Annotated in this window: 11 protein-coding genes and 1 tRNA gene; 9 read left to right on the plus strand and 3 right to left on the minus strand. The window is 69.3% G+C overall.

Features of this window, described 5'->3' with window-relative positions; genetic code table 11:
* Window positions 1-24 precede the first annotated feature (24 nt).
* Entirely contained in the window at window positions 25-390 is a 366-nt protein-coding gene (locus ACT6XY_RS09995) for a helix-turn-helix domain-containing protein (protein WP_444748196.1), read from the plus strand.
* 188 nt (window positions 391-578) lie between these two features.
* Window positions 579-1,319, plus strand: coding sequence for a hypothetical protein (locus ACT6XY_RS10000; protein ID WP_444748187.1), 741 nt, complete (start codon window positions 579-581; stop codon window positions 1,317-1,319).
* A gap of 47 nt (window positions 1,320-1,366) precedes the next feature.
* Here ACT6XY_RS10000 and ACT6XY_RS10005 read toward each other — a convergent pair whose 3' ends face one another.
* Window positions 1,367-2,074, minus strand: a complete 708-nt coding sequence (locus ACT6XY_RS10005; RefSeq protein WP_444748197.1) for a methyltransferase domain-containing protein — start codon at window positions 2,072-2,074, stop codon at window positions 1,367-1,369.
* A gap of 181 nt (window positions 2,075-2,255) precedes the next feature.
* Between ACT6XY_RS10005 and gloB the strand changes: the two genes are divergently transcribed.
* Window positions 2,256-3,023, plus strand: a complete 768-nt coding sequence (gene gloB / locus ACT6XY_RS10010) for a hydroxyacylglutathione hydrolase (RefSeq protein WP_444748188.1) — start codon at window positions 2,256-2,258, stop codon at window positions 3,021-3,023.
* A 13-nt stretch (window positions 3,024-3,036) separates the two neighbouring features.
* Here the strand turns inward: gloB and ACT6XY_RS10015 are convergent, their stop codons facing one another.
* Window positions 3,037-3,282, minus strand: a complete 246-nt coding sequence (locus ACT6XY_RS10015; RefSeq protein WP_444748189.1) for a DUF1674 domain-containing protein — start codon at window positions 3,280-3,282, stop codon at window positions 3,037-3,039.
* A 307-nt stretch (window positions 3,283-3,589) separates the two neighbouring features.
* Between ACT6XY_RS10015 and ACT6XY_RS10020 the strand changes: the two genes are divergently transcribed.
* From ACT6XY_RS10020 to ACT6XY_RS10045, 6 genes are all read left to right on the plus strand, one after another.
* Window positions 3,590-3,674, plus strand: a tRNA-Leu gene (locus tag ACT6XY_RS10020).
* 16 nt (window positions 3,675-3,690) lie between these two features.
* Complete coding sequence (locus ACT6XY_RS10025) at window positions 3,691-4,326, plus strand: DUF4145 domain-containing protein (protein ID WP_444748190.1); 636 nt, start codon at window positions 3,691-3,693, stop codon at window positions 4,324-4,326.
* A 399-nt stretch (window positions 4,327-4,725) separates the two neighbouring features.
* Window positions 4,726-5,439, plus strand: coding sequence for an autoinducer binding domain-containing protein (locus ACT6XY_RS10030; RefSeq protein ID WP_444748191.1), 714 nt, complete (start codon window positions 4,726-4,728; stop codon window positions 5,437-5,439).
* A 158-nt stretch (window positions 5,440-5,597) separates the two neighbouring features.
* Window positions 5,598-41,210: an Ig-like domain-containing protein gene (locus ACT6XY_RS10035; RefSeq protein WP_444748192.1), complete on the plus strand. Its 35,613-nt coding sequence runs from the start codon at window positions 5,598-5,600 to the stop codon at window positions 41,208-41,210.
* 38 nt (window positions 41,211-41,248) lie between these two features.
* Window positions 41,249-41,563, plus strand: coding sequence for a DUF3467 domain-containing protein (locus ACT6XY_RS10040; RefSeq protein ID WP_444748193.1), 315 nt, complete (start codon window positions 41,249-41,251; stop codon window positions 41,561-41,563).
* Window positions 41,560-42,450: an efflux RND transporter periplasmic adaptor subunit gene (locus ACT6XY_RS10045; protein WP_444748194.1), complete on the plus strand. Its 891-nt coding sequence runs from the start codon at window positions 41,560-41,562 to the stop codon at window positions 42,448-42,450. Before ACT6XY_RS10040 ends, ACT6XY_RS10045 begins: the two co-directional genes overlap by 4 nt.
* A 13-nt stretch (window positions 42,451-42,463) precedes the next feature.
* Here the strand turns inward: ACT6XY_RS10045 and ACT6XY_RS10050 are convergent.
* Window positions 42,464-43,858, minus strand: a 1,395-nt coding sequence (locus tag ACT6XY_RS10050) for a preprotein translocase subunit SecA (protein ID WP_444748195.1), incomplete at its 5' end; no start/stop codon positions are given.

A 43,858-nucleotide genomic window follows, 5' to 3' on the forward strand; every position in this document is an offset into this window, starting at 1 on the left:
GGCGGCCGTCGAGGCGCGGCGGCGTTGACGCCGTTCGGCGCCCGGGTCCGCGCCCTGCGCGAGGAGCGGGGCGCCACCCTCACCGCCATGGCCGAGGCGGTGGGCGTCTCCGCCGCCTATCTCTCGGCGCTGGAGCACGGCAAGCGCGGGCGCCCGAGCTGGTACCTGATCCAGCGGATCATCGCCTATTTCGGCATCATCTGGGACGAGGCGGAGGAACTGGCGAAGCTCGCCGAAATCTCCCACCCGCGCATCGTCATCGACACGTCCGGCCTGTCGCCGCAGGCGACCGAACTCGCCAACCTGCTGGCGCGGCGGGTGTCTCTCCTGTCGGATGAGGAGATTGGTGAGCTGCTCTTCGTGCTGAAGTCGAAGCTGCCCGGGCGGTAGTCAGCCCTTCTGAAAGCTGCCGCCGCCCGATTGGACCAGCTCGCCCTGTTGTTTCACATCGAGACAAAAACCCGGAGCGCCTTGCCTGCGTCATCATTGTTTTTTCGTCGCGCTAACCGTCCATTAGTAGGACGGCCTCATTTCTTGCTGTCGATGAATGCCGGCGAAATCTTCGGGGATGCTTCGGGATGGCTATCACGCGGCGCGATGTTCTGGTCGGAACCGGTGGGCTGGCTGGGGCTCTCGGGCTCTACGGCGGGTGGCGCCTTCTCGTGCCGAGCGGGACGCTCCGTTATCGGCTGACCGTGGAGGTGGAGGTCGACGGCGAAATCCGGACCGGGACGAGTGTCGGCGAGGCCACCTATACGTCCATGCGGAGACTTCCTTTTTTGCTGATTCCTCCCTTCGTGTCGGATCTCAAAGCCGAAGCCACGGTCGTGGACCTCGGGCCGCGGGGGCTTCTGTTCGTCTTGATTGACAGGCTCACACACCCCCCCGGCTACCGTACCGTCGCGAGCAATTACCTCGCTGCCATCATACCGTGGGCATTCGGGTTTGGTGAGGAGACCATCCGCTCTATTTCATCCCTCAACAAGACGGTCGATCTCGCGGGCGACCTGCTGCCCCCGATGATCAAATTCGGCAGTCATCTGGTCCCTGAAAGCGCTCAGTTCGTCGACCCGAACAATCTCGAGCGATCGTTCGGCCCGAATGTGCGCCTGCGACGGGTCCGCCTGGCCACAACCCACGAGCCCATTACCAACCAAATCGAAAAGGTGCTCCCCTGGCTGCCAGGCTGGCAAGGTACGGTTAACCACAATGCCTGGATCGGCGGTGTTCCCGTCCTTCGTTCGCCTAATTTGGGAAGAGTTCACTTCACGCAGGGCCTGCCTTCGGCGCTTGATCGGATTTTTTCCTTCCGCGGATGAGGCGGCGATCGTCTTGCGAGACCAGGGATCGCGGCGGGTTGCCTGAGCTAGCCCTCGCCATCCCCCCGACGCTCGACGCCGCGCGCCGCCGGCTGGGGCGCGAGGACGGGGCGGAAGATCTCCACCGTGCGCTCGCGCCGGAGCGGGGCGGGCTTGTAGACCTGCTTGGTCGCCTCGACGAGGTGGACACCGGCGAAGGGCAGGGTCAGCGCCGAGCCCATGCGCTCCCAGGCGATGGCGGAGCGCAGCACCAGGGCCGTGCTGACGGGCGGCACCCACAGCGCCTGGCTCCAGGCCACCGGCGTGAAGGAGGACTGGCGCATGAGCTCGGTGAGCTGGCGCGACGAATAGGGCCGCCCCTGGCCGAAGGGCGTGGTGTCGCGCTGGGCCCAGAGGCCGCGGCGGTTGGGGACGACGGCGAGCACCTTGCCGCCGGCGGCGAGCACCCGCCAGGCCTCGCGCAGCAGCGCCTGGACGTCGTTAGAGACCTCCAGCGCATGGACGATGAGCAGCCGGTCGACGGCGGCATCGGCCAAAGGCAGCATGTCGTCCTCGACGAGGGCCGAGCGGCCGGGCCTGGCCGTCGGCCAGGAGATGACGCCCTGGCGCGCCGGCATGAAGGCGAGGGAGCGGTCGGCCTCCTCGCGGAAGATGCCGAGATAGGGGGTGCAATAGCCGAGGCCGACGGTGAGCATGCCGCGGGCGGAGGGCCAGTGGGTGCGCACGGCGCGCGTCACCATTCGCCGCGCGACCATGCCGAGCGGCGAGGAATAGAAGGCGCGCAGGTCGATGACGTCGGACACGCCGAACCTCGGCACGGGCAGGCCGGCGGCATGCCGGCCGGCGGGAGAATGGAATGGCCTTCGGCCGCAGGCAATGACATATAGCCGCCAGGATGAACGGTTACGAACCGCACCCCTCACCCCGGAGACGCGCATGGCCGCCGACGTTCACATGTTCACCTGTCTCAGCGACAATTTCGGCGCGCTGATCCATGACCGTGCCACCGGCGCGACGGCGGCCATCGACGTACCGGAGGCCGCTCCCGTGCTGGCGGCGGCGCAGGAGAAGGGCTGGACGATCAGCCACATCCTCGTGACCCACCACCACCCCGACCATGTGCAGGGCATCGAGGCGGTGAAGGCGGCGACGAAGGCCCATGTCATCGCCAATGCGGCGGACGCCCATCGCATCCCGCTGGTGGACGAGACGGTGGCCCCGGGCGGCAAGGCGCGCTTCGGCTCGCTCACGGCCGACGTCATCGACACGCCCGGCCACACGGTCGGCCACATCGTCTATCACTTCGCCGCCGAGAAGATCCTGTTCTCCGGCGACACGCTGTTCTCGCTGGGCTGCGGCCGCCTGTTCGAGGGCACGCCGCAGCAGATGTGGGAGGCGCTGAAGGTGCTGCGGGCCCTGGCCGACGACACCGCCGTCTATTGCGGCCACGAATATACCGGCTCGAACGCCAAGTTCTCGCTCACCGTGGACCCGGACAATGCGGCCCTGAAGGCGCGCGCCGAGGAGGTCTTCCGGCTGCGCGAGGCCGGCCAGCCGACGCTTCCGACCACCATCGGGCAGGAAAAGGCGACGAACCCGTTCCTGCGCGCGGACGATGCCGCCATCGCCGCCGTGCTCGGCATGCGGGGGCGCCTGCCGGCGGAGGTCTTCGCCGAGCTGCGCGAGCGCAAGAACAAGGCCTGAGACGGGGCGACCTCTAGAAGTCGACGGCGATGCCGCCAACCTCCCAGTCGTCGTAGCGCACGGGATCGGCGCCGCCGCGCCCGTGCACCTCAGGATTGGCGGCGAGCTCCGCCGCCTTGGCGTCGAGGGCGGCGCGGCGCTCGGCGGCCTCCGCCAGGGCGCGTTTCGCCGCCTCCGACAGCACCTTGACCGGGGTCTCGATGCGGGCGGTCGGCTGGTCGATGGCGACGGCGGTGGAAAAGACGGGGTTCTCGCTCATGGCCGGAAAATTGGCGCCCGGCGGGCCATAGTCAAGGCCGCCGGCCCGCCCCGGCGTTGACCGGCGGGCGGGCGTGACTATAGTCCGCCGCGCGTTGCCCCTATGGCGGAATTGGTAGACGCGCTCGACTCAAAATCGGATTTCAAATCAAGCGCAGCGGCTCAGAACCTGCTTGAAGACGTGAGCCGATGCCGCTGGACTTTATCAACTTGCGGGCTGCCCGTGTTCCCATATTTTTGGGGACTGGCAGCCGCCCTAGCCTGTCACTAGTGACAAATTTGGTGACGACTGCTAGGTCCGGCGTCGTGCGGGCGTGGTGGAATTGGTAGACACGCGGGACTCAAAACCCCGTGCCGCAAGGCTTGTCGGTTCGATCCCGACCGCCCGCACCAGAACATCGGGGGTTAAATGACCACGCCTGTTCTTCCACACCGGACACTCGTAGGCTTCCAACCTCGACGCTGCCCACACTGCGGAGTTGCTTCGCCAGCGGTCTCCAAGGTTTGGCAGCAAAGCCTTGGAGGCACAAACCGCCGCGGTAATCGCGTTTGGACAGCTTTCCACTGCGCCTCCTGCGGCGGTGTAATCCTAACGGTCAACCCTATCGATTCGCGCGGAAACATCGGACAGGAGATTGAATCAGTTTTTCCTCAAGAGAAGGTCGCTCATGAGGACATCCCGCCCGTAGCGCGGAAGTACCTCCAGCAGGCGATCGATACAATTTTTGCGCCGGATGCCTCCGCGGTAATGGCCGGCTCAGCCGTGGATGCCATGCTCAAGGAACTTAACTACACGGAAGGTTCTGTCTACTCTCGGGTCGAGCAGGCGTGGAAAGATCACAAGTTAACCGAAGGAATGAAGAACTGGGCTCATGAGGTGCGGTTGGGCGCCAATCGACCCCGACATGCCGATAGCGAGAACCCACACGTGTCACCGCAGGAGGCTCGGCAAGCCGTAGAATTTGCCGAGGCCCTTGGTCAGTTCCTCTTTGTTCTAAGCGCTAAAGTTGACCGTGGGATCGCGGCTGCTAAATCAGCCAGCTGAGGTGACACCCTTGGTGACAGAATGCGGCCTATTGTCACCGCCACAGGACTATTTATCTAATCTTTTCAACATCTTATTTTGGGGGACAAGACTCAAAATCGAGTTCCGCAAGGAGTGCTGGTTCGATCCCGGCTAGGGGCACCAATTTGCGCGTGCGCGGGAAGCCGACGCTGTTCGCGATTGCAAGAAATTGCCCAATCGTCATGGTGTTAGGCGGGCTGAACGTCCGTAACCGTACGTGGGCTGTTCTCCTGCCGCCCCGTTCCGACGCGCTGGAGGTGGCCATTTTTTCGCGGCCGACCATGCGCCGTCCTTCACCTTGACGTTACGAAAGGTTAGGCTCGTCCTCGGCCTCGCGCTGCGGAGCGTTGCGCGCCGGCCAGCCTTCTTGAGGGTGCCATGAGCCTTGACCTCTATCTGGCGGCGGCGCTCGCCGCAGCGACGTGGGCGGAGGTCGAGACCCTGTTCAAGGAGCTTGTGGCCGAGGACGGCTTCGACGCCGTCGCCTGCGGCAGCGTCGTCCATACGACCGCCACGGCGCCCCCTCTGTTCTTCTTCAACAGCTGGCCGCGCAGGTGGATCGAGCTCTATGCCGAGCGCAGCTTTCTCTACCACGACCCGGCGGTGAATACGGCAAGCCGCCGCATAGCGCCCTTCACCTTCAGCGAGGCCATCGACGAGGCGCCGGAAACGCCTGGCAAGCGTGAGCTTCTGAACGCGTTCCATGATTTCGGCTGGGTGGAAGGCTTCGCCGTGCCCATCCACGGCCCGGGCGGCTATTTCGGGCTCGTCACCATGGCAGGGCGCAAGTCGGCCACGGACCTGACGCCGCCCGTTCGCGCACGGCTGCACATGGCCGCCTTCGCCGCGCATGAGCGCTGCCGGCGCATCGGCGCCCCGGCGGTCGGCGCCGGATCACCGGAGCGGCTGACCCCGCGCGAGTTCGAATGCATGCGGTTGGTGGCGGCCGGGCGCACCGACCGCGACGTGGCCGATGCCCTCGGCATCTCCATGGCCACCGCGCGCTTCCACATCGACGGCGCCCGCCGCAAGCTCAACGCCGAGACGCGAAGCCACGCGGTGGCGATCCTGGTGCGGATCGGCTTGCTGTAATCGCGCGCGGCGGCCCCCCCACTATCGATTCCGATAGGTTTCGGCGGCCGGCCGATATGCTTGACTTTTCGCCGTCGAGCGTGGGCGAGGCGACCCCTTGCGACGGCGAGGCCGCATGTCGGGTTTGAAGGTGTCCGGACCATCGGACGGGGAGCGCCATGGCTCGCAAGAGGGACAAGACGCTGCACGGGGCGGTTTCGGCCGCGCCGACACGCGGCCGCTCCCGCGAGGCCCTGCTCGATCGACTGTTCCGCGCCGCCGGCTTCGGCCGACGCCCTGCAACGCATATCCGCGACTCCGCCTCGACCCGCGCGATTGCCGAGACCATTGAGCCACGCCTCCTGCTGTCGGCGAGTCTCCTGCCGATCGACGGCGCCATCGACGTTCCGGGCGAGGTGGACCGCTACGCCATCGAGGTCGCAGAACCGACGCTGGTTCTGGCTGACGCGCTGGCCGGCGGGTCGCTGACCTGGAGCCTTACTGACGCGCTGGGTCGCGTCACGGTCGCCCCGCGCGCCTTCGACCGCACCGACGGCGCAAACCGCGCTGACGCCCCGACGATCCGTCTTCTCTCCGGCGCCTATACGATCAGCGTCGAGGGAACGGCCGGCGCCACGGGCGCCTATCGCTTCGCGCTGGAAAACCTCGCGGACGCCGCCCCGGTCGCGCCCGGAGGGGCGACGGCCGGACGGCTGGAGGAGGGAGACGAGACGCGGCTCTACGCCTTCGAGGCGACGGCCGGCGACCGCTTCGTCTTCGACCGGACGATGCTGTCCGGCGCGGGCGCGGGACAGGTCACCTGGCGCCTGCTCGACCCGACCGGCGACCAGCTGTTCCAGCAGAGCTTCGACGACGTCGAGCCGGTGACCATTCGCGAGAGCGGCCGGCATGTCCTCGCCGTAGAAGGCCGCTTCGGCACGACCGGACCCATCGATTTCGGCTTCACGCTGTCGCGGACGATCGATGTGGCGCGCGACCTGATCCTCGGACAGACCTATGCGGATGCGTTGAGCAGCCCCGGCGCGGAGGACGCCTATCGCTTCAGCCTGACGGAGGCGAAGAGCCTCGCGCTCGACTTGCTCGCCGCGCAAAGCCGCATTTCCTGGCGTATCGAAGGGCCCGCCGGACGGGTGCTTGGCCCGTCGACGATGACGGCGGATGGCGCTACCGGGCTGGTGCCATTCGACCTCGCGCCTGGCATCTATCGCCTGATCCTCGATGGTGTGGGGCTCGACGCACCAACATATGCCTTCCGCCTCGTCGACCTGTCGGCCGGCGCGAGCCTTTCGCTCGGGACGACGACGAACGGCCGGCTGGAGCCTGGCGCGAGCCTTGCCGTCCATCGTCTGAATCTGGCCGCCGGCGACCGCTTCGATCTGGTAGCCGAGACGCTGGCGGGAGCTGCTGCCTCGTCAGTATCGTTGCGTCTGTACGATCCGGGCGGGCGGCCCGTGTTCGGGTCGGGCTTCGTCGGCCAGACCGGCGTCGTGGCGCGCGTCGGCGGGACATATTCGCTGCTGGTCGAGGGCGCATTGTCCCTGACGTCGCCGGTGGACTATGGGTTCAGGCTGAACGACCGGCCGGTGGTCGTCGACCCCGGCAGCGTCGAAGTAGCCTTTGGCGAAACTCTCGCCGGGGCAGTCGCAGCGGGCCAGACGGTCTCCTACGTCCTGAACGTCGCCACGCCGACCCGCGCCGTCCTTGATACCCTGGCCGACTCTCCCGGCGTCACGGTCTCGTTGCATGGGCCGACCGGGGCATTGATCCTCGACCGGACGGTTGCGGCTGGAAGCGACGGCGCATCGTACGCCCTCGACGAGGCGGGCGCTGCCGACTCCGTGCCGCTGGCCGCCGGGCTCTATCGGATCGACGTCAAGGGCGTCGCTGGCGGCGACTTTCGGCTGCGGCTTCTCGACCTGATCGCTGCGCCGCTGCTCGACGATGGCGAGACAACGCTCGCGTTGGATGAGGCCGCTGCCACGGCGGTCCAGCGCTTCGACCTCGCCGTGGGCGAGCGCATCCGCTTCGAGTTTATCGGCGGGACGGATGGCTGGGACCGGACGCGCACGCGCCTGATCGCGCCGGATGGACGTGCGATCTTCGACGGTGACCTCCAGGAGTTCAATGATGCCTTCTCCTTCGGCCGGAGTTTGACGGCACGCGACGCCGGGACCTACCAGCTCGTCTTGTTCGGCCCTGAAGACGGCGGCCCGGCCCCAACGCTCTATCTGTTCGTGGAGCGGCCGGGTGACGATGTGCGGAGCTTCCCCGATCCGAATTACGACCCCGGATTCTATTTCGACTTCAACCTTGATCCAGGCTGGTCGACGGGATTCGTATTCGAGGTTCCCGCCGGCGAGACGCGCCGGTACGTCATGGACGGCCGCGTCCCCGACGGCTCGCCGATTGTCTGGCGCATCGATGGCCCCGGCGGGACCGTGGTCGACGAGCGTCTCCTGAATGACGACGGGTCACCCTATGGCGGCTCGTTCATGGGCGCGCGCGGTGCGATCACACTGGGCGAGGGGCGCTACGAGCTGGTGCTGGAGAACCGAGGCGCGGCGGACAGCGGGTCAGCCTTCTTCCAGTTCGGCCTTGTCGACCTCGACCAAGGAAGCCAACTCTTTGCAAACGCGGCGGTCCAGGCGACGATCGCAGCCGATGGCGTGGACTTCTATCAGGTGGATGTCGCGCCAGGCGACCGCCTTCGCCTCGACGTGCAGCGCGGCGGGGGCGACATCGTTGCGACTGTGGTTGACGCGGCCGGCCGAACCCTTGCCTCGGAGACCAATCCGGCGCCATTCACGGTCAAAGCAATCGACGGCGGCCGGCTCTACATCGTGTTGTCGGCGGGCGATCGGGGCGTCGACCTGCCTTACACGCTTGTGGTCGAGGGCTTGACGCCGGCCGTTCCGGCAGAGGCGCCTCCGCCTGCTGCAGCCCCGGCGGATTTCGCGCTCGGCGACACAGTCTACGGGGTGGGAACGGGCGCGCCGCAGACCTTCGTCTTCGATGTTGCCGGTCCGACCCGCGTCGTGTTCGACGCCCTGTCCGGCGGCGACGGCGCGACGGTGGCGGTCGATGCCCCGTGGGGCAGCGAGATCTCGGCCCGGCCTTTCAACAGGACCCTGTCGGACACCTATACGGTGATCGGCGCCGGCGCACGCGAGGCGCTCGACCTGCCGGCCGGGCGCTATGTTCTGAAAGTGACGGCCTCGCCCGGCGCCGACTTCTCGTTCCGCATGCTGGACGCCGCCGCCGCTACGCCTCTGCCCTTCGTCGACGGGCAGGCAATGCTCGCCACCGTGCTTTCCAACGGGGCCGTGCAGGCATTCTCCTTCGATGCGGCAGCCGGAGAGCTCCTCGGCCTCGACATGCGCGTGCGCGATGCCGACGCTTCGGCCTCCATGCTGAAGATCCTCGATCCCGGGGGGCGGCTCGTCTATCAGGGGGCCGTTCAGGACCTCGAGCCCCGCCGGCTGGTTTCCACCGGGACCTATCTGGCGCTCCTGGAGCGCGCGCGTCTGGCCTCTCAGGCGATCAACATCGACGTCCGCCTCATCAAACCGGCCGAGACGCGCGCGCCCCTGACTCGCGGCGAGGAGATTGTCGCGACAATCGCCCGGCCCGGGGAAACGGCGGTCTATGACCTGACGCTCGATGCCACGACGACGCTGGTCTTCGCGCCCCTGACGCCCGACCCGCGCTTCACCCTGACGATCGAGGCCAGCAATGGACCCGTCGCGGGCGACCCGCCGGACACGGCGACGATCAACCGCCGGCCGTTCGGTGACGCCAATTCCTCGCCCGGTTTCCTTCGCACGACCTTGGCGCCGGGGACCTATCGCGTCACCGTCGACGGCATCGGCGACGCGACGGGCGTCGCCCGCTTTCGGGCGATCGACATATCGGCGGCGGCGACGCCGTTGACGTTCGGGGCTCCGACGACGGTGAGGCTGACGCCCAGCCAGCCGGTGGCGAGCTTCACGTTCACGGCCGCAGCAGGCGAGCGCCTGTTCTTCGACGCCGGAACGGTGACCAGCGACTGGTATCGCTCGTCCGTCCAAATCATCGACCCGGAAGGGCGCACGCTTTTCTCGCAGACGGTCGGCGACTACGAGAGCGAGGCGCTGACCACGAGCGGCATCTACCGCGTGGTCTTCTACGGCAATCTCACCTTTGCCCCGCCGATCAGCGCCATCGACATCGGTTTCGCGCTTCGCAAGACCGCCGATATCGCCACCGATATCTCGCTCGGCGCAACCGTGACCGGTGCGATCGATGCGCCCGGCGACCGGCGTCTCTACCGTTTGCGCCTTGATACGACGACGCGGCTCTATTTCGACAGCCTGACGGCTCAGAACCAGATCGGCTGGTCGCTCGCCGGACCCGCCGGGCTCGCTGCCGGCTATCGCACTCTCGCGCAGGACCGGGGCGCGGGCTCGCTCCTGCTCCTGCCGGCAGGCGACTATGTCCTCACCGTCGACGGGCCATCGGCGGCCGTCGGCGACTTCTCCTTCCGGCTGATCGACGCGGGCGCGCCGACTTCCATCACGCCCGGCGCGACGGTGACCGGCCGTCTCGATCCGGCAGCGGGCACGGTTCTTTACGCTATCGACCTTCAGGCCGGCGACGCCCTGGCCCTCGATGTCCTGTCGCGCTCCGGCCCCAGCGGTGCGACCTTCCGCATCTACGATCCGACAGGCGCCGAGACCTTCGCCAACTTCTTCAACGACCAGTTGGCTGGCGGCGCCTGGACGGCAGGGCGCTATCTGATCGCCGTCGAGGGCAGTCCCGACAACGTCACGCCGATGGACTTCTCGTTCCGTCTCCACGCCTCGCAACCGCAGAGCCACACCCTGGTGCTCGGCTCGCGGGTCGATGCCGCCCTCTCCTCCCCGGGGGAGCGCGACCAATACGCGTTCACGCTCTCCGAGGGGAGGCTCGTCTACTTCGACAGCCTGACCAACGATTCCGAGATGACCTGGACGCTGACCGGCCCGGAAGGCGTCGTCGTCGACCAGCGCACCTTCTCGAACGACCGCGGTGCCAGCTCGCTCCTCTATCTGCCGGCCGGCGACTACGCGCTGTCGGTCGGCACGCCCTGGTGGAGCGTCCGGTCGGGCAGCTATGGCTTCAGGCTGGTCGACGTGGTCGCAACGGCCCGCGAGATCGCCCTCGACGAGACGGTGGCAGACGTGCTGTCGCCGGGCGCGGCCACGCGCTTCTACGCCTTCGACGCCGCGCCTCGCGAACGCATCGTGTTCTTGCCGACGCAGGTACCGTCCGGCGACGTCCAAGTCCGGTTGTACGAGTGGGCGACTGGCTTCCCCATCCAGTCATCCTTCGCGGCATCGGGTGTGACGACCCTCGCCCATGGAGGCCGCATCGTCGTCATGGTCGAAGGGCCGCCGGCGGCGATTGCGGACACGCCGTTCGGCTTCCGCATCGGCCGCACCGTCGACCGTACCGCGCCCCTGGTGCTTGACCAGCGCGTCGAGGCGACGATCGACTCTCCCGGTGGCGCGCGCTTCTACGACTTCACACTCACCTCGCCGACCACGGTCTTCTTCGACAGCCTGTCCAACGACAATTCCTTCACCTGGTCGATCCTCGGCCCGGGCGGTGTGCTCGCGCCGCGCACGGGCTTCGGCGGCGAGGCGGCGCTTGCCGGTCTTTTGCGGCTGGAGGCGGGGAACTATCGCGTCGAGGTACGCGGAGGAGGGCCGACGACGCTCGGCACGGTCTCATTCCGCCTCCTCGACGTGGGGGCCGGCGCGCCCGTCGGGTTCGGGGCGCCGGTCGACGGCCGGCTGGAGCCCGGCCGCAGCGCGATCGTCTATCGGATCGACCTGACCGCAGGCGACCGCTTCAGCCTCGGGGAGCGTGTTCTCCCCAACGCCTCCGCCGGTGAGATCCAGACGCTGCTTGTCGCGCCGTCGGGCGAGGTCGTGGTCAACACCGGCTTTTTCGACCTGACCGATCTCGTGGCGCGCGAGACCGGCGCCTATAGCCTGATTCTCGCAGGCTCGACCGCGCGCACGGCGCCAATCGACTACGGCTTCACGCTCGCAACGGGCGGACGCGCAACACCACCCGCCTATTCGGGGACGCCCCTGGCGCTCGGGGTGGTTGCCGCCGGCTCCATCGGCCTGGCCGGCGAACAGGACGACTTCGTCGTAACGCTGGCGGCGCCCGCGCGGCTCGCCTTCGACAGCCTGACCAACCGCTCCGACCTCCTATGGTCGCTCGACGGCCCGTTTGGCGCGGAGGTTGGCCCGCGCGCCTTTTCAGTGGGCGACGAAACGGCCTATCAGCCGGTCGGCCGGCCGGGTACGCGGGACGTCCTGAACCTTCCGGCCGGGACCTATCGGTTCCGCGTGGCCGGCACGGGCGCGGCCACCGGTGCCTATGCTTTCCGCCTGATCGACCTCGCGGGCGCGGAACCGCTCGGCTCCGGCGTGGCGGTGGACGCAACCGTCGATCCCGGCTCCGCCACGCTCGCTTATCGGTTCACGGCGGCGGCCGGCGACCTTTTCTTCTTCGACCTGAAGTCGCTCGACGATAACGGCCAGGGCGGACTCGGGATGCGGCTGATCGGCCCGGACGGGCGAGAACTCATCGACCGCGGGAGCCTGACCGATTTCGGCCCGACCATGCTCCCAGCGGGCGGGAGCTACACGCTGCTCATCCAGGGATCGGCCGCGCGCAGCCTGTCGGCGAGCCTTCGCTTCGCCATCGCCCTGTCGCCGCCCTCGGACACGCCGTTGATGCTCGGAACCGGGGTGAACGCCGCTATCGGCGCACCGGGCGAGCGCGACGTCTACACCTTCACGCTCTCCGCACCGACGATCGTCGCCTTCGACGCCCTGGTCGGCGGCGGAACCGTGTTCCGCGAGCTGACAGGCCCCGACGGTGTGGTCGTTCCGACGCGGGCCTTCGACGACGACCGGGGCACCTCCTCACTGGTCCCGCTGGCGGCAGGGACCTACCGGCTCACGGTGTGGGCGGCGGGCGACCAGACGCCGGCCTATGCCTTCCGGCTCCACGACCTCATGGTTGCGCCGGCAATGGCGCTCGGCGGGACCGTCGCCGGCCGCCTCGAGCCGGGCGCCGGCACGGCCCTGCACCGTTTCAACGCCGAGGCCGGCGACCGCGTGCTTCTGCAGGGGCTGACGGTGACCGGCGGCGAATGGTGGACCGTCAACTGGAGCCTGATCGACCCCGCGGGTGCGCGCGTCTTCTCCGCCAATCTGCGGACTCCGATGACACCGGTCACCCTGGCGCTCACCGGGGCCTACACGATCGTCGTCGAGGGGTCGCCGAGCAGCGCCGAACCGACCGACTACACGTTTCGCGCCGCCCCCGCTCCGCTCGGAGGGCGTACGATCGCGCTCGACGAGAGCGTGACCGACATGATCGCCGCGCCCGGTGCGGCGATGCGCTACGTCCTCGACCTGACCGAGGCGCGGACGATCTTCTTCGACAGCTTCACCAATGACGGTTCGGCCCGTTGGCGCCTGTTCGGCCCGTCCGGCACTGTGGTGAACTCCAGCGGCTTCACCAGCGATGGCCTCGGCGCCGGGCCGATCCGGCTGGGTCCTGGCCGCCACACCCTGATCATCGAGCGCTCCGACGACCGCACGGGCGCTTTCGGCTTCCGGCTCGTGGATATGGGTGCAGCGGCGCTTGTCCCGATCGGCGCTCCCGTGGAAGGCGTGCTCAATCCGGGGTCGGGACTCCAGCTTCACGCTTTCGAGGCGGAAGCCGGCGACCGCCTGTACTTCGATTCCTATGGTGCGACGGGCACTGCCTCCTGGCGGCTCTACGGCCCTGCCGGGGCGGAGATCGCCAATCCGGGCGGCATCGGCGATATCGGCCCACGTCTCATGCCGGCAACCGGGCGCTATGTCCTCGCTGTCGATGGCGCAGTCGGACAAGTCGCACCGCAGGCCTATTCCTTCCTGATCGTGCCCTCGCCGCTCAACGACACCGGGCTGCGCGCCGTAGCGGTGCCGCGCAGCGGCCCGGACCTGGTGCCGCAAGGCCTGTCGGTGACCCCGCTCGCAGGGCCCATCATCGAGAGCGGCGCCTCGCTGCGCATCGTCTGGCGCGACCTCAACCAGGGGGATGCGCCGGCTGCGCTCGGATGGACCGACCGGGTACTCGTGCGCAACACCACGACCGGCGAGATCGTCGCGGTGACGCTCGTCGCAACGCCCGCCGGGCCGCCGCTCGGCGCTGGTTCCTACATCGAGCGCGAGGCGATCGTACGCATGCCGTCCGGCCTGCGCGGCGTCGGTAGCTTCGAGGTGGTCGTCGCGTCCGACCTCGACGCGGACCTGCCGGAGGGCGGACCCGATCTGCGTGCCGAGATGAACGGGGTCGCGCGCGCCAGCTTCTCCTCGACGCTAGCCGCCTATCCCGATCTCGTCTCGCGAGGCCTGACCGTGACCCCGGCGGGTGATTTCGCCCCCGGCTCGACGGCGACGGTGAGTTGGCTCACCGCCAACGTCGGCGTCGTCGCCGCATCTGGCGGGTGGCGCGAGCGTCTGAGCGTGCGCAACCTCACGACCGGCGCCCAGGTGGCGCTCGCCGCGGTCACGGTAGACGGCGCCGCCGCTGCCGCACTCGGGCCCGGCACGGAAGCCGCCCGCTCGGTCCAGATCGTCTGGCCGACGGGGTCGGCTGCTGGCGGCCTGTTCGAATTCGTCGTGGACGTGGACGTGGACGGGGCCGTGACCGAGGGCTCTGCTTCCGGCGCCGGCGAGGGCGACAACCGGCTGGCGGCAACCGTCCTGTCGGCGCCCGATCTGGTGGTCGAAGGGCTGGCAGTCCTCTCGCCGCGGGTCGAGGCCGGCGCCGACGTTTCGATCCGCTGGAGCGAGCGCAACGCCGGCACGGCCGCAACCGGCGCCGCCGTGGTCGACCGCGTTCAGGTCTTCCGTTCCGACACGTTCGAGATCCTGTTCGATGGCGTGACGTCAGCACTGCCGGCCGGCCTCGCCGCCGGCGCTGCCGCCGAGCGCAGCTTCACCTTCCGCTTGCCGGACGGCGGTCGCGCGGTGGGCCCGCTGCTGGTGCGCGTCGTCGCCGATCAGGGTCCGACGGGAGCCGGCACGCTTGTGGAGGTCAACTCCCGCAGCACCGCCGAATTCAACAACGTGGCCGAGATCAGCGTCGTCGGCGAGCCGCGTGCCTATGCCGATCTGCGCGCAACCCTGCTGGACGCACCCACCGCGCTCGCCGCCGGCGAGCGGTTGCGTGTCGCCTACCAGGTTGCCAATGCCGGCGTGGTCGCGGCCAACGCCGCAAGCTGGACCGACCGGCTCATGCTCGTGCGGGACGGTCCCGGCGGCCGGCAGGAGACGGTCCTCGGCGCGATCGACCGAGCCGGGCCCCTGGCCGCGGGCGATTCCTACGACGGCGTGCTGGAAGGAACCGTGCCGATCGACTTTGCCGGCACCTACGACGTCGTCGTGATCGCCGATGCGCTCGGCACGGTGAACGAGCCCGACACGCGCGCCGACAACCGCTCGGCCCCCCGCCCGCTGTCGGTGGTCGGGCGTACCGTCGACCTGACCGTCGAGGCGGTGACGGCGCCTGGAACGCTGGTCACCGGCGAGTCGCTCATGGTCGCGTGGCGCACGCGCAACCTCGGCACGGTCGCCGCCGCCCAGCCCTGGGTCGATGCGGTGTTCCTGTCGCGGGACGAGACGATCTCACCCGACGATCTTCGCCTCGGAGAGGTGGTGCGCCGCTTCGATCTTCCTGGCGGCGCCGCCTACGACGCCTCGCTTTCGGTCACCAGCCCGCTGGGCCTGGCACCCGGCGAATGGCGCGTCCTCGTACGCACCGACGACACCGGGCTCGCCGGCCAGACCAGCCGGGCGAACGATGTCGGCTCAAGCGGCATCCTCGCCGCGAATACCGCGCCGCATGCCGACCTTGCCGTCTCCGCCGTGACCGCGCCGCCCCTGACCGTCCGCGACCCGGCTCTCGTGACGGTGTCGTGGACCGTCAGCAATGTTGGAGCGGCGGCCGGGACGTCCGGCTTCTGGACCGACACGATCATCGCTTCCGCGAACGAGACGCTCGGCGACGGCGACGACATCGTTCTCGCCAGCGTCGCCAATATCCGCGCGCTCGGCCCCGGAGAGAGTTACCGCGCGGAGCGCGAGGTGGTCTTCCCGCAGGGCTTCTCCGGATCGGTGCATCTTTTTGTCGTCGCCGATCGTGCGGGAGGGGTTTTCGAGAACGGCGCGACGGCAAACAACGTCGCCCGCACGCCGACGCGCATCGACGTCATGCCTATTCCCGCGGCGGACCTTGCCGTGCGCGACGTGACGGCCGACGCGGTGGGCGCAAGCGGCCAGGCGATCCGGGTGAACTGGCGCGTGGTCAACGAGGGGCCAGGCGCGACCTCGACCGGCGACTGGGAGGACGTGATCTCGCTTTATGCAGATCCGCAGCGTCTGACACGCGTGGCCACGCTGCAGCTTCAGACGCTCGGGGCGCTGACCCCCGGCGGCGAGTATCGGCGCGCGGCAAGCTTCGTCCTGCCGAACGGCATCGCCGGGCGGTATTATGTCGAAGTCGCCACCGCCCAGGGCCTGCGCGCGCCTTTCCAGTTCGGTGCCCAGGCCAACGACCGCTCGGCGCTGCTGCCGGTTGACGTGGTCCTGTCGGCTTCCCCCAACCTGATCGTCACCGAGGTGGCGACGGTGGATACCGCGCGCGAGGGCGACTTCATCGATCTCGCCTGGCGCGTGCGCAATGACGGCACTGCGGTAGCGGCCGGCGCCTGGTCCGACCGGGCCTATCTTCAGCCGGTGGCGGCCGGTCTGCCGCCCATCATCGTCGGCGATTTTCGCAACGAACGCACGCTGGCGCCCGGCGAGATCTATCAGCGGACCGAGCGCTTCAGATTGCCGGCGCGCCTGGAGGGCGTCTATCGGCTGGTGGTGACCACCAACGCCGACGGCGGCTTGTTCGAGAACCCCGGGGACCGCGGCGACAACTCGCTCGCCGACCCGGATACGCTCGCTGTGGCGCTGCAGCCGCGACCAAACCTTCAGGCGACGGCGGTGACGCCCTCCCCCTCGCCGACTGCCGGCGGCACGGTGGCGGCATCCTTTACCGTGGCCAACGTCGGGACAGCCATCGCCGCCGGGCTGTGGCGCGACCGGGTCTATCTTTCGCTCGACGACAAACTCGGTGCCGACGACATCCTGATCGACACCATCGAGAATCCCAAGGCACTTGCGCCCGGGGAGACCTACCTCTCCGCCTCCCGCACCGGCGCCATTCCCCTCCGCTTCGGTGGCGATGCCTACATTCTTGTCGTTGCCGACGGTGCCGGCGAACTCGACGAATACCCTGCAGACGCAGACAACGTCCGGGCCCAGAAGATCGTTGTCGCCGGTGTCCCGAAGCCTGACCTCGTGGTCTCCAACGTGGTGGCGCCGACGCAGGCTGTGGCCGGCGGCGAGATCGAGGTGCGCTTCCGCGTTTCCAATCTCGGCGCCGCCACCACCGCCGAGGCGCAATGGACCGATACGGTGTGGGTCGCGCTGGACGCGCGCCGGCCCAATACTGCGCCCAAGCAGACCGATCCCGGCGGTGTCGACTTCGCCAAAGGCAACAGCGCGCGTCTCCTCGCTGCGGCGACCCATGAGGGCGCGCTCGCAGTCGGCGATCACTACGAGGTCGTTCTGACCGTGCGTCTTCCGGAAGACCTGCCCTCGGGACGCTATTTCATCACCCCCTGGACCAATCCGGCCGGTCAGGCGACCGAAGACACGTTGGCGATCAACATCAACCCGGATGATCCCAACGAGTTCGACAACAACAACTACAAGGGCCGCGCCGTCGATGTCATCGGCTTCTCTCCGGCTCTGCCTGACCTGCGCGTCGCCGCGGTCACGGCCTCTCCGCGGGTGGAGTCCGATCGCGACCTGATGACGATCGCCTGGACCGTGGAGAATATCGGACCTGGCGACTTGCAGCCGACCGATGGCTGGGTCGACGAGGTTCTCCTTTCAGACCGACCGACGCTCGACTCATCCGGGGCGACGGTCTGGTCGCTCGGGAGCGCGAGCCGCGCCGGGCCGCTGCTCGCCGGCGGCCTTTACCAGGCAAGCCTGACGGTAGAGCCCAATCCGGCTCTCACCGGCCGCTACGTCTTCGTGCGTCTCAACGTCGGCACCCGGGCGGAACCCGAGACCAACCGGAACAACAACGTCGGCCGGGCCGACACCGAGGCGACCGCCTCGCCGGCGGACCTCGTCGTCGAAAGCGTGACCACAGCGCCGGGCGACGTCGCCTCCGGAGGGCGGATCTCGGTGAGCTGGGTCGTCCGCAACGACGGCGCGGCTGTCGATGCCCGCACGCGGCTTTGGCGCGACGCGGTGCTGATCTCTGCCGATCCGGTGTTCGATCCGGCCCGCGCCGTCTGGGTGGGGACCCTGGCACACGGAGCGGCGGGTGGCCTCGCCACTGGCGAGCGCTACGCCGCCTCGCTCGAGGTCGATGTGCCGGCCGGGCTGGACGGGCGCTATTTCGTCCACGTCATCGCGGACGCCTCCGTCGACGAATTCGGCCGCGGCTTCGCGCCGGCGGCCGAGCCGACGGCCGGCTCCAACGAGGCGGCTCGCACCTTCTACTCCACCAGCGTGTTCGAGGGCGCTGCAGGTGCGGGGAACAATGTCGGTCGCGGCGAGGTCAGGATCGGCTATGTCGAGCCGAACCTCGTGATCGACGACCTCGTTGTGACGCCGACGACCATTGGTGCCGGCGAGGCGTTCGACGTCGCTTTCACAGTGCGCAATGCCGGCGCGCGCGAGACCCGTGTCGATCGCTGGACCGACCGGATCGTTCTCTCCCGCGACGGCTCGCTTGACGAGCGCGACCTCCTCCTCGGCTCCGTGGACCGCGCGGGGAGCCTCGCACCGGGGGCGAGCTACACGGGACGCGCGCGGGTGGTTGCCCCCATCGGCGTATCGGGCGCGTTCACCCTCATCGTCGCGGCCGACGCGACTTACGGGCCGGGCGGCGGCGGCAAGAGCGACATCGGCCCCAGTATGCCCGGCCTCTCGTCTGGCTGGGGCGTCGTCGCCGAATATCGTGACGAGGGCGACAACCAGCGCACCGCGCCGGTGACGCTGGAGGCCCGGCCGACCGCGGACCTCCGGGTCACCGCGCTGGCCGCACCGGATCGCGCACGCGCTGGCGAGACGATCACCATCGATTTCGCCATCGCCAATGTCGGCGGCGGCGCCACCGATCCGTCGGCGGCCCGATGGCCGACGCTGTTCTACCTATCCCGCGACGATGTCCTCGACGTCGCCAACGATCTCTATCTCGGCGCCACAGAACATCAGGGGGCCCTCGGCCCCGGAGAGAGCGCGACAGGCCGGCTCGTCACGCGTCTTCCTGCGACCGCCCTGGGTGCCTGGCGCGTCGTCGCCGTCACCGATCCGGCCAGTGCCACCGCGCCCTATGGCCGGTTGCGCGAGCCGGGGGCCGAGGCGAACAACGCGCGTGCCAGCGCCTCACCCCTGCTGATCGAGGCGCCGCCGCCGGCGGACCTCGTCGTCGGCGAGGTGCGCGCACAGGGCGGCGGCCTCTCCGGTGGGCCGATCACGGTGACCTGGACTGTGGCCAACCAGGGCGAGGCCACGGTTGCCGCCGGCTGGACGGATTCGCTCTACCTGTCGCGCGACGCCTTGTTCGGATCGGACGACGTCCTCATCGGCCGCGTCGCGCGGTCGGGGGGCCTCGCTGCGGGCGGCGCCTATCAGGGCCGTTTCGATGGCGTGACGCCGCCGGTCGCCGAGGGCGATTACCGCGTGATCGTGCGCACGGACGCGCGCGGACAGGTAGCGCAGGTTCCGAACGGAACACTCAACGACCTCGCCGCATCGCAGGAGACGATTGCGGTTTCGGTCCCCGAACTGCGCATCGGGGCGCCGCTTGCCGCTGAACTGTCAACGGGAGAGGACCAGCTCTACCGCATCTCGGTCGGCGCCGGTGAAACGCTGCAGGTCAAACTGACCACGGAGGCCGCTGCCGCGGAGAATGAGATCTATCTGCGCTATGGCGACGCGCCGACCCCCTTCGCCTATGACGCAACCATCCGCTCGCCGCTGTCGGCAAACGCGACCGCTATCGTCCCCTCCACGCTCGCGGGCGATTATTACCTGCTGGTTCGCGGCGTGAAGCAACCTGCCGCCGACACCGCGATCGGGCTCTCCGCCGCGATCTTGCCGCTCAGCATCACGTCAGTGACCACCGACCGTGGCGGCGACGACGGCTTCGTCACGCTGGTCGTCGATGGAGCGCGTTTCCGTGCCGGACCGAGCGTGGCCGAAACCTCGGTGCTTTCGCTGGTCCGCCCGGGCTTCGCCGAGATCGAACCGGTGTCCGTGCGCGTGGTCGATGCCACACGCATCGTGGCCGTCTTCGACTTCAAGGACGCGCCGAAGGGGCTCTACGACGTCGTCGTGCGGAATCCGGACGGCAGTTCGGTGGTCGAACCCTATCGCTATCTGGTGCAGCGCGCGCTGCCGCTCGACGCCACGGTCGGGCTCGGCGGCCCCCGCGTCGTCGCTGCCGGTGCCGCCGGCGCCTATGGCGTCACGTTCCAGAGCCTGACCAACATCGACACGCCCTATGTGCGCTTTGCCTTCGGCCTGCCGGAGATGGGCGGGGCGGAGGAGATCTTCGGCCTGCCGTTCGTCACGCTCGCCACCAACGTCAGAGGCGGGCCCGAGGGCGAGGCCTCCGCCGACGTCGCGTGGGCCAGTCTCGATCCGGAGGTGAACCTCGACGGCTACCTGCTCGCCCCCGGCTACGTCTACGATGTGGCGACGCGCGACTCGGTCCAGCTCACCTTCACCGCGCAGACCTATGCCGGCCTCAGCGCGCTGATCAATCGCGACCTGGAAGGGCTGAAGACCGCGCTCTACGCCCAGTTTCCAGCGCTCGCCGACCGCGATGGTCTCGGCGCCGGTCTGGTCGACCTGAAGCGCGAGTTCCCTGAACTCGCCATCTATTTCGAGGATCCCCGCCTGGAGGTGGTGGACGTCGATCGTGCGGCCTTCGCGCCGTTCCAGTTCAATGTCGTCGCCGCCGCTACTCCGATGACACGCGCGGAGTTCGTCGCGGAGCAGACGCGCGCAGCAGAGACCCTGCGCCAGGCCGTGCTGGCTGATCGCACCGCCCATCCGGCGCTCATGGTGCTCGCCGGTGACGAGGATCTCTGGCGTGACGGATATCTCGCCGCGCTGGAAGATGCCGGCCTCCTGCGCCCCGAGGGTGACGCGCCGCCGGCGCGCCTCGAGCCCAGGGTCGTCGGCCTGGCCGCGATGCTGTCGTCCGGCCTGCTCCTCGGCCCGGCCGGCGCCGAAATCCGCACCGACGGCGACCTCGCCGGTTTCTTCGCGCAGGTGAAGCGTTGGTACGGCTCGGACGACAGCCAGCGCGCGCCGATCGTCCGCTACGACGTGCGCGAAAGCCGCTCCGGGTCGGCCTCCATCCCCGTGCCGGCTCTGCCCGCGTTTTCCGCTTTCGACCTTGGCCTTTCGCAGCGTACGACGTTCCAGACCTTCAACGTCTTCGCGCCCTGGATCGGGGCCGACGGGACCGCGCGCCTGCCAGATTTCGGCTCTGATGCTTCGGCCGGCGACTTGCAGGCGCTCGCGCTCGGCCGCTTCCTCGAGGAGGCCGCCGCAGCCGGCGCTGAGGCGGCCGTCATCGGCCCTCAGGGCTACGGTCCGCAGGGCTACGTGCCGGTCGGGCGGGACCTCCCGTACCAGATCCGCTTCGCCAATCCCTCCGCCGAGGCGACGGCGCCGACCGAGATCCGCATTACCTCCGCCCTCGATCCGGATGTCGACCCGCGCAGCTTCCGGCTCGGCGCGCTGCGCATTGGCGACATCACAGTCAACGTGCCGTCCGACCGGGCGCGTTTCCAGGGCGATTTCGACTTCTCGCGCTCACGTGGGTTCATCCTGCGCGTCTCGGCCGGAATCGACGTCGACACCGCCACGGCGACCTGGCTGATCCAGGCCATCGACCCGGCCACCGGCGAAATGATGGCCGACGCGTCGACAGGACTGTTGGCGCGTGCCGGGACAGGGGCCGACGCCGGGTCGGTCAGCTATTCGGTCAAGGCGCGAGCACGCGCACCCCAGGGCGCGGAGCTCGTCGCCGGAGCCCGGGTGGCGATGAACAACGCCGCGCCGACCGACGCCGCGGCGGTCACCCACCGGATCGACGCACGCGCGCCGACAACTTCACTTCAGGTCGCGCCGGCGACCGACGTGCCGGGCGCTTATCGTCTCGCCTGGCGTGCGATCGACGACGGCTCTGGCGTCCGCCATTCGACGGTCTATGTGGCCGCGGACGGCGGCGACTTCGAGATCTTCCTCGCGCAAACGACCCAGAGTACCGCGACCTTCGTGGGCGATCCGGCCTCGACTTATGAGTTTCTGGTCCTCTCCACCGACAATGCCGGAAATGTCGAGCGCCCGCCTGCCGGAGCGGCTGTGCCGGATGACGGCTATGCGCCGAATCTCGGTGAGCCGGTCGCCGGCGCCACGACGCCCGCCGATCCGCCGCCCGCACCGGCCCCGGCGCCAACCTCCGTCCCCAACGCCCTGTTCGCGGTGGCCGAGCGACAGAACGCACCAGCGGCGCGCGCGGCTCTGAACGCTCCCGGCTTCGAAGCGACACGCTCGCCCTTCGTCATGCGCGCCTTCGCCCTCGACCTCGGCTCAAGCCTCGCCGGGGTCGGGCCACTCGCCATGGCCGAGGCGCCGGACGGTACGATCCTGGTCGTGGCGGGGGCCGACCGCGCGACGCTCTACGCCGCCGAAGGCGACGGCCGGCCTGTCGGCCCACCGATCGGCAGCGCCGAGGAGCCGCTCTATGGCCTCGCCTTTGACCGGCTCGGCCAGCTTTGGGCCACGACGGGCGGTGGCGCCCTGGCGCTGGTCGATCCGGGCTCGGGCGCCATCCTCGCCCGCTACGGCGAGGGCGTGACCCAGGCCCTCGCCCTTTCGCCGGACGGCGGCCGGCTCTTCGTCTCCACCGGCGACGGCATCGCTGCTTTCGATCTCGCCACACGGCGCTTCGCTGCCTTCTCCGACCAGCGGGTCGACGGCCTCGCCTTCGGGGCCGACGGCCGTCTGTACGGCACGTCCTGGCCGGAGCGCGGGACGATCCTTGTCTTCGACGCCACCGGCGCCGCCGCCGTGCTGGCCCATCTCGACGCACCGCTCGACGCCCTCGCCTTCGGCCCGGCCGGCTCTTCCCTCGCAGGGCTTCTGTTCGTCGGCACGACCGGCGATCCGGTCTCGGGCCTTGGCGGCGCCGTGCTCGCGTATGACCTTTCCACCGGCCGTAGCCTGGCGATCGCAGTCGGCGGCGGACGGGTGGAGAGCCTCGCCCCGGCCTCGGGCGGGCGGTTGCTGATCGGCCACGCCGGCCGGGTCGACGTGGTCGAGCCGATTGTCGTTCCACAGGTGATCGCCGTGACGCCGGCCGACGGCTCCATCACGCCAGGCTCCATCACACGTGTCTCGGTCACCTTCGACGCCGATATGGCGGTCGCAGATCCGCGCGCCGACGGCTCGGCCCTGAACCCTGAGAACTACGCGCTCTACGATGTCACCGGCAGGCGGATCGAGTTCACCTCGCTGAGCTACGACCCGGCGGCCCGGCGGGTCGACCTCGCTTTCCCGGCGCTCGGGCCCGGTTCCTACGGCCTTGTCGTTGCCGCGCGCATCGAGAGCGAGAGCGGTGTCGCAGGCCGCTGGACCTATGATCAGAACTTCACGGTGGCGACCGACCTGTCCCGCACCCTCGAGGTCGCCTTCTCCAACACCCGCCTCGACCGCGCGACGGGTCAGGTCTCCTATGACGTGGTGCTCACAAACATCGGCCCGGACCCCCTGGAGGCGCCGCTGGTGATCGTGCTCGACCCCGCCGCCTATTTCCGCGGCGAAGCGGTGGGCGCGGCGGTGGAGAACGGGCTCTGGATCGTCGACCTTTCCGCGGCGCTCGGGTCAGGCGGCGCGCTCGCCCCCGGCGCTTCGATCGCGGCGCAGACCATCAGCATCTCCGTCCCGGACGGACAGCGCCCGGCCATCGGCCATCGTGCCTACGGCCTCGCGCCGCCGAACGCGGCGCCGGTCATAAGCTCCGTCCCGGCGGGCGAGGCGCGGGTCGGCGCGGACTACACCTATCAGGTGGCGGCGAGCGATCCGGACGGCGTCGCACCGCTCGGCTTCGCGCTGCTCGATGCGCCGGCCGGCATGACCATCTCGGCTGAGGGCGTCGTCACCTGGACGCCGGGTCGGGACGCCGCGGCGGCCGAAGCGGTCACGCTGCGCGTCTACGACCGGCGGGGTGGCTTCGCCGAGCAGGCCTTCACGCTGGCGGTCACGGGAGGCAACCGGGCGCCGACCTTCGCCGACGCGCCTGCCGCCTATCTCCTGAAGGAGGGCGAGGCGTTCATCCTGGCGGTTCGCGCTGACGATGCCGATGGCCAGGCTCTGCGCTTCGACGTGCGCCGACTACCGCCCGGTGCCCGCTTCGACCCCGCCAGCGGCGCCGTCCTTTGGACGCCGGACTTCGGCCAGGCCGGGGTCTACGACATGACGGTCGGCGTCAGCGACGGCGTCCTGCGCGCGGAGAGGACGATCAGCCTCGTCGTCGCTGCAGGGAACGCACCGCCGGCGCTCGCCCCGATCGCGCCCTCGGTGGTGCGCGAGGGCGACCTCCTGCGATTCGCCGTGCGGGCGGTCGACGTGGAAGGCCAGGAACTGGCCTTCTCCAGCGCGTTCCTGCCCCCCGGCGCGAGCATCGACCCGTCGACGGGCCTCTTCGAATGGACGCCGGGCTTCACCCAGGCGGGCGTTTACGACATCCCCTTCTCTGCCGGGGACGGTGACCTGACCACCACGGTGGTCGGCCGCATCGAGGTGATCAACGCCAACGCGCCACCGGTCCTGCCCCCGCTCGGTGTCTGGTCGGTTGCCGAAGGCCAGGAGGTCGCCTTCCGCGCCTTCCCGTTCGATCCGGACAATCCGCTGTTCGAACCGCCGATCCGCGGCGCCGATGGCGAACTCCTCCTCGCGAACCAGACGATCGCGGCGAGTGTCACGCTGACCGCGAGCGGCCTGCCGCCGGGAGCGAGCTTCGACGTCGAGACTGGTGTTTTCCGCTGGACGCCTGGCTCGGGAGATGCGGGAACCTACCGCGTGCGCATCGTGGCCGTCGACGACGGGGGCGGTACGGGAACGCCTGCGCGCGTCGAGACAGAGGCGACCATCCTCGTCGTCAACCTCAATCGCGCCCCCGCCATCGGCGCCCTCGCCGACGTCACGGTGGCCGCGGGGGCGACGCTCGATATCCCCCTCGTCATCGCTGATCCGGACGGTGACCCGGTGACGGTCACGCTCACCCGCCAGCGCTCGGGCTCGTCGACAGCGATCGACATCGATCCCACCCCGGTCGCCATCGAGGCGGCAGGCTCCTTCATGACGCGCCGGGCCGGGCCGGATGGCGGCCTCGTGCTGCGCGTGGCACCGGGCGTCCTCGATCGTGGGGACTATCTCGTCACGATCGGGGCCGTCGATGACGGCGGCCCTGACGGTCCCTCAGCGACGGCGCGCGCGGCGACGTCGTTCGTCGTGCGCGTCACGGCGCCGAATGCGCCGCCGACCTTCGCGCCGCTCGCCCCGCGTGTCGCTGTCGTCGGCGAGACGTTGCGCGTGACCATCACGCTTTCGGACCTGGACGGTGAGGCCCCCACGCTGACCGCCCAGGGCCTGCCGCCGGGAGCGACCTTGGCGCCGGAGGCGGGCGGACGCCACGTCCTCGCGTGGACGCCGACGGAGGCCGGCTTCATCGAGGTGACCTTGAGTGCGCGCGATGGCGGCGCAGGCGACCCCGGCCGCGCGGTCACTACGACGACGACCCTGCAGCTGATCGCCCGGGCCATCGACGCGGCACCCGTCTTCGCGACGGCCGTGGAGAGGCGCCTTCGCGAGGACGAGATTTTCACGCTCGACCTCACCGCCATCGACCCTGATGGCGACCCGCTGCTCTATTCCCTCACCGGGGCGCCGCGAGGCTTATCGATCGACGCGCTGACCGGGCGTCTGTCGTGGCGCCCGGGTTTCGACCAGGCGGGGGCCTATGACGTGACGGCGACCGCCTCGGACGGCGCCCGATCAGCGGTCGTGGTCCAGCGGCTGGTGGTGGAGGACGTCGATCGAGCGCCTGTTTTCGCACCTCTGGCCCCGCAGCTGGGCTTCGAAGACACACCTGTTCAGTTCCGCGTGGTGGCAGGCGATCCGGACGGCTCGGCGACGCGCTTCGCGCTGGTCAGCGCGCTGCCGGCCGGCGCGACCTTCAACACCCGCACGGGCGATTTTGCCTGGACGCCCGGCTTTGCCCAGGCCGGCGACTATTTCCTGCGCTTCCGCGCAACTGACGCGACCGGAGCGGCAGCGGAGATCGGCGTGCTCGTGCGCATCGTCGACGTGGACCGGCCACCGACGATCGCCGCCGACGCCCGCTCCGTCATCCTCGGCGGGTCCTTCGCCGTGAGCCCCGTGGTCGCAGATCCGGACGGCGTGGACGGCCTGACATTTTCGGCGCGCGGCCTCCCCGAAGGCGCGCGGATCGACCCTGTGACCGGGCGCATCGACTGGACGCCGACGCCGGGGCAGATCGGTGACCATCTTGTCCGAGTTAGCGTCTCCGATGGCCTTGCGACTGCGACATCGCCCCTCACATTACGCGTCCTCGAGGCGCCGGTCGCCCCCGAGGTAACGATCATCCAGACACCGTCCTTCGCCGTTGTGCCCGGCCAGACGGTGTCGTTGCGTGTGCTGGCCTCGGCCTTTTCTGGCATCACATCCACCGAGTTGACCCTCGACGGTGTGCCGCTGACGATCGGTGCCGATGGGCGCGTCCTTATCACGCCGAGCACGATCGGACGCCACGAACTCGTCGCCCGAGCGGTCGACCGCGACGGTTTCGTTGGCGAAACCCGCGCGGTCCTGCGCGTACGCGATCCCGCGGACCGGGCGGCACCGTCGGTCAACTTCCTTGGCGATGGGCTCGGCGGCCCGCTCGCCGGGGCGACTGCAGTCGTCGCGCGCGTCGCCGACGCCTCGCTGGACTCCTGGACCCTGGACATCGGTCGCCCGGGCGGCGCCACGCGCCGCGTGCTCGCCACGGGCGTCACCAACGTCGAGGGCACCATCGCCACCCTGGATCCGAGCCTGTTCGAAAGCGGCTTCTACGTCATGCGCCTCACGGCGCTCGACCTCGCCGGCAGGCGCACGGTCGTGGAGACGGTGGTCGAGCTTGCCGCGACGGACAACCCCGGCCGCATCCTTGAGAGCGTCACCGACGCCGTCGTGAGGCTCGGCGGACGCGACATCGCGCTCACCCGCCAATACGACAGCCTCGTCCCCGGAGCAGCCGGCGATTTGGGCCCAGGGTGGCGACTGGTTCTCGCCGACATGCGGCTGGAGACCGACGCCGGCCTTGGCGAGGGCGGCGAGGCACCTTTCGAGATCGGCACGCGGGTCTATCTCACGGCGCCGACCGGAGAGCGCGTTGGGTTCACTTTCGCGCCGGTCGAAGTGCGAATCGCGGGGCTCCTCGCCTACCGCGCCGCCTTCGTCGCCGACGCCGGCGTCAGCTGGCGCCTGACGGCCGGCGATCGGCTGCTCGCCCGGGCAGGCGATCGCCTGTACGACCTCGCGACGGGCCTCGCCTTCAATCCGGCGCGCGCCGCAGGCGAGAGTTTCCGCCTCGCCGGGCAGGACGGGACGGTCTACGGCCTCGGAGGGGCGGGCGATGTGCGCTCCATCCGCTTCGTCTCGGGCGAACGCATCGACGTGTCGGATTCCGGCCTTTCGGCCGCAAATGGCGATGCGGTGACTTTCCAGCGCGGGGCGGGTGGACGGATCGTCGCCCTGACGCGCCCTGACGGCGGAACGATCATTTACGGCTATGACGGCAGGGGCCGGCTCGAGGTGGTGCGCGACCTCACCGACGGATTCAACGACCTCTACGGCTATGGCCCGGCCGGCCTGCTGGTGGCAACTGGTGCGGCTGGCCACGTCCTGATTGGCGGAGGCGTCGAGGCACTGGACGCGTCGCTTGGTGGAGCGGCCGAGTATCTCGGTCAGCCCGCTACGGCCTTGGCTGCGCCGGGTGACCCGGCTCGCCTCGCCTTCATGGTGCGCCCGTCCGAGGCGACGAGCGCCGACGGCGGCGCTGCGATGATTGCGGTGGAAGTCGAGGCGTTGGCGGGCGCGGCCGCGCCGTCCATCCCGGTGGTCGAGGGGCTTGCCGCCATCGCCTCGCGCGTCGAGGGCGCCCGGGCCTTCGCGCTGTTCCGCATCAGCGAGCCTGGGCTGAAACTTCTGACCGTCGCCGGGGCGGGCAGCTACCGCGTCACGCTCCTCGCGGCGGGAGACGTGGACGGCGACGACCGCGTCGACGGGCGTGACCTTTCCGCGCTCGACGCGGCACTCGGCTCGCGGCCGGGCGACGCCGGCTATCGCCAGAGCGCCGACGTCGACCGCGACGGGACGGTGACGGTCGCCGACAGGGCGCTGGCGCGCGCCGCCTTCGGCTATCGGCCGAATGCCGCACCCGTCGTGGCGCCGACCCGCACGTTCTCGACCTACGAAGGTGTGCCGCTCGTCATCCCGGTCGCTGAGGCGCTCAGCGATGCCGAGGGTGACCGCATGCATGCGCTGATCCTCGGCGCGCGCGGCGGGACGGCGCGACTGTCCGCCGACGGCAGGTCGATCGAGTTCCGCCCCGAGACGGGCTTCGTTGGTCAGGCGGTCGTGACGCTTGCCGGTGACGACGGCTACGGCCGCGGCTCGCCGGCGGAGATCGTCATCGACGTCGGCCGAAGCCGGCTGGTCGGCCTGTCTTTTGCCGCGCCCAATCCGACCATCGGCATCGGCGGCCGGCTCGACCTCGCGGTGATTGGCGCCTTCGAGGACAGGCGCGGCCTGGCGCTGACACCGGACTACGTAACCTTCTCCTCGTCCGACCCCTCGGTCGCGACGATCGACGCTGCCGGCCGGCTGACCGGCGTCGGGCAGGGCTTCGCCGTGATCGAGGCCCGTCGAGGCCAAATTAAAGTGGCCACCGCCGTCTCAGTTGGTGCGAGCGAAGACTTGCAGGATCAGGTTCTGCAGGCGCTCGGCCTCGACGCCTATCCGGACGCTGTGACGCTGTCTGCCGATCGTGGCGAGCGGCAGATCCGGCTCTACCGTTCGGCGCGAGACGTCGAGACCGACGTGTCCTCGGCGGCCGCCGGCGCGCGCTACGTGGTCGGCGACGAGCGGGTCGCCACCGTCACGCCCGACGGGCTGATCAAAGCGGTCGGCCCGGGCGAGACCGTGGTGACCGCGCTGTTCCGCGGCGCCGAGGCGCGCATACCGGTCAAGGTCGTGGCAGTGGCGGCCAACGGAACCACGGTGACGGCGGCCGGCGGGGCGGTGCGCAACGCCGAGGGCTATGAGGTGGCGGTGGCGCCTGGCGCCTTCCCCGGTCCCGTCACGCCGGTGATTACCACGCTGACCCGCGCGGACCTGACGACACCGTTCTTCGACGCCTCGACCGGCATCGGCTTCGTCGGAGGCTTTCGTCTCGACATCGGCGACCTGCCGGCCTCGGCACCCCTGCAGCTGTCGCTGCCGACCACGCTTGCCCCCGGCACGCAGGTGAGGTTCTACCGCGAGGTGAAGGTACCTGTCGGCGGTGTCGAAACACGCGGGTTCATGGAGATGGATTGGGGCGTTGTCGGCGAGGACGGCATCGCCCGGACCACCACGCCGCCAGCGGTCGAGATCGTCCAGAGCGGCACTTTTTGGGTTGGCGCACTCGGCCTCGCCGGCGGGACGGTGGCCTTCGGCGTCGTGTCGCTGATCGTCAGCGCCCCTGCCATCATTCCCGTTTTTGCGGTTGCGCTCGGGGGCGTTGCGCTCTTTGCCGCCGCGTCGTTTATGGGCGGCAGCCCAGTGCTGACTCTGCCGAGCGGCCTGCACACCGTCCGCGCCCAGCCGATCACGCCCGACGGTTCCTTCGACGCCGCCGCCTTCAGCGTCGACGTCAAGGCCGGCGAAGTGAACAAGGTCGAGCCCCGCCTCTTCGCCAAGCTGCCGGGCGTCGATCCGGCCGCGCCGTCGATCCGGTCGACGGACGTGAAGTTCCGCGCGCCACCGGACGGCGGTGCGGTAGGGGCCGAGCTGGAAGTCGTCGGCGATAACCTTGTGGATGTCGGGCTGGATGCGCGCGTGCTGTTCGGAAACGCCACCGACGAGGAGATCGCCAAGGCGTTGTTCGACGAGCACGGCGCGGTTCGCACCGACGCCGTGCTGCGCGCCGGCTCGGCCTATCTCGTCAAGCCCATCGCGGTGGCAGCCGACATCGACACGGAGAAGCGCGACCGTCTCGTGGTGTTGCCTCCGCCGCAGATCCCGCTGTCGGGGACGCCGCTCGCCGTCATCACCGTGAGGCAGGAGTTCGGCGCCCTCGCCATCACGCCGACGGCGCGGGTCGACGCCGACACCGGCATCGTCCAGGACGTGCGCGTGCGCCGCTCGGAGGTAGCGGTTCACGCGTCGCCGGCCCAGCTCACCGCCGTGGCGGTGGAGCGCGGCACCCTCGGCGAGGGCTCGACCGCCCGCGCCGACCTCCTCGCGCTGATCCAGGAAAAGAAGATCAAGGACCCCGAGACGGGCGAGGATCGGATCGTCAGCGAAATCGTCGCGCGCGTGCCGATCGGCTTCCTCGGCTCGGACGGCACGCCCGATGCGGCCGCAGCCGGTGCCTTCCCCAACGAGGTTGCCATCACCGGCGATGACGGCCGCGCTTACGTCACCCTTCGTAACCGCGGCGCCGTCGCGATGGTCGACCTCGCCACGTTCCGACAAGTCGACGCCGATCCGACGACTGCCGCAATCGAGCCCATCGTCCTGAAAAACGCCGGCGGACTGGCGGCCTCACCGTGGGGTATCGCAATCGGGGCGAACGGCCTCGCCTATGTCACCGACGCCTATGCCGGCGCGATCTACGTGATCGACGTCGACCCGAAATCGCCGACCTACAACAAGCATGTACGCACCTGGCGTGTACCGGACATGGGCGCGGGCCTGCGGGGGATCGCGCTGACGCCGGACGGCAAGCAGCTTGCCATTGCTGCGCCTGGCGTGGGTGGCACGACCATGACGGACGCGACCGGCCCCGGGGCGCTGATCGTGGTCACGTTGCCCAGCGATGCCGACGCGGTGCGCGCGCCGGGGGCAGCCGGCGATCTGGCCGCCAATGCCGTGCAGGTCATCAAGGAGGTGCGCACGCCGGGGGGGGCGACGGCCGGCTTCTCCGAGCCGATCAACGTGCAAACCCGCGTCGCCCCCGGGGGCGCGCGCATCGTGGTCACCGACCGTTCGAACGAAGGCGCCGGCCTCGTCTTCCTCAAGCAGCAGGGCGACCTGTGGGTTGGCGACCAGATCGTCAAAATGGAGGTGCAGGAGCGGCGCCTGGGAGCGACTGCCCTCAGCGGCACCGACATCCCGGCACTCCTCGCCGGCGGAGGTCTCCTGGGCGGTGACCTGAACCGCCGCGCCCGTCTCGACACGTTCGACGTGAACAACGCCTACGATGTCGTCTTCACCGACGATGACCGCTACGCCTTCGTCCTGTCCTACAACCGCTACAAACCTTACACCGACGGGACGCTGGACGAGACAGCCCGCTCCCACGATCCCAACGCCGCGCCGCTGCGGCCGATCGGTTCCAGTATCGGCGTCATCCCGGCGCCGTTCGGCTCACGCGCCGCCGTGCTGGCCGCCCAGCTGGCGGGCTCGCGCACAGCCGCTCCCGCAATCCTCGCCGCAACGCGGGGCATCCCCTTCGGCATTGCGCAGGGGCTCGGATTCTCCTCCAGCGGCGACACGATTTACGTGTCGATGACCGGCAAGCGCGCGGTGTTCGGCTACAACGTCGACGCCCTGATCTCGCAGGTCAACTTCCTGACCAACCCGCAGGCCAGCGGCCGCCTGGGCCCGTTCTTCGTCGCCCGCCAGCCGCTCAACGACTTCGAGTTGAAGAGCACCACCCCCCTGGTCTCCTACGGCCCGATCGATCGCAACGACGTCCGCCGGAGTGGCGTCGAGACCGCGATCGACGTGGGCGCCGACTATGCGATCTACCGGGATGGCGACGTGGCCGTCGAGCGCCCGTCCACTCCGGATTCTCCCTATGCGCCGCTCGGCGTCGGCGGCTATCCGCGGGGCATGGACGCGCAGAGCTTCTTCCTGAAGCTCCTCGCGCCGTCACAAGGCGAGACGATCGACGCGCCGACCGTGACGTTCAAATGGCGACTTGAGAACCGCTCGGCACCGACGACGCTCTTCGTCGCGCTCGCCGGCCGCGGTGCGGGCCTGTTCCCCGCCGACACCGCCGAACTGGAGGCCGAGCTCGCCGCCGCTGGCTTCTCGCCCCGGCCGCTGGACGATGCGCCCGGCGCCGAGACTGCGCTGGACGGCAATCGCAACCGCATTTTCCAGAAGCGCTTCGCGGCCAGGGAGATCGGCGAGGACTACAGCTTCACGCTGACCACGCCGCTCACCCGGGGGCAGGTGGTCAACTGGGGTGTCGAGGTCGACTATGGCGGCCGTACCTATCGGCGTTCGCAGGAGTTCGCCACGGCGTCCGGACCGCGCGAGGGCGAGGCGACCTATCCCTATCAGGGCGTGACCATCCTCATGCCGGGCGGCGGCACCGCACCGTTCATGGAGGACCGGGAAAGCGACATGACGCGCCTGCTCGCCGACGCGATCACGCGCGTGACCGACGGTGCGGCGTTCCAGTACAATCCGCGCTGGCGCGAGGGCGGACCGGTCTGGGTCCCCATCTCGCAAGGCGCCACGACGATCGACGCGGCGCGCGGCAAGTCGCTGGTCCTCATCGGCGACTGGACGCGCGACGCCGCGATCACCGACACCGGCTTCGCCGAGGCCGCGGCCGACGCCTTCTTCGCACAGCTCTACGCGCTGAACGGCTCCGTGGAAGGTGCCTTGTTCGCTTCGCCGCTGCATTTCATCGGGCAGGGCCGCGGCGCATCGGTCAACAGCGAGGTGGTGGAGCGGCTGCTGCGCTATGGCGGCCCCCGACCGCCCGACCTGCAGGTGACGACGCTCGATCCGCACGACTTCCAGCAGCCTTCCATGGATGTGCCGCTGGCCAAGCTGATCTCCGCCGCCCAGGTTGGGGCCAGCGTGGCCGCGGCGGCCACGGCTGCCGAGGCGCCGCCCCTGGCGTTGGTCTTCTCCAAGATCTCCGCCGCCGCCAGCGCTGCCCAGGCGCTCGTGCAGATCATGGGCTGGCAAACGCTGCGCTATGGCGATTTCGGCGATCCGCGGGTCCAGGTCTGGAACGGGATCAGCTTCGCCGACAATTACTACCAGGACCTCGCCCGCGAGACCCCCGACGCCCAGCCGGAAGGCTGGGTCTTATGGGACTACGTTCGTGCCGAGGCGCAGAAATATGGCGCGCCGCCGCCGGAGGGGCAGACCCAGTCGAGCCTTGGCCGCCTCGCCGCAGCGATCGGGGACATCCCCTATTTCACCTTCACGCCGAACGGCCGCGCCATTTCGACCGTCCCTGCAGGCCAGTCGGGCGGAGCGATCGACGATGCCGGTAGGGCCAAATACCTCGTCGCGGGAGGCGTTCCGTTCAGCGGCGGACGCGCCGAGATCGACCTCAACCTGCGCGGCCGGCCAGGCTTCGTGGAGGATGATGCTTTCCTCGGCACGGCCGGCTTCGGCTCCGTCCATCGGCGTGTCGTGTCCTGGTACATTGGCACCGCCGATCTGTCGGCCACGGGCGTGCAGCCTGGGACGACCATCGCAGGTCGGCCCATCCTGCCGGTCGACCGGATCTTCCGCGGCCTTTCCGACCGCAACTACGACACCGAGCGCGAGACCGGCGACCGCAGCTGGATCGAGATTTTGAACGGCCAGCTGAACACCGGCATCCTTGATCTCACCGGTTTCCTGCGCTCCGACGCGGTGCAACGCGTCGCGGCGGCTTACGGCACGAAACTGGAGACCGAGCTCGCGCATGTCTCGCGCTACCGGCCGCCCCAGGCGCTGCCGTCCCCGGGTGCGGGGCCAAGCCGCATCGACGGCGGCTGGTATCGCGCCTTCGAAGCGACCACCAATCCGACCAACGCGATCGTCGATCCCAAGACAGACCTGGCGGCCTGGGAAGGGACCGGCTCCGGATGGTTCTATTCCTGGCTCGGCGGCGGCTCCGGCCTGCGCCCGGCCCAGGTGCCCGGCTCACGCGCGACGCTGCCGACCGGCTCGGCGGTCTTCTACAACGGCGACTTCGAGGCGTCGGTCCGGCCGATCTACGGCCGCTTCCCGGTGATCGTCGGCACCACCTTCGAGATGCCCGGCTGGTCGCTGCAGGGGGGGACGAACGATCCGCTGCAGGGCGCCAAGCTGATGCCCGATTTCGACGTGGAGGCGTTCGACGCCTTCCTTGCCCAGAACGGGGTCGAGCCGAACGGCGCCAATGGCCAGCCCGATCCGGATGTCGTGAAGGCCCGCGCCTTCGCCGGCAAGGTCGTGCAGATGACCGCCGGCGCGCTGTCGGCGGGGGCCGGGGCCGGCGGCGGCATCGAGTATCTGAAAGCCCTCGGCGTGGAGGCGGCACGGCTGATCGGCGATCTATTGCAGAGCGAGACCTTGCGCGACGAGGCCCTGGCCTTTGGCCGGGTCGTCTCGGCGGCCTTCGAAAAGAACGGCATCAAGGGCGTCGCCGAGACGTTCAAGCCGAGCCTCCTGAACAGTGGGATCGAGACGATCTCCAAAGTGATCGCCTGGCTGCAGGCCAATGCGACCAATTACGGCTACCGGCTGGGTTCTGCCGATCCGCTCGGCCTGGAGCACAATCCCATGCTCGTGCCGGCCGACGAGCAGGTCCTCTCCTTCGCCTACAAGCCGCTCGACTTCCTCTACCAGGGCGCCGCGCCGCTCGGCCTCTCCGGAACGGGCGTCATCGTCGTCACCTTCAAGGAGCTCATGGCCGACGGCTCCTTCGCGACGCCGGTCGAACTCGCCCGGATCGACCTGCCGGCGGCGAAGCTCGACGGAGAGCGCGCCCGCTTTGAGGTCGCCGCCGTCGACATCTCGCGCCTCGGCGGCAAGGTCGGCATCTTCGCCTTCCGTGTCGAGGATCCGGCGCGCAACGCCGTGGCGGTCATCGACAACATCGTCTTCGGCACGCTCAACGTGACCGACAACGATTCCGGTAATGACGAAGGTGTGGTGTTCCTCGCCGATCCGTCACTCGGCGATCTCGAATTCCTCCCCGAAACCAATTTGCCGGCGGGCGCCGACGGGGGCCCGAGCGGCGGGCCGGATTCGCCGGCCACGGCGCCGGCCATGGCCAATCCGGTACCCCCATCCGTGATTGAGCGCGGTGTCCAGAAGGGCGAGTACTTCACCCCCGCGCTGGCTTACGCCCATGAACTGGCGCTCCGGATCGCGCCAAACGTCGCCCTTCGCGTGCAGTTCCTCGATGCGGCCACCGGTGCCGTTCTGTCCGTACGGGCCACCCTCGGCGGCGTAGAGGCCTCTCCGGAGAGTGACGACTTCTATTCGATCAACACCGACAAGGAGTTCCGCGCATTCGTGCGTCTCGCCGCCGGCCAGAAAATGAAAGTCGTCCTGACGGAAAGTCTTGCCGAGGACGTCCGGAAGAAGCTGGTGGACGAACAGGTTCTCATCTTTTCGATCCGCCTGGACTTCGCCTCGACGGAGTTGGTCGCTCCGCCGCAATCGAACCCCGACCCGAACGCCCCGCCGCCGCCGCCCCCCCCGACGCCTCGCGTCCTGAGGTCCTCCGACGTCATCCATCCCTTCTTCGATCTCGCCGATGCCGTACCCAACAGCGAAATCGTCCTGCCACATACGCGTGCCCAGACCACCCGCGAGCTTCTTGTCTACAATCCGGCGCGGCTCTCCATCACCCTTGTCCCCGCCACCGGCGTACCGGATGCAACATCCTCCTTCCAAGTGGTCAGCCACGCGACGAAACCCGATTTTTCGGTGGTGCGCTACACGCCGAAGCTGATAACCGGGGCGGACGACGGCAAGTTGTTCGACCAGGTTCACATCCGGTTCTCCACCGGATCCGGAACGCAGGTTGGACTGGTTCGCTTGACGGCCTTCAAAGCCAAGACACAGCGGATGATCATCGATATTGCCGCGCTCCGCGAGGAGATCACGCAGGTCCTGCGCGATGCGGCGTTCTACCAAGAGTGGCAGATTGAAGAGGATCGAAAACTCTTCGAGAATATTGACGCGCGTCTCGCAGCCATCCAGGCTGGAACTGAAGTTCCGGCGGTCTATACTAAAAAGACGATCACGGAGACGGATTTCCCACGTGCCGACGGAACCCTGAGCGATGACTACAGGGTCGATCTGAACGAACTCGTTCGCCCCGGCGGCGGCTATCCGATCCTTCTGTCAACCTTCACGTTGAAGGCCGATGCCAGCATTCCGTTGCACGCGCGGCAAATCGAGGAAGCGCAATGGGCGACCTTTGAGACCGCGCTGCTGAACGTGATCCAGGAGGACTACGGCGCCTTCCTGAAAGCCGGAGCCCTTGAACTCATCGTGCGCGGCGGCGCCGCGAATGCAGGTTTCATGTCGAAGGCGAATGGCAAGCCTGTCGCCACCGCAGACCTGCGGGAGGGCAAGGCCGCCACCTTCCGCCGCCGGCCCATCGGTGACGAAAAGGCTCCGGACGGCTCACTCATTGACGCCGTCGGCCGGTCCTACGCACAGCAGGACTTCTCCTTCTCTGCGCTGGTCGCCAATGCCTTGACGCGCACCCAGCCCAGCGTCGCCTACCCCGGTGCAGATTTCGCTGATGCCTTCAAGAAGGAGCTCGCTCCCGGCCAGCTCGGATACTTCATCGACCGGTCTCTGAATCTCCTTGGTTACGATAATCCAGTGGGTGATCGGGAGGACGGCCTGTGGATCGCAGTCGACGGGCGTCTGCGCCAATACGAGCGCCAGAACACGCGCGGTGCGGACGCGGCCAAGACGCGCGAAATCTGGGGACGGGGCTTCGGCACGCTGCTGGCGCACGAATTTGGCCATCGGTTCGGTCTGTTCGACGACTACACGGACAATTTCGACGGTGCGAAGGCGTTTTCCCAGATCGTTACGACACCAAACCGCATGTCGTTCAACCTGGGGCCAAATGGTTTCAATAGTCTCCAGACGCAGATCTTGTGGGCGGCTTTCAATCAATCGACCGTGCCGGACGATACTGGAGCCCTTGAAGAAACAGGACTTCAACGCAAAGACGCAAGAGCCGCAGGAACCTATCTGCTGCATGACTGGAAGATGAGGAGCAATCAATACCAGGCTCTGGGCTATTTCGAGGTGAGGCTTGATACGACTGCCGGCCGGCTCATCTTCGCCGGTGCCAACACGGGTTTCGGCTACGACGCCCCCACTGACACGTGGTTCTTCAACGGAAGCCCGACCGACCGTCGGCCGACGCCGCTGCCTGGGCAGGTCTTCGGCACGACGATCGTCACGGGCTCAGCCGACCCGTTTGGCCCAAGCGGCCGGGCGGATGTCGCCTTCGCCGACGAGGGAACGGTCGACCCTGCGACGGTCGAGACCTTTGGGGTGCCGCTCTATGGCGCCGTGACGCCGAAATGGCTCGACTCTTCCGGTCCGCCCATCCTCGCCCCCGCATCCGCCTCGCTGCTCGCTGCGGCGGGTGGGGGATCTTTGGCCAACGGCGACTTCGCGCTCGCCGATCCGGCGGCGGCCGGCTTCGGATGGCGCCTGCGCGGCGCGGCGGCGGTGGAGGGCGGCCAGCTTGTCCTTGGCGAGGGCGCGCGAGTCATGGCGGGCGCGAGCCAGAGCTTCACGCTCACCGGCGCGCGCTATCTCACCTTCACCCTGTCGAGCGCAGTCTTTGCCTCCAATGGTCCCGAGGCGCCGCCCGACGCGCTGGAGGTGGCGCTGACCGGCGCCGACGGCCGTCCGCTCGCCGGCGTGGTCGGCCTCGCCCGCACCGACGCGCTCCTGAACGTGCAGGCCGACGGGTCGATGCGCCTCGCCTCGCGGGTCACCGCGCTCGACCTGCCGCCGGGAGCCAAGCTGCCCGCCGACCGGCCTGTCACCTTCGTGGTCGACCTCGCCGGCCTCGCACCGGGAACGGTCGCCCTCCTGTCTCTCGACCTCGTCGGCCTCGGCCGCGCCGGCAGCCGTGCGGTCTTCGATGACGTCCGGCTGTCCGCGACAGTCGACCCCGCAAGACCGGTGGCCTTTGACGTGACGGCGGTCGCCGAGGAAGACGGCCCGGCGGTCGTCGTGACGCCCAACGTCTCGCTACCCGTGAGCGAGGGCGCCGTTCTCAGCCTCGACACGGCGGGTCTCCGCGGCGTCGCGCGCCTGGAGGCCGGCCAGATCGTCTTCGACCCTGCAGGAGCCTTCGAGGACCTGGCAGCCGGGGCCACAGTCATCACCGGCTTCGGCTACACCGTGACCGACGCGTTCGGCCGCGAGGCCAGCGCCCGTGTCAACGTCACCATACGCGGCGTCAACGACGCTCCCCGCGCCGGCTCCATCGAGACGTCGACGACCGAGGCGGGCCCGACGTTGCTGATTTCGCTTCCAGCGGACGACGTCGATGCGGGCGACGCCCTGACGATCGTGCTCGACGGGACCGGCACAAAGGGTGTTGCGTCGCTCGCGCCCGATGGCCGGCTGTCCTACGATCCGGGTTCCGCCTTCCGCGCGTTGCGAGCCGGCGAGACGGCGGTGGAGACGATCCGCTACGTCGTGACGGATCGCGCCGGGGCGAACACCGAAGGCGTCGTGCGCATCCGCCTCACGGGCGTCAACCAGCCGCCGAATGCACGCGACCTGACCGTCGCGACCGACCCGGTGACGCCCCTCCTGCTCGCTCCCGTCATCGCCGATCCGGACAGCGGCGACCCGCTCACGGTGACGCTGGACGCTGCCGGCGCGCGCGGCCGCGTCACACAGACCGCCGACGGCCGGTTCCTCTATGATCCGGCCGGCGCATTCGACGGACTGGCGCGGGGCCAGACCGCGATCGACCGCTTTGTCTATCGGGTGACGGACGCTTCCGGCGCGGCTGCCGAGGCGACGGTCCATATCACCATCGAGGGATCCCGAACGCCGCCGCGGGTCGCCGATCTGGCGGTCGAAATCCGCGCCGATTCGCCGCCGGTGCGCCTCGTCCCCACGCTCGCAGGTGTCGACCCGAGCGAGCCCTACACATTGTCCTTGGTCGGCACACCGCCGGCGGGTTTCTCGCTCGACGGACTGGCGCTCGTCTACGATCCGGGTCTGCAGCACCGCCCGCTCCCCGAGGGCGCCCGTGCGGTCGAGCAAGTCGTCTTCGCCATAGCCGACCGTTTCGGACTTGTCGGCCAGGCCATCGCGACCGTGACGATCGTCGGCGTCAACGATCCGCCGGCCCCGCCGGTCTTCGGCGAGTTCGGCGCCGACGTGCGCATCCGAGAGGGCGAGACCTTGCGGGTGCAGGCCTTCTCACGCGACCCTGACGCGGGCGACACGATCGCCTATGCCCTGATCGATCCGCCTCCCGGCGCAACCATCGATCCGCTGACAGGGGTCATCACCTTCATCCCGGCCGACGGTACCGAGACCTGGCGTCTGGCCGTCAAGGCGTCCGATTCAGCCGGCAGTGCCGCGGTCTCGACGCTCGTCGTCCAGGTCGACGACGTGGCGCCCGTCCTGGTCGCCGACGGACTGGCGCAAGCGGTGCTCGGCGAGCCCTACCACCTGACCTGGAGCCTTTCCGATCGCGGAGCCGACCACGTCGCTGCCGTCGTCGTGGACTGGGGCGACGGCGTCATCGAGCGGTTGTCCGGTGAGGCGCGCGCCGCCAGCCACATCTATCGCCTGCCTGGGATCAAGCCGATCACCCTCGCGGTGGAGAACGAGGACGGTCTGTTCCGCTTTGACGGGCCGCGCGTCGATGCCCGGTCTCTCTACCTCACCGTGGTGGCGTTTGCGCCAACCGCGACCGGCTTCACGGTGCGTTTCAACGACGCCTTCGATCCGTCCACGGTGGGTCTCTGGGGTGATCCGTCCGGGCCAGATCTGGAGCTCGTCGACGAAGCCGGCAAAACTGTTGCCGGCAACATGATCCTTGACCCCGACGGGCGCGGGTTTGGCTTCGTGCGCACCGGCCTGATGCTTGATCCCGGCGTCTACCGGGTGCGCCTCGTTTCGGGAGCGGACGCCTTCCATGGCGCGCGCGGGGCGCTCGACGGCAACGGCGACGGTGTGATCGGCGACGACTTCGCCGCGTCGTTCTCCACCAGGGCAATCGGCGTCGGCGTTCGAATCGGCGATTCGGTCGCCCCGCCAGGTGCGGCTCTGGTGGGGAGCGAGGGCCGCGAGGGCCTCGCCATGACGCTCGCAAGCGTCGGCGGCGTCCTGTCGTTCGACATGGCGGTCGACTACGATCCGACGGCGATGACGCTGACGGGCGCGCGGGCTGGCAGGGACCTGCCGCGTGGAGCCACCATTGCATTCTCAACCGAGCGCACGGGCGCTGGGCGGGCGACAGCACGCATCAGCGTGACACTGACCGCGCCCCTGCCCGCCGGTGCCCGCGAGGTGTTGCGGCTGACCGGCGTCACCGACCCTGCCACCCCATACGGGGCCGAGCGCCTGCTGACCGCCCGGCTGGAGCGGGTCAACGGCGAGGCTACCGAAACTTTGGATTCGCAGGCCGTTGTCGTGACGGGTCTGACGCGAGACGCCGACGCCAATGCCCGGCTCGACGCGGGCGATGAGGCGCTGATCGCCGCCCCCGCTGCCGGCGAGTCCGGCTTCGCCGCCTGGCGCCGCATCGACCCTGCGCTGATCGCGCCGCCACTGCCGCCGGTCGATCCTGTGACGCCGACGTCGCCGGGCGTTCCGGTTGTCCCCACACCCGCTCCGGTGCAAGGCTCGGCCGTGCCGGGGGGGCCGCCGGCTGCGAAGGCCGCCGCCGACACGGGTTTTTCCGACCCCGTGGCGCGCCCCGACATGGTGGTTGGTGACCGCGGAATCGAGACGCTCACCGATGTCATCCAGCGCCGCCTGGCGCCCGGCACCAACACGCCGGGTCTGGCAACGGGTGGCGGGAGACCGGGCAATCTGTGCTATCTGCCACCGCAGTTCGACCGCCCGATCGACCTTGAGGAGATCAGGGAACTCCTCGCGCGCGATGGCTTCGGCGCCAGCGTCACCGGCGAGCGGCCGGCCATGCCAGCGCCACCCTCGATGTCGACCGATCCGCCGGCCCCGCCGGCGCCCGATCCCGCCACGCCCGAACCCGCCTGGCGCCGCGCTCAAGCGCCGGCGCGAGGTGCCGAGGTCGACCTGTCGTCTTTGTCCGCGTCGGGGCCCGCGACGGATGGGACACAGGATGCTGCTGCGGCCATCCCCTTCGTGCTGGGCTTCGGGCTGGTTGGCCTCGTCCGCCCGTCCGGGCGTCCGGGCGTCGGCCTAAGGGGGAGAGCCGGTGCTCCGCATGATGGCTCCGATGACGAAGCGGGCGGTGCTCCGCACATTGACTGGGGCGCCGCCGCAGGTTCCGATGGCCGAGCCGGACCGCCCGCGCCCTGACGCGCCATCCGCCCGCCCAGATGAAAGCAGTTCCGCCAATGACCGATGCTGAAAGCCGCCCATCCAAGCCGAAGGCCGCACGCTCCGCGCCAGCGAAGCCCGGTGAGCCGCCGGTCAAGGTCAATGCCAGCCGCCTGAAGAGTACCTACTGCAACATCTGCAACGCCTCCTCGACCCGCGAGGAGGTCGTTCTGAACTTCGGGATCAACCAGAACTGGGATCAGGGCCGCAAGGCCTTCGACGTCGAGCTGCACCACCGCATCATCCTCAATCCGCATGCGGCCAAGCGCCTGCATCTGGTGCTGGGCGAACTCATTGCCGAGCATGAGCGTCGCTACGGGGAGCTGCGATGAGGCGCGGGGCGAACGCACTTGCGCTCGCCGGAGTCCTTGTCGGATTCCTGTCCGTCGATGCGCTACCCGCGGTCGCCCAAACACCCGCGTCGGCGCCGGTTCGACTGCCTCCGTCCGCCCGCCTCTCCGACCTCGACCTCGACTGCCTGATCGACGCGCAGAGCCGGGTGAAGCTGAGCGCGGCCGTCTCCGGGCTGGTGGCACGCGTCCATGTCGACCGGGGTGACAGGGTCAACGCCGGACAGGTGCTCGTCGAAATGGAGTCGAACGTGGAGGAGGCGCAGCTGCGTGCTGCCCGCATCCGCGCCGCCAATGACCAGCCGGTGCATAGTGCGCGGGCCAAGCTGGAGCGCGCCGAGCGCACGCTCGAAAGGTTGACCCGCCTGCGCGGCGCCAATGCCGGCGCGCTGACACAGGGCCAGTTCGACGAGGCCGTGTCTGAGCAACGTGTGGCGCTGTCCGCCCTGCGCGACGCCGAGGCCGGCATGGAAACAGCGCGGGTGGAGGCCGATCGCGCCTTGGCGGTGCTCGAGCAGCGGCGGGTCGTCTCGCCCATCGACGGGGTGGTTGTGGAGCGCAACATGCAGCCGGGGGAGCATCGCAACGAGCAGTCGCACATGCTCACTCTGGCGCGCATCGATCCGCTGCACGTGGAGGTCTTCGCGCCGGTGGCGCTCTACGGGCAGACGCGGGTCGGTGCGATCGCCCGCGTCAGCCCCGAAGCGCCGGTGGGCGGATCCTACGAGGCGCGCGTGACGGTGATCGACCGCGTCATCGACGCCGCCAGCGGAACCTTCGGCGTTCGCCTGGCCCTGCCCAACCCCAACCACGAGATCCCGGCGGGACTGCGCTGCCGCATTCGCTTCGAGGCCCTGCCAGCGCGCTGAAGGGGGGATTGGCTCAGTCCGGCCGATTGGCGAAGCCCAGCATCTTCTCGAGATTGCGGCCCGAACTTTGCGTCAGCCGGCGCCCGGTCAGCGCCTTGGCCTCGGCGCGCCGCTGCGCCACCGCCTTCAGCACGCGCGCGACAAGGGCGGGCAGTCTCCCGGCCCGACCGAACGACAGCGCGCGCGCGACGACGGGCGCATGGTCGCGGAAGAGTTCGTCATCGACTGCAACGATCGCCTCGGCCGATCCGGGATCGCCTTGCCGTCCCGCGCGGCCATAGAGCTGGCGATCGGTCCGGCCGCTCTCGTGGAAGCCGGTGAGGATCACATGCAGTCCGCCGGCCTCGCGCGCCGCTGAGTCCAGGCGAATGTCTGTGCCGCGCCCCGCCATGGCGGTAGCCACGGTCACGCGTCCGGCCTCTCCCGCCTCGGCAACGATCGCAGCTTCCTCGGCGTCCTGTCGTGCGTTCAGCACCCGGTGGGCGATGCCTGCCGCAGCAAGAACCTCGCTCAGCGCCTCCGAGTCCTTGACGCTGCGCGTGCCCACCAGCACCGGCCGGCCCTTTTCGGACATGCGGTGGCAGCGCTCGGACACGGCGACCCATTTCGCCTGTTGCGAGCCGTAGAGCCGAAGGCCGTGCCAGCGGCGGCGCGAGCGGCGGTGGGTCGGGATGCGCACAACGGAACGCTCGTAGACGAGGTGAAGTTCGCGCCCGGCCTCGGCGGCGCTGCCGCTCATGCCACCGAACCAGAGATAGCGACCGAACCATTGCTGATAGGTCAGGCGGCCAGTGGTCTCACGGCGCACGCTCGGCTCCAAGCCCTCCTTGGTCTCGACGAGCTGCTGGAGGCCGCGCTCCCATTTGCGGTCGGCCATCACGCGGCCGGTCGCCTCGTCGACAATGCGCGCCTCCCCCTCGACGACGATATAGTGCTGGTCGCGGTGGAACAGATGCAGGGCGCTCAGAGCCTGCGTCGCCAGGTCCTCGCGGGCCCGTTTGAGCGACCAGGGGCCCGGCCTCTCCTCAGCCGCAAGGGCGTCGCCGGCGGCGGCGAGGCGGGATTTGCCGGCCGCGGTGAGCTCCACCCGGCGCAGCGCCCGGTCGATGCGGTAATCGGCGCCCTCTTCCAGTGCGCGAACCAGTGACAGCATGGCAGCGTAGGGAGGTTCGGCTCCGCTCTCGCCGACCGCCGCCGAGATGATCAGCGGCGTGCGCGCCTCGTCGATCAGCACGAGGTCGGCTTCGTCAACCAGCGCGAAGGCCAGACCTTGCGTGATCGGCGCCGGTCGTGCCCGGCCGGTCGGCAGCAGGCGCGCAGCGGCCGCGCGCGTTGCGGTGGCGAGGCCGCGCGCCGCGATGCGGTCGCGGAGATAGTCGAAGGCCATCTCCTTGTTCGAGCCGTAGAC

The organism is Phreatobacter sp. (assembly GCF_052440005.1).
Classification (GTDB): domain Bacteria; phylum Pseudomonadota; class Alphaproteobacteria; order Rhizobiales; family Phreatobacteraceae; genus Phreatobacter.

Excerpts from the sequence above, each read along its gene's own strand:
- ACT6XY_RS10000 (WP_444748187.1), top strand. The coding sequence starts at position 579 with ATGGCTATCACGCGGCGCGATGTTCTGGTCGGAACCGGTGGGCTGGCT.
- ACT6XY_RS10005 (WP_444748197.1), bottom strand. The coding sequence starts at position 2,074 with ATGGTCGCGCGGCGAATGGTGACGCGCGCCGTGCGCACCCACTGGCCC.
- gloB (WP_444748188.1), top strand. The coding sequence starts at position 2,256 with ATGGCCGCCGACGTTCACATGTTCACCTGTCTCAGCGACAATTTCGGC.
- ACT6XY_RS10015 (WP_444748189.1), bottom strand. The coding sequence starts at position 3,282 with ATGAGCGAGAACCCCGTCTTTTCCACCGCCGTCGCCATCGACCAGCCG.
- ACT6XY_RS10025 (WP_444748190.1), top strand. The coding sequence starts at position 3,691 with ATGACCACGCCTGTTCTTCCACACCGGACACTCGTAGGCTTCCAACCT.
- ACT6XY_RS10030 (WP_444748191.1), top strand. The coding sequence starts at position 4,726 with ATGAGCCTTGACCTCTATCTGGCGGCGGCGCTCGCCGCAGCGACGTGG.
- ACT6XY_RS10035 (WP_444748192.1), top strand. The coding sequence starts at position 5,598 with ATGGCTCGCAAGAGGGACAAGACGCTGCACGGGGCGGTTTCGGCCGCG.
- ACT6XY_RS10040 (WP_444748193.1), top strand. The coding sequence starts at position 41,249 with ATGACCGATGCTGAAAGCCGCCCATCCAAGCCGAAGGCCGCACGCTCC.
- ACT6XY_RS10045 (WP_444748194.1), top strand. The coding sequence starts at position 41,560 with ATGAGGCGCGGGGCGAACGCACTTGCGCTCGCCGGAGTCCTTGTCGGA.